Annotated in this window: 56 protein-coding genes (1 of these 56 only partly in view); 50 read left to right on the top strand and 6 right to left on the bottom strand. The window is 63.6% G+C overall.

The features are described 5' to 3' along the window. Window positions 1–1099, bottom strand: the 5' portion of a protein-coding gene (locus JV551A3_RS23030; RefSeq protein ID WP_235874633.1) for an ATP-grasp domain-containing protein. Its footprint begins 104 nt before the window's first position; only the first 1099 of its 1203 coding nucleotides appear in the window; it begins with the start codon at window positions 1097–1099; the stop codon falls past the left edge of the window. Between the two features lie 69 nt (window positions 1100–1168). Next, the gene (gene vioA, locus JV551A3_RS23025; RefSeq protein WP_133974418.1) at window positions 1169–2287 is read right to left on the bottom strand and encodes a dTDP-4-amino-4,6-dideoxy-D-glucose aminotransferase VioA; all 1119 of its coding nucleotides are present in this window, start codon (window positions 2285–2287) and stop codon (window positions 1169–1171) included. Window positions 2288–2594: 307 nt separating this feature from the next. On the opposite strand from vioA, the gene JV551A3_RS23020 reads away from it, so the two are divergent. The 41 genes from JV551A3_RS23020 to JV551A3_RS22810 all read left to right on the top strand — a co-directional run bounded on the left by JV551A3_RS23020 (window position 2595) and on the right by JV551A3_RS22810 (window position 42077). Beyond that, entirely contained in the window at window positions 2595–3530 is a 936-nt protein-coding gene (locus JV551A3_RS23020; RefSeq protein ID WP_133974416.1) for a ketoacyl-ACP synthase III, read from the top strand. Window positions 3531–3776: 246 nt separating this feature from the next. Further along, entirely contained in the window at window positions 3777–4625 is an 849-nt protein-coding gene (locus tag JV551A3_RS23015; RefSeq protein ID WP_133974414.1) for a flagellin domain-containing protein, read from the top strand. Window positions 4626–4694: 69 nt separating this feature from the next. Continuing rightward, a complete protein-coding gene (locus JV551A3_RS23010; protein ID WP_112253096.1) occupies window positions 4695–5054 on the top strand; it encodes a flagellar protein FlaG in 360 nt (119 codons plus the stop codon). Between the two features lie 78 nt (window positions 5055–5132). Beyond that, window positions 5133–6551 (top strand): flagellar filament capping protein FliD, encoded by a 1419-nt coding sequence (gene fliD, locus JV551A3_RS23005; protein WP_133974412.1) that lies wholly within the window; start codon window positions 5133–5135, stop codon window positions 6549–6551. Between the two features lie 134 nt (window positions 6552–6685). Next, window positions 6686–7081, top strand: a complete 396-nt coding sequence (gene fliS, locus JV551A3_RS23000; protein WP_112253094.1) for a flagellar export chaperone FliS — start codon at window positions 6686–6688, stop codon at window positions 7079–7081. Window positions 7082–7095: 14 nt separating this feature from the next. Continuing rightward, window positions 7096–7392, top strand: coding sequence for a flagellar protein FliT (locus tag JV551A3_RS22995; RefSeq protein ID WP_112253093.1), 297 nt, complete (start codon window positions 7096–7098; stop codon window positions 7390–7392). A gap of 165 nt (window positions 7393–7557) precedes the next feature. After that, entirely contained in the window at window positions 7558–9033 is a 1476-nt protein-coding gene (fleQ, locus tag JV551A3_RS22990; protein WP_112253092.1) for a transcriptional regulator FleQ, read from the top strand. A 253-nt stretch (window positions 9034–9286) separates the two neighbouring features. Then, window positions 9287–10504, top strand: a complete 1218-nt coding sequence (locus tag JV551A3_RS22985) for a sensor histidine kinase (protein ID WP_133974410.1) — start codon at window positions 9287–9289, stop codon at window positions 10502–10504. Beyond that, window positions 10504–11859 (top strand): sigma-54-dependent transcriptional regulator, encoded by a 1356-nt coding sequence (locus tag JV551A3_RS22980; protein WP_133974408.1) that lies wholly within the window; start codon window positions 10504–10506, stop codon window positions 11857–11859. The genes JV551A3_RS22985 and JV551A3_RS22980 overlap by 1 nt, the downstream gene beginning before the upstream one ends. Window positions 11860–12085: 226 nt before the next feature. Continuing rightward, a complete protein-coding gene (fliE, locus tag JV551A3_RS22970; protein WP_013973606.1) occupies window positions 12086–12418 on the top strand; it encodes a flagellar hook-basal body complex protein FliE in 333 nt (110 codons plus the stop codon). A gap of 15 nt (window positions 12419–12433) precedes the next feature. Beyond that, window positions 12434–14212 (top strand): flagellar basal-body MS-ring/collar protein FliF, encoded by a 1779-nt coding sequence (fliF, locus tag JV551A3_RS22965; RefSeq protein ID WP_133974406.1) that lies wholly within the window; start codon window positions 12434–12436, stop codon window positions 14210–14212. After that, the gene (fliG, locus tag JV551A3_RS22960) at window positions 14205–15224 is read left to right on the top strand and encodes a flagellar motor switch protein FliG (RefSeq protein WP_003257289.1); all 1020 of its coding nucleotides are present in this window, start codon (window positions 14205–14207) and stop codon (window positions 15222–15224) included. The genes fliF and fliG overlap by 8 nt, the downstream gene beginning before the upstream one ends. A 161-nt stretch (window positions 15225–15385) precedes the next feature. Further along, entirely contained in the window at window positions 15386–16180 is a 795-nt protein-coding gene (gene fliH, locus JV551A3_RS22955; RefSeq protein WP_133974403.1) for a flagellar assembly protein FliH, read from the top strand. Beyond that, window positions 16170–17528, top strand: coding sequence for a flagellar protein export ATPase FliI (fliI, locus tag JV551A3_RS22950; protein ID WP_133974401.1), 1359 nt, complete (start codon window positions 16170–16172; stop codon window positions 17526–17528). The genes fliH and fliI overlap by 11 nt, the downstream gene beginning before the upstream one ends. 6 nt (window positions 17529–17534) lie before the next feature. Then, complete coding sequence (gene fliJ, locus JV551A3_RS22945; RefSeq protein ID WP_133974399.1) at window positions 17535–17987, top strand: flagellar export protein FliJ; 453 nt, start codon at window positions 17535–17537, stop codon at window positions 17985–17987. 250 nt (window positions 17988–18237) lie between these two features. Then, window positions 18238–18543, top strand: a complete 306-nt coding sequence (locus JV551A3_RS22940) for an STAS domain-containing protein (protein WP_003254426.1) — start codon at window positions 18238–18240, stop codon at window positions 18541–18543. Between the two features lie 8 nt (window positions 18544–18551). Then, entirely contained in the window at window positions 18552–20243 is a 1692-nt protein-coding gene (locus JV551A3_RS22935; protein WP_133974397.1) for a fused response regulator/phosphatase, read from the top strand. Window positions 20244–20291: 48 nt separating this feature from the next. After that, window positions 20292–20639: an Hpt domain-containing protein gene (locus JV551A3_RS22930; RefSeq protein WP_133974395.1), complete on the top strand. Its 348-nt coding sequence runs from the start codon at window positions 20292–20294 to the stop codon at window positions 20637–20639. A 72-nt stretch (window positions 20640–20711) separates the two neighbouring features. Further along, on the top strand, window positions 20712–21974 hold the full coding sequence (locus tag JV551A3_RS22925) for a flagellar hook-length control protein FliK (RefSeq protein ID WP_133974393.1): 1263 nt from the start codon (window positions 20712–20714) through the stop codon (window positions 21972–21974). Window positions 21975–22192: 218 nt separating this feature from the next. After that, window positions 22193–22690, top strand: coding sequence for a flagellar basal body-associated protein FliL (gene fliL, locus JV551A3_RS22920; RefSeq protein ID WP_133974391.1), 498 nt, complete (start codon window positions 22193–22195; stop codon window positions 22688–22690). A 9-nt stretch (window positions 22691–22699) separates the two neighbouring features. Beyond that, entirely contained in the window at window positions 22700–23668 is a 969-nt protein-coding gene (gene fliM, locus JV551A3_RS22915) for a flagellar motor switch protein FliM (protein ID WP_013973595.1), read from the top strand. Window positions 23669–23715: 47 nt separating this feature from the next. After that, window positions 23716–24186 carry a flagellar motor switch protein FliN gene (fliN, locus tag JV551A3_RS22910; protein WP_133974389.1) on the top strand — a complete coding sequence of 157 codons (471 nt, stop codon included), beginning with the start codon at window positions 23716–23718 and terminating at the stop codon, window positions 24184–24186. 12 nt (window positions 24187–24198) lie between these two features. Then, a complete protein-coding gene (fliO, locus tag JV551A3_RS22905) occupies window positions 24199–24633 on the top strand; it encodes a flagellar biosynthetic protein FliO (protein ID WP_075047027.1) in 435 nt (144 codons plus the stop codon). Next, window positions 24633–25388 (top strand): flagellar type III secretion system pore protein FliP, encoded by a 756-nt coding sequence (gene fliP / locus JV551A3_RS22900; RefSeq protein ID WP_133974387.1) that lies wholly within the window; start codon window positions 24633–24635, stop codon window positions 25386–25388. The genes fliO and fliP overlap by 1 nt, the downstream gene beginning before the upstream one ends. Window positions 25389–25409: 21 nt before the next feature. After that, entirely contained in the window at window positions 25410–25679 is a 270-nt protein-coding gene (gene fliQ / locus JV551A3_RS22895; RefSeq protein ID WP_112253079.1) for a flagellar biosynthesis protein FliQ, read from the top strand. A gap of 7 nt (window positions 25680–25686) precedes the next feature. After that, entirely contained in the window at window positions 25687–26463 is a 777-nt protein-coding gene (fliR, locus tag JV551A3_RS22890; protein ID WP_021785189.1) for a flagellar biosynthetic protein FliR, read from the top strand. A 2-nt stretch (window positions 26464–26465) separates the two neighbouring features. Further along, the gene (gene flhB, locus JV551A3_RS22885) at window positions 26466–27608 is read left to right on the top strand and encodes a flagellar biosynthesis protein FlhB (protein WP_133974385.1); all 1143 of its coding nucleotides are present in this window, start codon (window positions 26466–26468) and stop codon (window positions 27606–27608) included. A gap of 218 nt (window positions 27609–27826) precedes the next feature. Beyond that, complete coding sequence (gene flhA, locus JV551A3_RS22880) at window positions 27827–29956, top strand: flagellar biosynthesis protein FlhA (RefSeq protein WP_133974383.1); 2130 nt, start codon at window positions 27827–27829, stop codon at window positions 29954–29956. 11 nt (window positions 29957–29967) lie between these two features. Continuing rightward, window positions 29968–31278 (top strand): flagellar biosynthesis protein FlhF, encoded by a 1311-nt coding sequence (gene flhF / locus JV551A3_RS22875; protein WP_133974381.1) that lies wholly within the window; start codon window positions 29968–29970, stop codon window positions 31276–31278. Between the two features lie 93 nt (window positions 31279–31371). Further along, complete coding sequence (fleN, locus tag JV551A3_RS22870) at window positions 31372–32205, top strand: flagellar synthesis regulator FleN (RefSeq protein WP_133974379.1); 834 nt, start codon at window positions 31372–31374, stop codon at window positions 32203–32205. Then, the gene (fliA, locus tag JV551A3_RS22865) at window positions 32202–32942 is read left to right on the top strand and encodes an RNA polymerase sigma factor FliA (protein WP_133974377.1); all 741 of its coding nucleotides are present in this window, start codon (window positions 32202–32204) and stop codon (window positions 32940–32942) included. Before fleN ends, fliA begins: the two co-directional genes overlap by 4 nt. Window positions 32943–33045: 103 nt before the next feature. Next, entirely contained in the window at window positions 33046–33420 is a 375-nt protein-coding gene (locus tag JV551A3_RS22860) for a chemotaxis response regulator CheY (protein WP_112253075.1), read from the top strand. Between the two features lie 21 nt (window positions 33421–33441). Beyond that, the gene (locus tag JV551A3_RS22855) at window positions 33442–34230 is read left to right on the top strand and encodes a protein phosphatase CheZ (RefSeq protein ID WP_133974375.1); all 789 of its coding nucleotides are present in this window, start codon (window positions 33442–33444) and stop codon (window positions 34228–34230) included. A gap of 12 nt (window positions 34231–34242) precedes the next feature. Then, the gene (locus JV551A3_RS22850) at window positions 34243–36477 is read left to right on the top strand and encodes a chemotaxis protein CheA (RefSeq protein WP_133974373.1); all 2235 of its coding nucleotides are present in this window, start codon (window positions 34243–34245) and stop codon (window positions 36475–36477) included. 46 nt (window positions 36478–36523) lie between these two features. After that, entirely contained in the window at window positions 36524–37657 is a 1134-nt protein-coding gene (locus JV551A3_RS22845; protein ID WP_133974371.1) for a protein-glutamate methylesterase/protein-glutamine glutaminase, read from the top strand. After that, window positions 37657–38397, top strand: a complete 741-nt coding sequence (locus JV551A3_RS22840) for a flagellar motor protein (protein ID WP_133974369.1) — start codon at window positions 37657–37659, stop codon at window positions 38395–38397. Before JV551A3_RS22845 ends, JV551A3_RS22840 begins: the two co-directional genes overlap by 1 nt. A 3-nt stretch (window positions 38398–38400) precedes the next feature. Further along, window positions 38401–39258 (top strand): flagellar motor protein MotD, encoded by an 858-nt coding sequence (motD, locus tag JV551A3_RS22835; protein ID WP_133974367.1) that lies wholly within the window; start codon window positions 38401–38403, stop codon window positions 39256–39258. A 219-nt stretch (window positions 39259–39477) separates the two neighbouring features. Beyond that, entirely contained in the window at window positions 39478–40266 is a 789-nt protein-coding gene (locus JV551A3_RS22825; protein ID WP_112253070.1) for a ParA family protein, read from the top strand. After that, window positions 40266–41159, top strand: coding sequence for a CheW domain-containing protein (locus JV551A3_RS22820; protein ID WP_133974363.1), 894 nt, complete (start codon window positions 40266–40268; stop codon window positions 41157–41159). Before JV551A3_RS22825 ends, JV551A3_RS22820 begins: the two co-directional genes overlap by 1 nt. A gap of 41 nt (window positions 41160–41200) precedes the next feature. After that, the gene (locus JV551A3_RS22815) at window positions 41201–41680 is read left to right on the top strand and encodes a chemotaxis protein CheW (RefSeq protein ID WP_003254393.1); all 480 of its coding nucleotides are present in this window, start codon (window positions 41201–41203) and stop codon (window positions 41678–41680) included. Window position 41681: 1 nt separating this feature from the next. Further along, complete coding sequence (locus JV551A3_RS22810) at window positions 41682–42077, top strand: DUF2802 domain-containing protein (RefSeq protein WP_133974361.1); 396 nt, start codon at window positions 41682–41684, stop codon at window positions 42075–42077. Between the two features lie 83 nt (window positions 42078–42160). Here JV551A3_RS22810 and JV551A3_RS22805 read toward each other — a convergent pair whose 3' ends face one another. From JV551A3_RS22805 to fliK, 4 genes are all read right to left on the bottom strand, one after another. Then, window positions 42161–45025, bottom strand: coding sequence for a dermonecrotic toxin domain-containing protein (locus JV551A3_RS22805; RefSeq protein ID WP_133974358.1), 2865 nt, complete (start codon window positions 45023–45025; stop codon window positions 42161–42163). Next, window positions 45022–47775, bottom strand: coding sequence for a dermonecrotic toxin domain-containing protein (locus tag JV551A3_RS22800; RefSeq protein WP_133974356.1), 2754 nt, complete (start codon window positions 47773–47775; stop codon window positions 45022–45024). Before JV551A3_RS22800 ends, JV551A3_RS22805 begins: the two co-directional genes overlap by 4 nt. A gap of 69 nt (window positions 47776–47844) precedes the next feature. Continuing rightward, on the bottom strand, window positions 47845–48186 hold the full coding sequence (locus JV551A3_RS22795; protein ID WP_133974354.1) for an EscU/YscU/HrcU family type III secretion system export apparatus switch protein: 342 nt from the start codon (window positions 48184–48186) through the stop codon (window positions 47845–47847). Continuing rightward, window positions 48183–49739: a flagellar hook-length control protein FliK gene (fliK, locus tag JV551A3_RS22790; protein ID WP_133974352.1), complete on the bottom strand. Its 1557-nt coding sequence runs from the start codon at window positions 49737–49739 to the stop codon at window positions 48183–48185. The genes JV551A3_RS22795 and fliK overlap by 4 nt, the downstream gene beginning before the upstream one ends. A gap of 265 nt (window positions 49740–50004) precedes the next feature. On the opposite strand from fliK, the gene ccmA reads away from it, so the two are divergent. The 9 genes from ccmA to ccmI form a co-directional block, all read left to right on the top strand. Continuing rightward, window positions 50005–50637, top strand: coding sequence for a cytochrome c biogenesis heme-transporting ATPase CcmA (ccmA, locus tag JV551A3_RS22780; RefSeq protein WP_133974348.1), 633 nt, complete (start codon window positions 50005–50007; stop codon window positions 50635–50637). Next, window positions 50625–51302 (top strand): heme exporter protein CcmB, encoded by a 678-nt coding sequence (gene ccmB, locus JV551A3_RS22775; protein WP_013973563.1) that lies wholly within the window; start codon window positions 50625–50627, stop codon window positions 51300–51302. Before ccmA ends, ccmB begins: the two co-directional genes overlap by 13 nt. Before the next feature lie 46 nt (window positions 51303–51348). Continuing rightward, entirely contained in the window at window positions 51349–52116 is a 768-nt protein-coding gene (locus JV551A3_RS22770) for a heme ABC transporter permease (protein ID WP_012273476.1), read from the top strand. Next, window positions 52113–52289, top strand: coding sequence for a heme exporter protein CcmD (gene ccmD / locus JV551A3_RS22765; protein ID WP_013973562.1), 177 nt, complete (start codon window positions 52113–52115; stop codon window positions 52287–52289). Before JV551A3_RS22770 ends, ccmD begins: the two co-directional genes overlap by 4 nt. Further along, window positions 52286–52741 carry a cytochrome c maturation protein CcmE gene (gene ccmE / locus JV551A3_RS22760; RefSeq protein ID WP_015271187.1) on the top strand — a complete coding sequence of 152 codons (456 nt, stop codon included), beginning with the start codon at window positions 52286–52288 and terminating at the stop codon, window positions 52739–52741. Before ccmD ends, ccmE begins: the two co-directional genes overlap by 4 nt. A gap of 11 nt (window positions 52742–52752) precedes the next feature. Then, window positions 52753–54726, top strand: a complete 1974-nt coding sequence (locus tag JV551A3_RS22755) for a heme lyase CcmF/NrfE family subunit (protein WP_177421350.1) — start codon at window positions 52753–52755, stop codon at window positions 54724–54726. Continuing rightward, complete coding sequence (locus JV551A3_RS22750) at window positions 54723–55259, top strand: DsbE family thiol:disulfide interchange protein (RefSeq protein WP_133974344.1); 537 nt, start codon at window positions 54723–54725, stop codon at window positions 55257–55259. The genes JV551A3_RS22755 and JV551A3_RS22750 overlap by 4 nt, the downstream gene beginning before the upstream one ends. Then, window positions 55256–55744 (top strand): cytochrome c-type biogenesis protein, encoded by a 489-nt coding sequence (locus JV551A3_RS22745; RefSeq protein WP_133974342.1) that lies wholly within the window; start codon window positions 55256–55258, stop codon window positions 55742–55744. Before JV551A3_RS22750 ends, JV551A3_RS22745 begins: the two co-directional genes overlap by 4 nt. After that, a partial coding sequence (gene ccmI, locus JV551A3_RS22740) for a c-type cytochrome biogenesis protein CcmI (RefSeq protein ID WP_133979147.1) occupies window positions 55737–56772 on the top strand: 1036 nt, incomplete at its 3' end. The genes JV551A3_RS22745 and ccmI, both read left to right, overlap by 8 nt.

Below are 56772 nucleotides of genomic sequence, written 5' to 3'. Positions count from 1 at the left end.
CGCGAACGAATTCGGATTTCGCTCGACCGTCGGTGATATGAATGATCTCGTCGAACAGTTCGACGGCAATGCGGGCCTTGCGCAGGGTGTCGCGTGGGTCGCTCGCATGGCGGGTGAGCAGGACCAGGCGCTTGCCCTTGCACTGCATGCGATAGAGGAAGTGCAGCGTCGAAGGTATGGCGCGGCCGTCGCGGATGACGGTTTCGTCGAAGTCGATGTAGACCGTGTCGAAGGCCCAGTCCAGTTGCGCGACGGTGAGGATGCGCCGTTCGATCAGGCTGACTGCCGTTTGCGGCAGGGGCGTGATGCGGCGTTGCAGGTGGTCATGGATAGCCATCAGTGGCAGGTTCACACCGAGGGCGCGCTGGGCCACCATCGAGCCTGCCACCCGGCAACTGATTTCCAGTAGCTTCCAGCGTTGCTGGCGGTCGCGCTTGAGCTGGAAAAACCAGGGGCCGCGAAGGCGCAGGCGCTCGTTCAGCGTTGCAGCGATGGCCACTATGGCCGGGTCCGGGGCAGGGAAGGTGCTGCGCATGGAAATACCGGCACGCACCCGTTCGCGGTTGCGTGGCCCCACCCAGCGCAGTTCGTGCTGGAAGTCGCTGAAGCAGTCAACCGTGATTTCCTCGCCGGGAAGGTACTCGACCAGCAACGGCAGGTGAGTTCGCTGGAGTGCCGCGCGTGCTTCTTGCGCGTCGGCTACCCGCTCGAACCCCTGGCCGCCCTGGCCGAGGTCCGGCTTTACCACTGCTGGCCACTGCTCAACGTCTTCCGGGCTTGCGTAGACGGCAGGTACCCAAGGCTGGTCGGCGAACGCTGCGTAGGTCGATGACTTGCGCCGGGCGAGCGCGCAGGTTTCCGGGTCGCCATTGACCAGTGCCACACCGAAGCGGTCGACGCGTTCGCTGAGGTAGGCCTGGACGGTGTCATGCGTGGCAAACACCAGATCGATCTGCCACTCATCGAGCAGGGCGGCAAATGCCTGATCGAAGTGCTCATCATCGATGCGCGGCAGGTTGCCGTTGTAGGTGTCGAAAAGCTGGCGGCCATGGTCGTCGACGCTGGAGGCACCGAACAACCTGACGTGGATGGAGTGCATTAGCGCCTGGTGTATCTCTGAAGCATTTTCCGAACCGCAGGGAAAAACCAATACATTGACGGCCATTGCTCAGGCACCCTGTCCTTCGATGATGATGGACAGGATGCGATCCTGGGTCGCGACGTCCAGGTCGGGGTAGATCGGCAGGCACAGCACCTGACGCGAGACTTGCTGAGCAATGCGCAGCTTGTCCAGGTTGGCGCTTTCCAGCCCGCGGTACATGGGGAACTCGCAGATCAGCGGGTAGAAGTAGCGACGGACCAGAATGTCGACGGCGCGGAAGCGCTCGTACAGTTCGTCGCGGCTGATACCGAAGCGCTCGCCATCGACCATGATCGGGCAGTAGGCGTAGTTCCATTCGACATTGGCGGGCGGGCTCATCAGGCTGATGCCTGGCACCGCTGCCAGGCGATCGTAGTAGCGTTCGTAGATGGTGCGGCGCCGGGCTAGCGCATCATCTATATGGCGCAGCTGCAGCAGGCCGAAGGCCGCCTGCAGTTCATTCATCTTGCCGTTGATGCCCGGTGCTATGACCGTGACTTCGTCGGCGAAACCGAAATTCTTCAAATAATCGATGCGCCGCTTGGTCTTCTCGTCCTGGCAGACGATCGCACCGCCCTCGAACGTGTTGAAGACCTTGGTGGCGTGGAAACTCAGGACCGAAACGTCGCCATGGTTGAGCAGGCTCTGCCCGCCGAGGCGCACGCCAAACGAATGGGCCGCGTCGTAGATGACCTTCAAGCCATAGGTGTCGGCCACCGACTGGATGCCTTCCACGTCGCAGGGGATGCCATAGCAATGCACCGGCATGATTGCAGTGGTCGCCGGTGTGATGGCCTCTACAATCCGTTGCGGGTCGAGGTTGTTGCTGTGCGGGTCGATATCGACGAACACGGGTTTCAGGCTGTTCCACAGCAGCGAATGGGCGGTGGCGACGAACGAGTACGGCGTGGTGATTACTTCGCCGGTTATGCGCAATGCCTGCAGCGCGGTGACCAGCGCCAGCGTGCCGTTGGAAAACAGCGAGATGTACTTGACCCCAAGGTGCTCAGCCAGCGCTTGCTCCAGTTGCTGGTGAAACTGACCGCAGTTGGTCAGAAACCGGCTTTCCCAGATCTGCTCCAGATAAGGCAGAAAGGACTCCAGGGGCGGCATCAGGGGGCTGGTGACGGTGATAGGCTTGGCCATATGAGACGGTGCTCGCGCTGACAATGGGGCTGCCCCGCTTGACGGCGGATATCCGATAGCGTCGATCGAACCGCTGCCGCGTCAGTTAAACGACAGCGAAGGCATTGATACAGGTCGATTAGCAAGAAACTGGCCAACAGTTCGCCATCAGCATTTGGCGGATTGTCGGTATAGTCGTGACTTGGCAGTCGAAACGTGCATCTTTAATCTATTGAGTCTGTGGGTAGTCCCGTCAGCGAGGAATGCAGCTTTTGCATTCACGGTCGCGGCACCTGCGAATTTTTGCCATTTCCATCGGGAAGCCACAATGATTGGCATCAAAAGCATCGCCAGTTACGTACCTGTAGAAGGCGTGGATAACTACGCGCAGGGTGCGAAATTCGGCAAGGATCAGGATTTCATCTTCGGCAAGATCGGTTCGACCTTCCTGCCGCGCAAGGATACGACCCAGGAAACCTCCGACCTGTGCGTCGAGGCGGCCAGGACGCTGTTCGCTGCCAATCCCTCGCTTGACCCTGCATCCATCGATGCGCTGATCGTCGTCACTCAGAATGGTGATGCCGAAGGCCTGCCGCACACGGCGGCGATCGTCCAGCACAAGCTGGGGCTGTCGACGCATGTCGCGGCGTTCGATGTTTCCCTGGGCTGCTCCGGCTACGTCTATGGGTTGTATGCGATGAAGGGCTTCATGGAGGCAGCGGGCCTGAAGAATGGCCTGTTGATTACCGCCGACCCCTACTCGAAGATCGTCGACCCAGAGGACCGCAACACCACCATGTTGTTTGGTGATGCCGCAACCGCGACCTGGATGGGCGAGGACGCTGCCTGGCAGCTCGGCAAGTCGCTGTTCGGCAGCGATGGTGCAGGCGCCGAGCACCTGCGTACGACCGACGGCAAGTTCTTCATGAACGGCCGCCAGGTCTACAACTTCGCCCTGGTCAAAGTGCCTGCGCACCTGCAGCAGTTGCTCGAGGCCAGCCAGTTGCGCGCCGAGGACATCGACCTGTACTGCCTGCACCAGGGCAGCGCGGCGATCGTCGATGCCGTGTCCGCGCGTTTCGACGAGGGCGCGCACAAGCAGAAGTTCGTCAAGGACATGGTCGAGACCGGCAATACCGTGTCGTCGAGCATTCCGTTGCTGCTGGAAAAGCACGTGCTCAACTCGTCGCACAAGCGCGTAGCACTCAGTGGCTTCGGCGTAGGCCTGTCGTGGGGCTCGGCTATCATCGAGCGCAACGGCTGACCGAGTGCCGTACTGTCCAAAGAAGCGCAGCCCGTCCTAGGCTGCGCTTCTTTCGTTTCCAATGCTGGTTTTCTGGCGTCAAACCCTTGATTTCATTGGGGTGGCCGGATGCCAGTAAAAAAAGTGAGAAATCGCCCTAAAGCAAACTGCCCTGACGACGATAAACATTACGAAGGTTCTCTGTGCCACACCCGGCGAATTGCCAAGGCCGGAAGCCGTAGTACCCAATCCAACGAGGAATTCGTCATGGCTTTGACTGTTAACACCAACACCACCTCTCTGGGCGTTCAGAAAAACCTGAACCGTGCTTCCGATGCACTGAGCACCTCGATGACCCGTCTGTCCTCCGGCCTGAAAATCAACAGCGCCAAAGACGACGCCGCCGGCCTGCAGATCGCTACCCGCATGACCTCGCAGATCCGTGGTCAGACCATGGCTATCAAAAACGCCAACGACGGTATCTCCATCGCCCAGACCGCTGAAGGCGCGATGCAAGAGCAGACCAACATCCTGCAGCGTATGCGTGAACTGGCCGTTCAGTCCCGAAACGACTCGAACAGCACCAACGACCGCGTCGCTCTGGACAAAGAGTTCCAGTCGATGGCTTCGGAACTGACCCGTATCGCCAACAGCACCCAGCTGAACGGCAAGAACCTGCTGGACGGTTCGGCTTCGGTCATGACCTTCCAGGTTGGCTCCAACACCGGTTCCGCCAACCAGATCACCATCGACCTGAGCGCCAAGTTCACCGCTTCGGACCTGGGCGTCACTTCCTCGATCAACATCCAGGGTTCCGACACCACTGCCGCCGAATCCAACTTCAGCGCTGCTGTTTCGGCCATCGACGCCGCTCTGCAAACCATCAACAGCAACCGTGCTGACCTGGGTGCCGCGCAGAACCGTCTGACCAGCACCATCAACAACCTGCAAAACATCAACGAAAACGCCGAAGCTGCTCGTGGCCGCGTACAGGACACCGACTTCGCTGCTGAAACTGCCCAGCTGACCAAGCAGCAGACCCTGCAGCAAGCTTCCACCTCGGTTCTGGCCCAGGCCAACCAGCTGCCATCGGCAGTACTGAAGCTGCTGGGCTAATCTGCCTGGTTGCTGGCGGGGAAGTGCTGGTAAGGCACTTCCCCGCCTTTTCATTGCGAGGTGGTGGGCATGGACATGAGCGTCAAGCTGAACCTGTCTTATCCGGCCGCACGTCCGGCCGAGCAGGTTGCCGAAAAACCGGTAGTCCGGTCGACGGAAAACGTAAAGCCCGAAGACGACAAGAAAGACCCCAAGGCGGAGCAGGATGCCGACAAGGTCAAACATGCCGTTTCGGAAATCGAAAAGTTCCTGAAGGCATCGCAGCGCAATCTGGAATTTTCCACGGATGAAGAATCCGGCAAGATCGTGGTCAAAGTCATCGCTACCGACAGTGGTGAACTGATTCGCCAGTTGCCCTCGGAAGAGGCCCTGCGGATCGCTCACAGCCTGAGCGATGTCAAAAGTGTTCTGTTCGACGCCAAGGTATGATTGGCGGCGAACACCAATGAAGTGATGCATGTCTGTCCCGCAGGAGCGGGTTGACGCGTTGATGAGAGGGACTACAGCATGGCAAGCCCGATTACTTCCAGTACAGGCCTGGGTTCTGGTCTCAACATTACCGAGATCGTGACCGCGTTGGTCAAGGCCGATACATCCGCCAAGCAGGCGCAGATCACTCGGCAAACCAGCAACAACACTGCGATGATTTCGGGTATCGGCTCGCTGCGCAGTGCCCTTACGGCATTCCAGGACGCCATGAAGGCGCTCAACAACAAGGATGCGCCGTCGTTCAACGCCTATGCAGCGACCTCGGCCAACGAGTCGGTGGTCAAGATCAAGTCCAGCAACACGGCCGTGGCGGGCAGCTACGACATCGTCGTGGACAAGCTGGCCACCAGCTCGAAAGTCGCCAGCCAGCAGTTCTCCGGCGGCGCCAGTAGTGCGATCACGGCTGGCAAGCTGACCATCAGCCAGGGCGGCAAGACCTATGATCTGGACGTGGCCAGCGGCGCTACGCTGCAGAGCGTGCGCGACCAGATCAACAAGGAAATGAGCGCCAACGGTATTTCCGCCAACATCATCAACGAAGAAGGCGGCTCGCGCCTGGTGCTCAGTTCGACCACCACCGGTGCCGGCAGCGACATTTCCCTGAGCGGCATCCCTGAGCTGACCATCGATGGCACCACGCAGATGTCCGGCACCGGCGCCGGCTTCATCACTGCCAAGGCTCAGGACGCCGAGCTGACCATCGACGGGCTGAAGGTCAAGAGCGCCTCCAATACCCTCGACAGCGCCATCAGCGGCATGACCCTCGAGCTGACCGGGGTCAGCGCCAAGGCCAGCGGTGCTCCCACCGGTACGCCGACCGCGGTTACCGTGGCAGCGGACAATGAGGGCCTGAAGAAGTCGGTGCAGAGCTTCGTCGATGCCTACAACACGCTGCAGAAGGCGATCACGTCGCTGACGTCGACCAGCCGTGATGACAATGACAAGCTGGTGCTCGGGCCGCTCACCAACGATCCAACCACCCGCTCTCTACTGGGGGATGTGCGCAAGGTGCTGAGTGAGGTGGGGGCCGGCGACCAGCTGACCACGCTGAGCCAGTTGGGTATCAACACCCAGAAAGATGGCACGCTGGAATTCAACAGCAGCAAGTTCACCTCGGCGATGAACGACAAGAAGCTCGGCCCGGAAGTGCAGGAGCTGTTCACCGGCACCGATGGTATCTTCGAGCGCATGAACAAGGCCATCGATCCTTACAACAAGACCGATGGCAGCCTTGCAACACGCAAGTCGAACCTCGACAAGGCGGTCTCGGAACTGGCCAACCAGCAGGCAGCCCTGGACCGCCGCACAGAGTCCCTGACCGAGTCGCTGACCAAGAAGTACGTAGCCCTGGACACCGCCCTGGGCAAGATGAAAGCCCAGGCCGACCAGATCACCTCGATCTTCGAAGCGATCAACGCCCAGGCCAAGAAGTCCTGATCGGCTGAACATGCCAAAAGCCCGGCGGCGTCCGCGAGACGCCCCGGGCTTTTTGCTTTTCCCCTAAAGTTCTTTGACGTACAGGCGATACAGCAGGTACAAGCAACTTTTTACCGCAGCAACGAGGCAGATCCATGAACCCGATGTTGGCCCTTCGGCAGTACCAGAAAGTCAACGGCGCAGCGCAGACATCCGAAGCCAGCCCGCACCGCCTGGTGCAGATGCTCATGCAGGGCGGTCTTGATCGCATGGCACAGGCCAAGGGCGCCATTGCCCGCAACGACGTCGCGCAAAGGGGCATTCTCATCGGCAAGGCCATCGACATCATCGGCGGCCTGCGTGAAGGCCTGGACCTGGAAAACCATGCTGAAAGCCTGGCCGAGCTGGACAGCTTGTACATGTACATGAGCCGTCGCCTGATCGAGGCCAACGTCAAAGCCGACCCGGCCATCATCGATGAGGTCGCGCGCCTGCTGATCACTGTGAAGGAAGGTTGGGACGCAATCGGCGATCAGTCGTCGGCTTCCTGATAAAGGAGGATGGCATGAGCGAAGTAATCACCCGGATCGAGCAGACTCGGGAAATGCTGCTGGCGGCGCTGGCCGAGCGCAACTGGGAAGCGGTGGGTGAGCTGGACCTGGAGTGCCGCTTGCGCATCGGCGACATGGTGAGCGAGGCGAAAGGCAACGAGGCCGATGTCAGTGCCAGCCTTGAGCAGTTGTTGGCCGTATACCGTCAACTAATCGATGTTGCAAGTGGTGAACGTCAATCCTTGGTGGAAGAAATGACGAAAATCCGTCAGGCGAAGAACGCGGCAAAGGTATACCATTTGTTCACCTGACCACAAATCTGCAAAAAGCCAAGCGCCATTAATTTGACTGGCTGGTGTTTTTTGACTTTACTAGTGGCTGTTTTCGAATTTCAGACGTCCGAACACTGACCATTCAGTCGGAATGATGTCGAGCACGCCCTCGGGCGCCGATATGACTAGGGAAGTTGCTATTGCATGTGGCGTGAAACCAAGATTCTGCTGATCGACGACGACAGCGCACGCCGCCGCGACCTGGCGGTGGTGCTTAACTTCCTCGGCGAAGAAAACCTCGCTTGCTCCAGCCAGGACTGGCAGCAAGTGGTCGAGCCTTTGTCTTCGAGTCGCGAAGTGCTGTGTGTGCTCATCGGCACTGTAAACGCCCCGGGCAATGTGCTTGGGCTCGTTAAGACAGTGGCTGGGTGGGATGAGTTCCTTCCGGTTCTGCTTTTAGGTGAAATTTCTTCTGCGGAGTTCCCGGAAGACCTTCGCCGCCGGGTGCTTTCCAACCTGGAAATGCCGCCAAGCTACAGCCAGCTGCTGGATTCGCTGCACCGTGCCCAGGTCTATCGCGAGATGTACGACCAGGCGCGCGAGCGTGGCCGCCAGCGCGAACCCAACCTGTTCCGCAGCCTGGTCGGCACCAGCCGTGCCATCCAGCACGTGCGGCAGATGATGCAGCAGGTGGCCGATACCGATGCCAGCGTGTTGATCCTGGGTGAGTCCGGCACCGGCAAGGAAGTGGTCGCGCGCAACCTGCACTACCATTCCAAGCGCCGCGAAGCGCCGTTCGTGCCGGTCAACTGCGGTGCGATCCCGGCCGAACTGCTGGAAAGCGAACTGTTCGGCCACGAGAAGGGTGCCTTCACCGGGGCGATCACCAGCCGTGCCGGGCGTTTCGAGTTGGCCAACGGCGGTACCCTGTTCCTCGACGAAATCGGCGACATGCCGCTGCCGATGCAGGTCAAGCTTTTGCGCGTGCTGCAGGAGCGTACCTTCGAGCGCGTGGGCAGCAACAAGACCCAGAGCATCGATGTGCGCATCATTGCCGCGACCCACAAAAACCTCGAGACCATGATCGAGGAGGGCACGTTCCGCGAAGACCTTTACTACCGCCTGAACGTGTTCCCCATCGAGATGGCGCCGCTGCGTGAGCGGGTGGAAGACATCCCGCTGCTGATGAACGAGCTGATCTCGCGCATGGAGCACGAGAAGCGCGGTTCCATCCGCTTCAACTCCGCGTCGATCATGTCGCTGTGTCGCCATGGCTGGCCGGGCAACGTGCGTGAGTTGGCCAACCTGGTCGAGCGCATGGCGATCATGCACCCGTACGGGGTGATTGGCGTGTCCGAGCTGCCGAAGAAATTCCGTTACGTCGATGACGAAGACGAGCAGATGGTCGACAGCCTGCGCAGCGACCTGGAGGAGCGCGTGGCGATCAACGGCCATACGCCGAACTTCAACAACCACGCCATGCTGCCGCCTGAAGGCCTGGACCTGAAGGACTACCTGGGTAGCCTGGAACAGGGCCTGATCCAGCAGGCGCTGGACGATGCCAACGGTATCGTTGCACGCGCAGCTGAACGTTTGCGCATTCGCCGCACCACCTTGGTCGAGAAGATGCGCAAGTACGGCATGAGCCGCCAGGGGGGCGAGGAGCAGGCAGAGGATTGATAGCGGGCGATTGCCTGTGCCGGCCTCTTCGCGGGCACGCCCGCTCCCACAGGTTCGATGCACGGCTTGAGTTCGGCTAGATCCCTGTGGGAACTGTCTTGCCCAACTTCTAAGCTGGCGCGATCCCTGTGGGAGCGGGTTCACCCGCGAAGAGGCCGGCACAGCTAGCGCAAATCCCTATCTCCGGCACGGCTATTGCTACACCGCTGGCAACACACCGTTTTTATGACGGTCAGCCACGCGAGAGAGCAAGATGCCCCAGGCCGCCCACGTATCCCGAGCCCCCGATCCGCAGGGGCAAACCCTGGTCGAGCAGGAAAGCCGCCAGGGTGTCGAACAGGCCTTCGCCCTGTTCAATCAGGTATCCAGCCAACTGAGCCAGTCCTACAGCCTGCTGGAAGCCCGAGTCAGCGAGCTCAAGGGCGAGCTGGCGGTGGTCAGCGCCCAGCGCATCGATGAACTGAGCGAAAAGGAACGCCTGGCCAACCGCCTGCAAAATTTGCTGGACCTGCTACCCGGCGGGGTCATCGTGATCGATGGTCAGGGCCTGGTACGCGAAGCCAACCCGGCCGCCTGCGAACTGCTCGGCGAGCCGCTGGTCGGCCAGCTGTGGCGCCAGGTGATCGCGCGCAGCTTTGCTCCGCGCAAGGATGACGGTCACGAAGTCTCGCTGCGCGACGGCCGCCGTCTGTCCATTGCCACCCGCTCGCTGGATGCCGAGCCCGGCCAGTTGGTATTGCTCAACGACCTGACCGAAACCCGTCGCCTGCAAGACCAGCTGGCTCGCCACGAGCGCCTGTCGTCGCTGGGGCGCATGGTTGCCTCGCTGGCGCACCAGATCCGTACGCCACTGTCTGCGGCGATGCTCTACGCCAGCCACCTGGCTGACCCCGAACAAGATCTGAGCGTGGAAACCCGCCAGCGCTTTGCCGGCACCCTGAAAGAGCGCCTGCACGAGCTGGAGCACCAGGTGCGCGACATGCTGGTGTTCGCCCGTGGCGAGCTGCCGTTGAGTGATCGGGTCACGCCAAAAGCCTTGTTCCAGGCCCTGCAGCAGGCTGCCCAGGCGCATGTGCAAGGGCACGCCGTGCGCTGGCAGTGCGACAGCCATCTGGGTGAGCTGCTGTGCAACCGGGACACCCTGATTGGTGCATTGCTCAACCTCATTGAAAATGCGCTGCAAGCCAGCGACGACCCGGCGCGCCTGAAGGTGCACCTGTTCCGCCGCGAGCGCAGCCTGCACCTGTCTGTAAGCGATGCCGGCAGTGGTATCGATGCAGACCTGCTCGGCCGCCTGGGCGAGCCGTTCCTGACTACCAAGGCCACAGGCACCGGCCTGGGCCTGGCGGTGGTCAAGGCTGTGGTGCGCGCGCACCAGGGTACGCTGCGCCTGCGCTCGAAGGTCGGCCGTGGTACCTGCGTGCGGGTGGAGCTGCCATTGATCGACGGGCAATCGGCGGAGGGCGTGTAATGGCAATCAAGGTGCTGCTGGTCGAGGACGACCGCGTATTGCGCCAGGCGCTGGGCGATACCCTGGAAATCGGCGGTTTCGCCTACCAGGCGGTGGGCAGTGCCGAAGAAGCGCTGGAAGCGGTGTTGGGGGAGGCCTTCAGCCTGGTAGTCAGCGATGTGAACATGCCTGGCATGGATGGCCACCAACTGCTGGCTCAACTGCGCCGCCAGCATCCGCAATTGCCCGTGTTGCTGATGACAGCGCATGCCGCGGTGGAGCGCGCCGTCGAGGCGATGCGCCAAGGGGCCGCCGACTATCTGGTCAAGCCGTTCGAACCCAAGGCGTTGCTCAGCCTGGTCGAGCGGCATGCCGCCGGGCGCGTGGCTGAAGAAGAAGGCCCGGTGGCCTGCGAGCCGGCCAGCCGACAGTTGCTGGAGCTGGCCGCGCGGGTGGCGCGCAGCGACTCGACGGTGCTGATCTCCGGCGAATCCGGCACCGGCAAGGAAGTGCTGGCGCGCTACATTCACCAGCAGTCGCCGCGGGCAGCGCAGCCCTTCGTGGCGATCAATTGTGCTGCCATCCCCGACAACATGCTCGAGGCCACCCTGTTCGGCCACGAGAAGGGTGCCTTCACCGGCGCCATCGCTGCGCAGGCCGGCAAGTTCGAGCAGGCCGAAGGTGGCACCTTGCTGCTCGATGAAATCTCGGAAATGCCAATGGCCTTGCAGGCCAAGCTTCTGCGCGTGCTGCAGGAGCGCGAGGTGGAGCGGGTAGGCGGGCGCAAGCCGATCAGCCTGGATATCCGTGTGCTGGCCACGACCAACCGTGACCTGGCTGGCGAGGTGGCGGCCGGGCGCTTCCGTGAAGACCTGTACTACCGCCTGTCGGTGTTCCCCCTGGCCTGGCGCCCCCTGCGCGAACGCCCGGGTGACATCCTGCAATTGGCCGAGCGCCTGTTGGCGCGACACGTGGCGAAGATGAAACACGCCCCGGTCCGCCTGTCGCCCCAGGCGCGCGCATGCCTGCAGGCGTATGCCTGGCCGGGCAATGTGCGCGAACTGGACAATGCCCTGCAGCGGGCGCTGATCCTGCAGCAGGGCGGGGTGATCGAGGCGGCGGATTTTTGTCTGGCAGGCGCCATTCCATTGTCGGCTGGCACGGAGCCATCACCTGAGGTGACAGCCGAGGTCGGCGGGCTGGGCGATGACATGCGTCGTCATGAGTACCAGATGATCATCGACACCCTGCGCGCCGAGCGCGGTCGCCGCAAAGAGGCGGCCGAACGCCTGGGGATAAGCCCGCGTACCCTGCGCTACAAGCTGGCGCAGATGCGCGATGCCGGGTTTGACGTCGAGGCCAGCCTGTTCGGCTGATGAGCGACTCACCGCCGTAGCTGGCACGATCCCCTGTGGGAGCGGGCGTGCCCGCGAAGCATTCAACGCGGTGGCTGGCACCGGCTACGCCGGTGTTCGCGGGCATGCCCGCTCCCACAGGGATCGCGGGATCTTGCACTCGCCAAGGCTGGCACCTTTGTTGCTTTAGGTTGGCTATCCGCCGCATCACTGTCAAAAAAATGCGGCCGCAGGAGAGAGAAGGGTCATGAGCCAAGGTGTTGAATTCAATCGTCTGATGTTGGACATGCGGGCCATGCAGGCCGATGCCATGTCGCTGCCCAAGGTGGCCGCAGCCCCCGAGCTGGCGCCCGGGCAGAGTACCTTTGCCGATATGCTCGGCCAGGCCATCGGCAAGGTGCATGAGACGCAGCAGGCTTCGACCCAGCTGGCCAATGCCTTCGAGATCGGCAAGAGTGGCGTCGACCTGACCGATGTGATGATCGCTTCGCAAAAGGCCAGCGTGTCGATGCAGGCCCTGACCCAGGTACGCAACAAGCTGGTCCAGGCGTACCAGGACATCATGCAGATGCCGGTTTGAGGACGGACGTAAACCATGGCTGAAGCAGTCGTCGACAACCCCCCCGCCAAAAGCGGCCCGCCCGCGGCCAAACCGCCGCTGTTCGGCATGGCGTTTCTGGAAAACATCGCGCAGATGCCCATGCTGCGTCAGGTCGGCCTTCTGGTCGGCCTGGCCGCCAGCGTGGCGATCGGCTTTGCCGTGGTGCTGTGGTCGCAACAACCCGATTACCGTCCGCTGTATGGCAGCCTGGCGGGCATGGACACCAAGCAGGTCATGGATACCCTGGCCGCTGCCGACATCCCCTACAACGTCGAGCCCAATTCCGGCGCTCTGCTGGTCAAGGCCGACGACCTCTCCCGTGCGCGCCTGAAGCTGGCGGCCGCTGGTGTGGCACCCAGCGATGGCAATGTCGGTTTCGAACTGCTCGACAAGGAGCAGGGCCTGGGTACCAGCCAGTTCATGGAAGCCACCCGTTACCGTCGCAGCCTGGAAGGTGAACTGGCGCGTACCGTGTCCAGCCTGAACAACGTCAAGGGTGCGCGCGTGCACCTGGCCATCCCGAAAAGCTCGGTGTTCGTGCGTGACGAACGCAAGCCGAGCGCCTCGGTACTGGTCGAGCTGTACCCGGGCCGTGCCCTGGAAGCCGGGCAGGTGATGGCCATCGTCAACCTGGTCGCTACCAGCGTGCCGGAACTGGACAAGTCCCAGGTCACCGTGGTCGACCAGAAGGGCAACCTGCTGTCCGAGCAGATCCAGGACACCGCCCTGACCCAGGCAGGCAAGCAGTTCGACTACAGCCGCCGGGTGGAAAGCATGCTCACCCAGCGGGTGCACAACATTCTGCAGCCAGTGCTGGGCAATGACCGCTACAAGGCCGAAGTGTCCGCCGACCTCGACTTCAGCGCGGTCGAGTCCACCTCCGAGCAGTTCAACCCTGACCAGCCAGCGCTGCGCAGCGAGCAGTCGGTCGACGAACAACGCGCCAGCAGCCAGGGCCCGCAAGGTGTGCCCGGCGCGCTGAGCAACCAGCCGCCAGGCCCGGCCTCGGCACCGCAGACCACCGGTGGTGCCGCTACCCCGGCAGCTGCCATCCAGCCTGGCCAGCCGCTGGTGGATGCCAACGGCCAGCAGATCATGGACCCGGCCACCGGCCAGCCAATGCTCGCGCCGTACCCGTCGGACAAGCGTCAGCAAAGCACCAAGAACTTCGAACTGGACCGTTCCATCAGCCACACCCGCCAGCAGCAGGGGCGCATGACCCGCCTTTCGGTGGCGGTGGTGGTGGACGACCAGGTCAAGATCGACCCGGCCACCGGTGATACCACCCGTGCGCCGTGGGGCGCCGAAGACCTGGCACGCTTCACTCGCCTGGTACAGGACGCGGTCGGCTTCGATGCCAGCCGTGGCGACAGCGTGACAGTGATCAACGTGCCGTTCGCCGCCGATCGTGGCGAAGAAATCGCCGACATTGCCTTCTATCAGCAACCTTGGTTCTGGGACATCGTCAAGCAAGTGCTGGGCGTGGTATTCATCTTGGTGCTGGTGTTCGGCGTGCTGCGTCCGGTGCTGAACAACATTACAGGGGGCGGCAAGCAGGCTGCCTCGGATAGCGACATGGAGCTGGGCGGCATGATCGGTCTGGATGGCGAACTGGCCAACGACCGCGTCAGCCTGGGTGGCCCGACAAGCATTCTGCTGCCTAGCCCGAACGAGGGTTACGAGGCACAGCTCAACGCAATCAAAGGCCTGGTGGCCGAAGACCCGGGCCGCGTTGCCCAGGTCGTGAAAGAGTGGATCAACGCCGATGAGTGATAACCGAGCCGTTACCGCCAAGCTGAGCCGCGTCGACAAGGCGGCGATCCTTCTGCTTTCGCTGGGCGAAACCGACGCCGCCCAGGTGCTGCGGCACATGGGGCCCAAGGAAGTGCAGCGGGTGGGTGTGGCCATGGCGCAGATGGGCAATGTGCACCGTGAACAGGTCGAGCAGGTGATGAGCGAGTTCGTCGAAATCGTCGGCGACCAGACCAGCCTGGGCGTGGGCTCCGATGCCTATATCCGCAAGATGCTCAACCAGGCCCTGGGCGAGGACAAGGCCAACGGCCTGGTCGACCGCATTCTGCTCGGTGGCAACACCAGCGGCCTGGACAGCCTCAAGTGGATGGAGCCGCGCGCCGTCGCCGACGTGATCCGTTACGAGCACCCGCAGATCCAGGCCATCGTGGTCGCCTACCTCGACCCCGACCAGGCCGGCGAAGTGCTGAGCAACTTCGACCACAAGGTGCGCCTGGACATCGTCCTGCGCGTGTCGTCGCTGAACACCGTGCAACCGGCGGCGTTGAAGGAGCTGAACCAGATCCTCGAGAAGCAGTTCTCGGGCAACTCCAACGCGGCGCGTACCACCTTGGGCGGCATCAAGCGCGCCGCCGACATCATGAACTTCCTCGACAGCTCGGTGGAAGGTGCACTGATGGACGCGATCCGCGAAATCGACAGCGACCTGTCCGAGCAGATCGAAGACCTGATGTTCGTCTTCAACAACCTGGCCGACGTCGACGACCGTGGCATCCAGGCACTGCTGCGCGAGGTCTCGTCCGACGTGCTGGTGGTGTCGCTCAAGGGCGCCGACGAGCGGGTCAAGGACAAGATCTTCAAGAACATGTCCAAACGTGCGTCGGAGCTGTTGCGCGACGACCTGGAGGCCAAGGGGCCGGTACGGGTCAGCGACGTGGAAACGGCGCAGAAGGAAATCCTCACCATCGCCCGCCGCATGGCCGAGGCCGGCGAGATCGTGCTCGGCGGCAAGGGCGCCGAGGAAATGATCTAAGGTATTCGCGATCTGAAGGCCGACGCCGCCCCTTGTGGGAGCGGGTTTACCCGCGAAGGCGTCGGGCCTGGCGATAGAGCTTGTCGCTGCCGACGCATTCGCGGGTAAACCCGCTCCCACAGGGACCGTGTCGGCTGAACATGGTTTGAGAACATGACAGCATGCCCACCAAAGAACATCACCCCAGCGACCTGATCCGCGCCCGCGACCTCGAGGGCGTGGACGTATGGGCGCTGCCCAGCTTCGACCCGGAACCGGAGCCTGAGCCCCAGCCTGCGCCGGAACCCGAGGTAATCGAGGAAGAAGTCGAGGAAGTGCCGCTGGAAGAAGTCCAGCCACTGACCCTGGAAGAACTCGAGGCCATCCGCCAGGAAGCCTACAACGAGGGCTTCGCCACCGGTGAGCGCGAGGGCTTCCATAGCACCCAGCTCAAAGTCCGCCAGGAGGCCGAAGAGGCCCTGAAGACCAAGCTGGAAAGCCTCGACCGGCTGATGACCAACCTGATGGAGCCGATCGCCGAGCAAGACACGCAGATCGAGAAAACCCTGGTCCACCTGGTGGCACACATGACCCGTCAGGTGATCGGTCGCGAACTGCGGGGTGATTCCAGCCAGATCACCCAGGTACTGCGCGAAGCGCTCAAGCTGCTGCCCATGGGCGCGGACAATATCCGCATCCACCTCAACCCGCAGGATTTCGAGCTGGCCAAGGCCCTGCGCGAACGCCATGAGGAAAGCTGGCGGCTGCTCGAGGACAGCGCACTGCTACCCGGCGGCTGCCGTATCGAGACCGCGCACAGCCGCATCGACGCAACCATGGAAACCCGCATCGAAAAAGCCGTGGCCCAACTGTTCGACCAGTTGCACGACCATTCGCTGCACCCGGCAGCGCCGGACATGTCGGTAGACCTGGACAGCCTGCCAGAGCGCGCCGTGGGTAGCCCGGATGCATCTTGAACGCACCAGTTTCGGCAAGCGCCTGGGCAGCTATGCCGAGGCGATCGAGCTGCCGGCCCAGCCCATCGTCGAAGGCCGCCTGTTGCGCATGGTCGGCCTCACCCTGGAAGCAGAAGGCCTGCGCGCTGCAGTCGGCAGCCGCTGCCTGGTAATCAACGACGACAGCTACCACCCGGTGCAGGTGGAAGCCGAGGTCATGGGCTTTGCCGGGCCCAAGGTATTCCTCATGCCGGTCGGCAGTATCGTCGGCATCGCCCCCGGCGCCCGCGTGGTGCCGCTGGATGACAGCGGCCGCCTGCCCATGGGCATGAGCATGCTCGGCAGGGTGCTCGACGGCGCCGGCCGCGCGCTGGATGGCAAGGGTGGGATGAAGGCCGAGGACTGGGTGCCGATGGACGGCCCGGTGATCAACCCGTTGAACCGCGACCCCATCAGCAAGCCGCTGGACGTGGGTATTCGCAGCATCAATGGCCTGCTCACCGTCGGTCGCGGCCAGCGCCTGGGCCTGTTTGCCGGTACCGGCGTGGGCAAGTCGGTGTTGCTGGGCATGATGACCCGCTTCACCGAAGCCGAAGTCATCGTCGTCGGCCTGATCGGTGAGCGGGGGAGGGAGGTCAAGGAGTTCATCGAACATATCCTTGGTGAAGAAGGCCTCAAGCGCTCTGTGGTGGTCGCTTCGCCCGCCGACGATGCGCCGCTGATGCGCCTGCGTGCGGCCATGTACTGCACACGTATTGCCGAGTACTTCCGCGACAAGGGCAAGAACGTGCTGTTGCTGATGGACTCGCTGACCCGTTTCGCCCAGGCCCAGCGGGAAATCGCCCTGGCCATCGGCGAGCCGCCGGCTACCCGGGGTTACCCGCCGTCGGTGTTCGCCAAGCTGCCTAAGCTAGTGGAGCGGGCCGGCAACGGCGAGCCAGGCGGTGGTTCGATCACCGCGTTCTACACCGTGTTGTCCGAGGGTGACGACCAGCAGGACCCGATTGCCGACGCGGCACGCGGTGTACTCGATGGCCACTTCGTGCTGTCGCGGCGTTTGGCCGAGGAAGGCCATTACCCGGCCATCGACATCGAAGCCTCGATCAGCCGGGTCATGCCCCAGGTGGTCGATGCCGACCATTTGCGCCAGGCGCAGAAGTTCAAGCAGTTGTGGTCGCGCCTGTCGCAAAGCCGCGACCTGATCAGCGTGGGCGCATACGTGGCGGGTGGCGACCCGGAAACCGACCTGGCCATTGCCCTGCAATCGAAGCTGCTGGAGTTTCTGCGCCAGGGCCTGCGCGAGAGCGTGGGCATGGCGCAAAGCCGCGAACAGTTGGGGGCGATCTTTGCGCCCCCGGCGGGCGGTTGATAGGCCATGGCGCTGCCCGGACGTGCCGCGCGCCTGGCGCCGGTGGTGGACATGGCCGAAGAGGCCGAGCGCCAGGCGGCCCAGCGCCTTGGGCATTTCCAGCAGCAGGTGGTCACCGCCCAGGCCAAGCTGGCCGAGCTCGAGCGGTTTCGCGAGGATTACCAGCTGCAGTGGATCAACCGTGGCGGGCAGGGGGTAAATGGCAGTTGGCTGGTCAATTACCAGCGTTTCCTCGGGCAGTTGGAAACGGCCATGACCCAGCAGCGCCAGAGCCTGGCCTGGCACCAGAACAACCTCAACAACGCCCGCGGCACCTGGCAGCAGGCCTATGCCCGGGTGGAGGGCTTGCGCAAGCTGGTGCAGCGCTACCTGGACGAAGCCAGGCGCGCCGAAGACAAGCGCGAGCAGCGCTTGCTGGATGAGTTGTCCCAGCGCCTGCCGCGGCAGAATCACCTATAGCCTGTACTGGCCCATTAGGCTTGCGCCGTACCCTGTAGGAGCGGCCTTGTGTCGCGAAAGGGGCGCGCAGCGGCCCCAGGATGTCAGCTTCGCAGCAAATAGTGCCGGGGCCGCTCTGCGGCCCTTTCGCGACACAAGGCCGCTCCTACACTGGGTGCACCGCATGTGGGAACGGCATGCTTGCCTCCCCTGGCATCGCCTGCTAAACCTTTAAGGAGTTGCATCCGCCATCATCGAAGGAATCGCTAGCATGGCAGTCGAGACTGATTTTTCGCAGGACGGGAAAAAGCTGACGATCAAGATCAAGGGGCGCTTCGATTTCGGCAAGCACCAGGAATTTCGTGACGCCTACGAACGCCAGCCCCGCCGGCCCGATTCGGTGGTCGTCGACCTGAAGGACACCACCTACCTCGACAGTTCTGCACTCGGCATGCTGCTGTTATTGCGTGACCATGCGGGCGGCGATGAGTCGGATGTGCGGGTAGTGCATGCCAGCTCCGATGTGCGCAAGATCCTCGCCATCTCCAATTTCGAAAAACTCTTCGATATCAGTTGAGCGCCGACATGCCGGCCGAACAGGCGTTGACCGTGCTGGTCGCCGAAGACGGTGCCGCCGACCGCCTGCTGCTGGCGCAGATCGTGCGCCGGCAGGGTCATCAGGTATTCACCGCGGAAAACGGCGAGCAGGCGGTGGCGCTGTTCATCGAGCGGCGCCCGCAACTGGTGCTGCTGGATGCACTGATGCCGGTGATGGACGGCTTCGAGGCGGCGCGGCAGATCAAGGCCCTGGCCGGCGAAGCGCTGGTGCCGATCATTTTCCTGACGTCATTGAACGAGGAGGAAGGCTTGGTGCGCTGCCTGGAGGCCGGGGGCGACGACTTCATGGCCAAGCCCTACAGTGCGGTTATCCTCGGCGCCAAGATCCGCGCCATGGACCGCCTGCGCCGGCTGCAGGCCACCGTGCTGGAGCAGCGCGACCAGATTAGCCGGCACCACCACCACCTGCTCAACGAGCAGCGGGTGGCCAAGGCCGTATTCGACAAGGTAGCCCACTCCGGCTGCCTGGCCGCACCCAACATCCGCTACCTGCAGTCGCCCTATGCGCTGTTCAATGGCGACCTGATGCTGGCCGCGTTCACCCCGTCCGGCGACATGCGCGTGCTGCTTGGCGATTTCACCGGCCACGGCCTGCCAGCGGCGGTAGGGGCCATGCCGCTGGCAGAAGTGTTCTACGGCATGACCGCCAAGGGCTACGGCATGGCGCAGGTCCTGCGCGAGATGAACGCCAAGCTCAAACGCATCCTGCCGGTGGACATGTTCTGTTGTGCGCTGTTGCTCAACCTCAGCATGCAGCGCGGTTCGGTGGAAGTGTGGAACGGTGGCATGCCTGATGGCTATCGTTTGGCAGTGGATGGCCAGGTGCTGTCGGTGCTGAGTTCGCGACACCTGCCACTGGGCATCCTGGATGCCGAGCGTTTCGATGACAGTACCGAAGTGTTGCCGTTGGCACCGGGCGAGCGCCTGCTGCTGCTGTCGGACGGCGTGCTCGACACCGCCGACGATCAGGAGCGCCTTTTTGGCGTGCAGCGCCTGCGCAGGGTGCTGGCCGACAATCGTGACCCGGTGCGGCTGTTCGACGAAGTGATGCAGGCCCTGGAGCGTTTTGGCGGGCGCCCGCGCGATGACATCAGTTTGTGCGACATTCGTATGTTCAGCGCCGAGGAGCGGGTGCCGGCGCCTATGATCTACTCTGATAGCGGCCGCTCCAGCCCGCTGGACTGGTCGCTGGGGTTCGAGGTGCGTGGCCAGAGCTTGAAGCGCTTCAACCCGGTGCCGTACCTGGTGCAGTTGTTGCAAGAGATTCACGGCCTGCGCGCACGTACCGGCAACCTGCACAGTGTGCTCAGCGAGCTGTATTCCAACGCCCTGGAGCATGGTGTGCTGGGCCTGGACTCGCAGCTCAAGCGCGATGTACAGGGCTTTGCCAACTACTATCAGGAACGCGCTCGGCGCCTTGGGGTACTGACCGACGGTTACGTACGCATCGATTTCCAGGTTGAACCGCAGGCCGATGGCGGGCGTCTGATGATCGAGGTCCGTGACAGCGGTGCCGGGTTCGATGTGCAGCGCGTGCTGTCGCGGCCCTCGCTGGAGCAGGAGCTGAGCGGGCGAGGCCTGAACCTGGTGCGGCGGTTGGCCAGCAGTGCGCACTGGAGTGATGGCGGGCGCTGCGCGCATGTGGAGTTCGTCTGGTGAGCCACGGGTTGGCTCGGGCATAATCTGGCTTGATCAAGGAGTGAACAAGTGACTGACATGCATATTGACCACAGGGTCCTCAGCGACCTGCGTGAAGTCATGGAGGACGGCTATCTGCTGCTGGTGCAGACATTTCTAGAAGATTCCGAACGGCGCCTGAGCCAGTTGCATGCGGCCAGAAGTGCCGAGGAGCTCGGTTTGGCCGCGCACAGCTTCAAGGGTAGCAGCAGCAACATGGGCGCCGTGGGCCTGGCCAACCTGTGCCAGGAGCTGGAGGAGCGCGCGCGGCGGCCCCCGCTGTATGGCATCGAGGACCTGATCAACCGCATCGATCAGGAATTCTTCGAGGTGCAGACCTTCTACCGGGGTGAGCAACAACGTATTTCCGCAGGTTGATGCGCAAGTTGGCGCGACTCTTGCCTGTCTCTGGCTGGATGATTTTTTTGTTTCTGGCGCGGAGACTGCTCGATGCCTGTCGCACCCAACCCATTGTTGCAAGGCACTGCCATTGCCACCCCCTCGCGTTCGGCCGCCACACAGGCTGAAAAACCTCTGCAGGCGCCGGGCGACAAGGGTGACAGCTTTGGCCAGGTGATGGCCAGGCGGGGCCGCGACAAGGCCGCCGCGCAGGACGACAAGGCCGACCAGGCCAAGCCCAAGGACAAATCCGAGGCGGCACAAGGCGGCAAGAAAGACGCTGCGGAAAAAACCACCGTTGCCGATGACGGCAAACAATTGCCAGCCGACGACCAGGCTCAGGCGGACACCGGCGTGCGCGATGCCAGTCTTGTGGCCGGCCAGGTAACCGACGCCCAGCCTGGCGCACAGCTGATTCAGGCCCAGGCCGAGGCGGTGGCACCTGTGTTGCAAGCCGCCACGGCGCAAGCCCAGGTCACCGCCGCGTTGCCCGAGGAGCCAGCCGAGGAAGCCTTCGACCCTGACGCCGACCCGTTGGCCAACCTGCCGACCTTGCGCCTGGCACTGGAACAAAGCGCCCAGGCCAAAGGGGCGACCTCGGCGCATGCCCTGGACCCTTCACAGGCCCAGGGCGAGGAGGGGCAGATGGCCGTCAATACCTTGGCGAATCTGGTCGAGAATGCTGATGGTGAAACCGGCGAGCCTGGCGACAAGGCCTTTGCTGGCTTGCTCGAAGATGGCCTGAAGGACACCAAGAGCGCTGGCAGCGATACGCGCGTCGACGATTTCGCCAACCGCCTGGCCAACCTGACCCAGGCCGCCACGGCCAAGACCGCCAATGCCGTGCCGGCCAATGCCAGCCCATTGCACCAACCACTGCCGATGAACCAGAACGCCTGGGCCGAGGGCCTGGTCAACCGGGTCATGTACCTGTCCAGCCAGAACCTCAAGTCGGCGGATATCCAGTTGGAGCCGGCGGAACTGGGCCGCCTGGACATTCGCGTCAATGTTGCGACGGACCAGTCGACCCAGATCACCTTCATCAGCGGCCACGCCGGTGTGCGTGACGCCCTCGACAGCCAGGTGCACCGCCTGCGCGAGCTGTTCGCCCAGCAGGGGCTGGCACAGCCGGATGTCAACGTGGCCGACCAGTCGCGCGGTCAACAACAACAGCAGGGGCAGGCGCAGGGCAGTAACCTGTCCGGGGTGGCGGCGCGCCGGGCTGAGCAGGATGGCGGCGAGGCAGTCGATAGCGCCCGGCCTGTGGAGCAGCAGGTGGTTGTGGGCGACAGCGCGGTCGATTATTACGCATAGATCTCGATTGCCTGTACTGGCCTCTTCGCGGGTAAACCCGCTCCCACAAGTACGATGCGGGATCGGCAGCCTGTGCAGGTCCTGTGGGAGCGGGTTCACCCGCGAAGAAGCCAGCACAGTTGTCCCTGCTGAAAATGCCCTTCTGCAAAATCTGGCATAACACTTGCTCAAGCCAAGCCATTCTCCCTTGAACCCCCGATGGACGACGGATTATTGGCATGGCGAAGAGCGAAGCAGTCAAAGACCCCGCCACTAAAGGCAAACTCAAGCTGATCCTGCTGGCAGTAGTGGGCCTGTTGCTGGCGGTCGGCCTTTCGGTGGGCGCTACCTGGTTCATCATGCACAAGAGCGAGCCGGCCCCGGCCGCCGATCCTGCAGCCAGCAACGTCAAGCCAGCGGCTATCTACGAAGCGCTGGCTCCGGCCTTTGTGGTCAACTTCAACCAGAACGGTCGCCAGCGCTACATGCAGGTGAGCATCACCATGCAGGCGCGCAGCCAGGCTGACCTGGATGCGCTCAAGGTGCACATGCCGGTGATCCGCAACAACCTGGTGATGATGTTCTCCGGGCAAGGCTTCGACACCCTGGCCGGCAGCCCGGTGGGGCAGGAAATGCTGCGCCAGAAGGCCACCGCAGTGGTCCAGGAAGTGGCGCAGAAGGAAGTCGGCAAGCCGGTCGTCGACCAGTTGCTGTTCACCAATTTCGTATTGCAGTAGGAGTCCGCAATGGCCGTACAGGACCTGCTGTCCCAGGATGAAATCGATGCCCTGTTGCATGGCGTCGACGACGGGCTGGTGCAGACCGAGAGTGCATCCGAGCCTGGCAGCATCAAAAGCTACGACCTGACCAGTCAGGACCGTATCGTGCGGGGCCGCATGCCGACCCTGGAAATGATCAACGAGCGTTTCGCCCGTTACACCCGTATCAGCATGTTCAACCTGCTGCGCCGTTCCGCCGACGTGGCAGTGGGTGGCGTGCAAGTGATGAAGTTCGGCGAATACGTACACTCGCTGTACGTGCCGACCAGCCTCAACCTGGTCAAGATCAAGCCGCTGCGCGGCACCTCGCTGTTCATCCTCGACGCCAAGCTGGTGTTCAAGCTGGTGGACAACTTCTTCGGCGGCGACGGTCGCCACGCCAAGATCGAAGGCCGCGAATTCACCCCCACCGAGCTGCGCGTGGTGCGCATGGTGCTGGACCAGTGCTTCGTCGACCTCAAGGAAGCCTGGCAGGCAATCATGCCGGTCACCTTCGAATACATGAACTCCGAAGTAAACCCGGCCATGGCCAACATTGTCGGCCCCAGCGAAGCGGTGGTGGTGTCCACCTTCCACATCGAACTGGACGGCGGTGGCGGCGACCTGCACGTGACCATGCCGTACTCGATGATCGAGCCGGTGCGGGAAATGCTCGATGCCGGTTTCCAGTCCGACCTGGACGACCAGGACGAGCGCTGGGTCAAGGCCCTGCGCGAGGACGTGCTGGACGTGGCCGTGCCGCTGACCGCCACCGTAGCCCGGCGCCAGCTGAAGCTGCGCGACATCCTGCACATGCAGCCTGGCGACGTGATCCCGGTGGAGCTGCCCGAGCACCTGGTGCTGCGCGCTAACGGCGTGCCGTCGTTCAAGGCGCGCCTGGGTTCGCACAAGGGCAACCTGGCGCTGCAGATCATCGACCCGATCGAACGCCGCTGACGGCGTGCCGGTCACTCCTAACGAATTGAATGCCTGTCGAGGAAACCATGGCTAACGAAAACGAGATCACCTCTGCAGAGGACCAGGCGCTGGCCGATGAGTGGGCTGCGGCACTGGAAGAAACCGGTGCAGCCGGCCAGGCCGACATCGATGCACTGCTGGGTGGTGACACCGGTAGCAGCGCCAGCGGCCCGGGCCGCCTGCCGATGGAAGAGTTTGCCAGCTCGCCGAAGCCGAACGAAAACGTCAGCCTCGAAGGCCCGAACCTGGACGTGATCCTGGATATCCCGGTGAACATTTCCATGGAAGTGGGCAGCACCGAGATCAACATCCGCAACCTGCTGCAGCTCAACCAGGGCTCGGTGATCGAGCTCGATCGCCTGGCCGGCGAACCGCTCGACGTGCTGGTCAACGGCACGCTGATCGCCCATGGCGAAGTGGTGGTGGTCAACGAAAAGTTCGGCATCCGCCTGACCGACGTGATCAGCCCCAGCGAACGTATCAAGAAGCTGCGCTGAGTGAAGGGCACGATGCGCGCCATCGCGGCGCTCGCCGCGCTGCTCGCCAGCCAGGCATGCCTGGCCGCGGCCACGCCGGCGGCAACCCCGGCAACCGCGCCTGGCAGCCTCGGTGGGCAGTTGGCGCAGATGGTCTTCGGCCTGCTGCTGGTGGTCGGCCTGATCTTCTTCCTGGCCTGGTTGCTGCGGCGCATGCAAAGCACGGCGGTGAAGGGCGGGCAGGTGATCGAGATCGTCGGCAGCCGGGCCATCGGCCCGCGTGATCGGCTGCTGCTGGTGCAGGTGGGCAAGGAGCAGATCCTGATCGGCCATACCCCTGGCAGCATCGAGGCCCTGCATGTGCTGGCCGAACCCGTGGAAGTGCCGGAAAGTGCCCGTCAGGCGACGCCGGAGTTTGCCCAGCGGCTGATGGAGCTGATGGGCAAGGACCCTAAGGACAAGAAGTGATGAGTGGCGCGCTGCGTGTGTTGTTGACTCTGGCGCTGCTGCTGGCTGCGCCGCTGGCCTTGGGTGCCGACCCGCTGTCGATCCCGGCCATTACCCTGTCCAATACCCCGGACGGGCAGCAGGAATACTCGGTCAGCCTGCAGATCCTGCTGATCATGACGGCGCTCAGCTTCATTCCGGCGTTCGTCATCCTGATGACCAGCTTCACCCGCATCATCATCGTGTTCTCGATCCTGCGTCAGGCCCTGGGCCTGCAGCAGACGCCGTCGAACCAGTTGCTGACCGGCATGGCGCTGTTCCTGACCATGTTCATCATGGCGCCGGTGTTCGACCGGGTGAACCAGGACGCGCTGCAGCCGTACCTGAAGGAGCAGATGACCGCCCAGCAGGCCATAGACAAGGCCCAGGTGCCGCTCAAGGACTTCATGCTGGCACAAACCCGGCAAAGCGACCTCGACCTGTTCATGCGCCTGTCCAAGCGTACCGACATCGCCGGCCCGGACCAGGTGCCGCTGACGATCCTGGTACCGGCGTTCGTCACCTCAGAGCTGAAGACCGCATTCCAGATCGGTTTCATGATCTTCATCCCGTTCCTGATCATCGACATGGTGGTGGCCAGCGTGCTGATGGCCATGGGCATGATGATGCTGTCGCCGCTGATCATCTCGCTGCCGTTCAAGATCATGCTGTTCGTGCTGGTGGATGGCTGGGCGCTGATCATGGGTACCCTGGCCAGCAGTTTCGGCGGCGTCTGACGCCGTCAAGGAGAGCCGCCGATGACACCTGAAGTCGCTGTCGACCTGTTCCGTGATGCCTTGTGGCTGACCACCCTGATGGTCGCCATACTGGTAGTGCCCAGCCTGCTGGTGGGCCTGGTGGTGGCGATGTTCCAGGCCGCCACGCAGATCAACGAACAGACCCTGAGTTTCCTCCCGCGCCTGCTGGTGATGCTGGTCACGCTGATCGTCGCCGGGCCGTGGCTGGTGCAGAAGTTCATGGAGTACTTCATCAGCCTCTACACCAACATCCCGCATTTGATCGGTTGACGCGCCGATGCTGGAGCTGACCGACACGCAGATCGGCACCTGGGTTGCCACCTTCATCCTGCCGTTGTTCCGGGTGACGGCGGTGCTGATGACCATGCCGATCTTCGGCACCCGCATGCTGCCGGCGCGGGTGCGCCTGTATGTGGCCGTGGCTATCACCGTGGTGATCGTCCCGGCCCTGCCACCCTTGCCCGAGTTCGACCCGTTGAGCCTGCGCGGCCTGCTGCTGTGTGCCGAGCAGGTCATCGTCGGGGCGCTGTTCGGGTTGTCGTTGCAGTTGTTGTTCCAGGCGTTCGTGATCGCTGGCCAGGTCGTCGCGGTGCAGATGGGCATGGCCTTCGCATCGATGGTCGACCCGGCGAACGGCGTCAACGTCGCGGTGATCAGCCAGTTCATGACCATGCTGGTGAGCGTGCTGTTCCTGCTGATGAACGGCCATCTGGTGGCGTTCGAGGTGCTGACCGAAAGTTTCACCACCTTGCCGGTGGGCAATGCGCTGGTGGTCAATCAGTTCTGGGAACTGGCGGGGCGCCTGGGCTGGGTGTTCGGCGCCGGCCTTCTGCTGATCCTGCCGGCTATCGCCGCGCTGCTGGTGGTGAACATCGCCTTTGGCGTAATGACGCGTGCCGCGCCGCAGTTGAACATTTTCTCCATCGGTTTTCCGCTTACCCTGGTCATGGGCATGTTCATTTTCTGGGTTGGCCTGGCCGATATACTTTCCCATTACCAGGCATTGGCCAGCGAAGCGCTGCAATGGCTGCGTGAACTGGCGAGGGCGCGCTGAGCATGGCAGAAAGCGAAAGCGGTCAGGACAAGACAGAAGAACCCACCGACAAGCGCAAGCGCGATGCTCGCGAGAAAGGCGAGATCGCGCGGTCCAAGGAACTGAACACGGTGGCGGTGACCCTGGCCGGCGCCGGTGGCCTGTTGGCGTTTGGCGGCCACCTGGCCGAGACGCTGCTGGCGATCATGCGCATGAACTTCAGCCTGACCCGCGACTTCATCACCGATGAGCGGGCCATGGGTGCCTTCCTGCTGGCCTCGGGCAAGATGGCCATCTGGGCAGTGCAGCCGATATTGATCCTGTTGTTCGTGATTTCCTTCGTCGCGCCGATCGCCCTGGGCGGTTTCCTGTTTTCCGGCAGCCTGTTGCAGCCGAAATTCAGCCGCATGAATCCCTTGTCAGGGGTCAAGCGCATGTTCTCGATGAATGCCCTGACCGAACTCTTGAAAGCGTTCGCCAAGTTTCTCGTGATTCTGGTCGTGGCGGTAGTGGTACTGGTCAATGACCGCCAGGCGCTGCTGGCCATCGCCAACGAGCCGTTGGAGCAGGCGATCATCCATAGCCTGCAGGTGGTGGGCTGGAGTGCGTTGTGGATGTCGGCGGGGCTGCTGTTGATTGCGGCGGCGGACGTGCCGTTCCAGCTGTGGCAGGCGCACAACAAGCTGAAGATGACCAAGCAGGAGGTCAAGGACGAGTACAAGGACAGTGAAGGCAAGCCCGAGGTCAAGCAGCGTATTCGCCAGCTGCAGCGTGAGGCTTCACAGCGGCGCATGATGGCGGCCGTGCCCGAAGCCGATGTGATCATCACCAACCCGACGCATTATGCGGTGGCCTTGCAGTACGACCCGGAGAAAGGCGGGGCGGCGCCATTGCTGCTGGCCAAGGGCACGGATTTCATTGCCTTGAAGATTCGCGAGATCGGTGTGGAGCACAAGGTCCAGATCCTCGAGTCGCCGGCGTTGGCGCGGGCGATCTATTACTCCACCGAGCTTGAGCAGGAAATCCCCGCCGGCTTGTACCTGGCGGTGGCCCAGGTGCTGGCCTATGTGTTCCAGATCCGTCAGTACCGGGCAGGCAAGGGCAAGCGGCCAGAGCCGCTGAAGGACGACCTGCCGATCCCGTCGGACCTGCGTCGCGACAGTTGACCTTGTGTCAGGGCTTCTGGCCCTTTCGCGGGTGAACCCGCTCCCACAGGTCCTCTGCGGGCCTTGAAGGCTGTGCGGTCCCTGTGGGAGCGGGTTCACCCGCGAAGAGGCCGGAACAGACAACATAAATCCCCCGTCGAGCAAAGTTGGAAGGCTTCTTGCAAAGCCAGCGCCAGGCGCCCCCTGTGCGTCAAAGTTTTGCATCAAGAGGACTCGCGGTGGATCGCACTCAGTTAATCAGCAACGCCCGTAACAACCTGGCCGGGCTCGGTCGGGGCAACCTGGGTGTGCCGCTGTTGCTGCTGGTGATGTTGGCAATGATGATGTTGCCGATACCGCCGTTCCTGCTCGACGTGTTCTTCACCTTCAACATCGCCCTGTCGATCGTGGTGCTGCTGGTCTGCGTCTATGCGCTGCGCCCGCTCGACTTCGCCGCGTTCCCCACCATCCTGCTGGTGGCCACGCTGTTGCGCCTGGCCCTGAACGTTGCATCCACCCGGGTTGTGATGCTGCATGGCCAGGAGGGCCACGGCGCAGCCGGCAAGGTGATCCAGGCCTTCGGCGAGGTGGTGATCGGCGGTAACTACGTGGTCGGTGCCGTGGTGTTCGCCATCCTCATGATCATCAACTTCGTGGTGGTGACCAAGGGCGCCGGGCGTATCTCGGAAGTGAGCGCGCGTTTCACCCTCGACGCCATGCCCGGCAAGCAGATGGCCATCGACGCCGACCTCAACGCCGGCCTGATCGACCAGGCCCAGGCCAAGCACCGCCGCGCCGAAGTGGCGCAGGAAGCCGAGTTCTACGGTTCGATGGACGGTGCCAGCAAGTTCGTCCGCGGTGACGCCATCGCCGGCCTGCTGATCCTGTTCATCAACCTGATCGGCGGCATGCTGATCGGCATGCTGCAGCACGGCATGAGCTTTGGCGATGCCGGCAAGGTGTACGCCTTGCTGACCATCGGTGACGGTTTGGTGGCGCAATTGCCATCACTGCTGCTGTCCACCGCTGCCGCGATCATGGTTACCCGCGCCTCGGGCTCCGAGGACATGGGCAAGCTGATCAACCGGCAGATGTTCGATTCGCCCAAGGCCCTGGCGGTGTCCGGCGCGCTGATGATTGTCATGGGCCTGGTGCCGGGCATGCCGCACGTGGCCTTCCTCAGCCTCGGCCTGCTGGCCGGTGGTGGCGCCTACCTGGTATGGAAGAAGCAGCAGAAGGCCAAGGCGCAAGCCCTGCAGGAGGCGCAGCGCCAGCAGGACTTGCTGCCCTCGCCACAGCGTGCGCTGGAAACCAAGGAACTGGGCTGGGACGACGTCACGCCGATCGACATGATTGGCCTGGAGGTCGGCTACCGGCTGATCCCGCTGGTCGATCGCAACCAGGGCGGCCAGTTGCTGGCGCGGATCAAGGGCGTGCGCAAGAAACTGTCGCAAGACCTGGGCTTCCTCATGCCCACCGTGCACATCCGCGACAACCTCGACCTGCAGCCCAGCGCCTATCGCCTGACCTTGATGGGGGTGATCCTGGCCGAGGCCGAGATCTATCCGGATCGCGAACTGGCAATCAACCCGGGCCAGGTGTTCGGCACCCTCAACGGTATTGCCGCGCGTGACCCGGCGTTCGGCCTGGAGGCCGTGTGGATCGATGTTGGCCAGCGCGCCCAGGCACAGTCGTTGGGCTACACCGTGGTCGACGCCAGCACCGTGGTGGCCACCCACTTGAACCAGATCCTGCAGAAGCACTGCCACGAGCTGATTGGCCATGAAGAGGTCCAGCAACTACTGCAGGTTTTGGCCAAGGCATCGCCTAAACTTGCAGAAGAGCTGGTGCCAGGTGTCATTTCATTGTCGGGCCTGCTCAAGGTGCTGCAAGCGCTGTTGTCGGAGCAGGTGCCGGTGCGCGATATTCGCAGTATCGCCGAGGCGATCGCGAACAACGCCGGCAAGAGTCAAGATACCGCCGCGCTGGTGGCGGCGGTGCGCGTCGGATTGTGTCGCGCCATCGTGCAAAGCATTGTCGGCATTGAGTCGGAGCTGCCAGTGATTACCCTGGAGCCAAGATTGGAACAGATTTTGCTCAATAGTCTGCAGAGGGCCGGGCAAGGTCAGGAAGACGGTGTTCTTCTTGAGCCGAGCATGGCCGAAAAGCTGCAGCGTTCGTTGATCGAGGCGGCCCAGCGCCAGGAAATGCAGGGCCAGCCGGCCATCCTTCTGGTCGCCGGCCCGATCCGCGCCATGCTGTCGCGTTTCGGTCGCCTGGCTGTACCGAATTTGCATGTTCTGGCGTATCAGGAAATACCTGACAACAAGCAAGTCACCATCGTTGCCACCGTGGGCCCTAACGGCTGAGGTAGGGGATAATGCAAGTTAAGCGATTTTTCGCCGCCGATATGCGTCAGGCCATGAAGCTGGTCCGTGATGAGCTGGGCGCCGATGCCGCCATCATCGGCAACCGCCGCATCGCCGGCGGTGTCGAACTGACGGCTGCGCTGGACTACAAACTGTCCGCCCTGGCCCCGCGTGTGCCTAACGCCGAGCTGGAAGAAGAGCTGCGCAAGACCCATACGCGCATCGCCACTGCCCGCGCCGAGCTGGATCCCCGCCCGGACAGCAGCGACAACAACCGCCAATTGTTCGCCGGGCAGTCGCTGACCGCCGCCGAGCCGTTGATCGAACCGCACGTCGATGCGCCCGAGGCCGCCGGTGCAACCCCCGCATCGGCACCGGTCGACCCGCGTCTGTTCGATGCCATGCGCTCCGAGCTGTCGGGCCTGCGCGAGCTGCTGGAAGTGCAGCTCGGCTCGCTGGCCTGGAATCAGCTGCAGGGCAGCAAGCCGCAGCAGGCCACCGTCTGGCGCCGGCTGCAGCGCATTGGCCTGTCCGGGCCGATCGCCCGTGAGCTACTGGACCTGACCGCCGAGATCGACGAGCCACGCCAGGCCTGGCGCATGTTGCTGGCGCACCTGGCGCGGATGATCGAAATCCCCGAGGTCGAGCCAATCGAAGAGGGGGGTGTGATCGCCATGGTCGGCCCGGCCGGCATGGGCAAGACCACTACCCTGGCCAAGCTGGCCGCCCGCTACGTGCTCAAGTACGGCGCGCAGAACCTGGCACTGGTGAGCATGGACAGCTTCCGCATCGGCGCCCAGGAGCAGCTCAAGACCCTGGGCCGCATCCTCAACGTGCCGGTGACCTACGTCGACCCGGGCCAGTCGCTGGCTGCGGCGCTGGAGCCGCTGCTGCGCAAGCGCGTGGTGCTGATCGATACCGCCGGCCTGCAGGCCAGCGACCCGGCCCTGCGCATGCAGCTGGACACCCTGGCCGGGCGTGGCATTGCCGCGAAGAACTACCTGGTGCTGGCCACTACCAGCCAGAAGCAGGTGCTGACTGCCGCCTACCACAGCTACAAGCGCTGCGGCCTGGCCGGTTGCATCCTGACCAAACTCGATGAAACGGCGAGCCTTGGCGACGTGCTGAGCCTTGCCATCAGTCATGAACTGCCGGTGGCCTACCTGACCGATGGGCCGCGTATTCCTGACGACCTGCACCTGCCTCGGGGGCACCAGTTGGTCTCCCGCGCGGTCAATGTGCAGCAGCAGGACGAGCCCAGCGAAGAGGCCATGGCCGACATGTTCGCTGATCTCTATCACAACCCACGGCGAGCGGGTTGATGATGAAGCGTGTGCAAGGTAGCTATGCCAAGGGGTACGCAGAATTGCCCTACGTGTGGCCTGAGTCCCAGCGAGACAAGGTAAAGAACAGACATGGGTAGCATGCATCCCGTACAGGTGATCGCCGTGACCGGTGGCAAAGGTGGCGTCGGCAAGACTAACGTTTCAGTGAACCTGTCCCTGGCGCTGGCCGAGCTTGGCCGCAGGGTCATGCTGCTGGACGCCGACCTGGGCCTGGCCAATGTCGACGTGCTGCTGGGCCTTACCCCCAAGCGGACCCTGGCCGATGTCATCGAGGGGCGCTGCGAGCTGCGCGACGTGATCCTGCAGGGCCCCGGTGGTGTGCGCATCGTGCCGGCTGCCTCGGGTACGCAGAGCATGGTGCACCTGGCCCCGGCCCAGCATGCCGGGCTGATCCAGGCTTTCAGCGAAGTCGGCGACAACCTCGACGTGCTGGTGATCGACACCGCGGCCGGTATCGGTGATTCGGTGGTCAGCTTCGTCCGCGCTGCCCAGGAAGTGCTGCTGGTGGTATGCGACGAACCCACCTCGATCACCGACGCCTACGCCTTGATCAAGCTGCTCAACCGCGACTACGGCATGAACCGTTTCCGCGTGCTGGCCAACATGGCGCAAAGCCCACAGGAAGGCCGCAACCTGTTCGCCAAGCTGACCAAGGTCACCGACCGCTTCCTCGACGTTGCCTTGCAGTACGTGGGCGCCGTGCCGTATGACGAGTGCGTGCGCAAGGCGGTGCAGAAGCAGCGTGCCGTGTACGAAGCCTTCCCACGCTCCAAGTGCGCGCTGGCCTTCAAGGCGATTGCCCAGAAGGTCGACAGCTGGCCGCTGCCGGCCAACCCGCGCGGCCATCTGGAGTTCTTTGTCGAGCGTCTGGTGCAACCTACCAGCGCGGGACCTGTGTTATGAATGCCAGTGGTTTCAAGATGTACAGCCGGGCGTCGAAAGACGCCCAGTGCGAGCTGATCGAGCGCTACGCCCCACTGGTCAAGCGCATCGCCTACCACCTGCTGGCGCGGCTGCCGGCCAACGTGCAGGTCGAGGACCTGATCCAGGCCGGCATGATCGGCCTGCTGGAAGTGGCCAACAAGTACGACGCCAGCAAGGGCGCGAGCTTTGAAACCTACGCCGGCATCCGCATTCGCGGGGCCATGCTCGATGAAGTGCGCAAGGGCGATTGGGCGCCGCGTTCGGTGCACCGCAACACCCGCATGGTCAGTGACGCGATGCGTGCGGTTGAAGCAAGAACCGGCCGTGACGCTAAAGATCATGAAGTTGCTGCCGAACTCCAATTGAGTCTCGATGATTACTACGGGATCTTGAACGATACCCTGGGCAGCCGCCTGTTCAGCTTCGACGACCTGTTGCAGGACGGCGAGCACGAAGGGCTGCATGAGGATGGCGCCAGTGGCCAGGTAGAACCTGCGCGTGGCCTGGAAGACGAGCGCTTCCAGGTTGCCCTGACCGAGGCCATCGCCAACCTGCCGGAGCGTGAGCGCCTGGTGCTGGCGCTGTACTACGACGAAGAGCTGAACCTCAAGGAAATCGGTGAGGTGCTGGGGGTCAGCGAGTCGCGGGTCAGCCAGTTGCACAGCCAGTGTGCCGCGCGCCTGCGCAGCCGCCTGGGGGAATGGCGGGCGCGTTGAGCCCGCTGTCGTTGCAGTCGTTTTCTACGTTGTACCGAATTGTAAATGCGCGCTCGGGGCCGAGCGCGTTTGAGACTGCTTGGAGGTCTACTTGAACAAAGACATGAAAATCCTCATCGTTGACGACTTTTCGACGATGCGGCGGATCATCAAGAACCTGTTGCGTGACCTGGGCTTCACCAACACCGAAGAAGCCGATGACGGCACCACGGCGCTGCCGATGCTGGAGAACGGCCACTTCGACTTCCTGGTGACCGACTGGAACATGCCGGGCATGTCCGGTATCGACCTGCTGCGTAAGGTGCGGGCCCACGATCGCCTGAAAGCCATGCCGGTGCTGATGGTGACCGCCGAAGCCAAGCGCGACCAGATCATCGAAGCGGCCCAGGCCGGCGTCAATGGCTACGTGGTCAAGCCGTTCACCGCCCAGGTGCTCAAAGAAAAGATCGAGAAGATCTTCGAACGCGTCAACGGCTGAGTCACGTCAGGGGGGCGCGCCATGGATTCATCACAAACGTCTTTGGGCGAGTTCGAATCGACCCTGAAGAAGCATGCCCAGGAGCTGGTCGAAAGCCTGGAGCGGGGCCGTTTCGGCGAGGCGGTGCAGCTGATTCACGAGCTGAACCAGACCCGCGACCGCGGCCTGTACCAGGAAGTCGGCAAGCTGACCCGCGAGCTGCACAGTGCCATCGTCAGTTTCCAGATCGACCCGACCATGCCGCAGGCCGAGGAGGTGTCGCAGATAACCGACGCCACCGAGCGCCTGTCGTACGTGGTCAGGCTTACCGAGGGCGCGGCCAACCGCACCATGGACCTGGTCGAGGAAAGCACGCCGGTGCTCAACGAACTGGCCAGCGAGGCCGCGGCCCTGAGCACCGACTGGCAGCGCTTCATGCGCCGCGAAGTGGCTGCGCCGGAGTTCCGCGACCTGGTCAAGCGCGTCGACAGTTTCCTGACGCACAGCGCCGAAGGCAACCGCAAGGTCGCCGGCCACCTCAACGACATTCTTCTGGCCCAGGACTATCAGGACCTGACCGGCCAGGTGATCAAGCGCGTCACCAACTTGGTCACCGAGGTGGAAAGCAACCTGCTCAAACTGGTGCTCATGGCCAGCCAGGTGGACCGCTTTGCGGGCATCCAGCATGACCACGATCAATTGCGCGCAGAAAAAGATCTAGAAAAACATCCGACTCGGGGTGAAGGTCCGCAGATTCATGCCGATAAGCGTGAAGACGTCGTGTCCGGTCAGGACGATGTCGATGATCTGCTGTCCAGCCTGGGTTTTTAAGGAGCACCTTTGATGAGCTTCGGCGCCGATGAAGAAATCCTCCAGGATTTCCTGGTAGAAGCCGGCGAAATTCTTGAGCAACTGTCCGAGCAACTGGTCGAGCTGGAAAGCCGGCCCGACGATGCCGACCTGCTCAATGCGATCTTTCGCGGTTTCCACACTGTAAAAGGGGGCGCCGGCTTCCTTCAGCTGAACGAGCTGGTGGAGTGCTGCCATATCGCCGAGAACGTGTTCGACATCCTGCGCAAAGGTGAGCGCCGGGTCGACGCGGAACTGATGGATGTGGTGCTCGAGGCACTGGATACGGTCAACAGCATGTTTGGCCAGGTGCGCGAGCGCACCGAAGTGACCCCGGCTACCCCCGAGCTGCTGGCGGCACTGTCGCGCCTGGCCGAACCGGGGGGCGCCGAAGCCGTTGCCGCGCCGGCCCCTGCGGCACCGGCGCCGGTTGCCGAAGCTCCGGCCGAGGAGCAGGACATCACCGACAGTGAGTTCGAACAGCTGCTCGATTCGCTCGATGCGGTCAAGGCACAAGCTGCGGCCGACGACCAGATGCAGGGTGAGACCGTCAGCGCTGAAGGTGACGAAATCACCGACGCCGAGTTCGAGTCGCTGCTCGACCAGTTGCACGGCAAAGGCCAGTTCAGCGCCGAGGTTGCCGCGCAGCCGGTTGCCAGCGCGCCGGAAGCGGCCAGCGACGAAATTACCGACGCCGAATTCGAATCGCTGCTGGACCAGTTGCATGGCAAGGGCACCTTCCAGGCCGATGCCTTGCCCGGTGCCAAGGCGCCGACGCCTGCCGCAACCGATACCAGCGCAACCAGCGACGAAATCAGCGAGCACGAGTTCGAGGCGCTGCTGGACCAGTTGCACGGCAAGGGCAAGTTCGGCGGCGACGTTGCCGCCGTCGAAGCCCCGGCTGCAGCCAAGGTGCAAGCGCCGGTCACGGCCAAGGCCGACAGCCAGCCCGTGGCCAAGCCAGCAGCAGCTGCTACCCCGGCTCCGGCGCCTGCCAGCAAACCTGCCGCAGCACCCCGCGCCCCGGCCCCGACCGCTGAAAAGCATGGCGCCAGCGAAGCGGAGACCACCGTGCGGGTCGATACCGCGCGCCTGGACGAGATCATGAACATGGTCGGCGAACTGGTACTGGTGCGTAACCGCCTGGTGCGCCTGGGCCTGAACAGTGGCGACGAGGCCATGTCCAAGGCCGTGTCCAACCTCGACGTGGTCACCGCGGACCTGCAGACCGCGGTGATGAAAACCCGCATGCAGCCGATCAAGAAAGTCTTCGGCCGCTTCCCGCGCCTGGTGCGCGACCTGGCCCGTCAGCTCAAGAAAGAAATCAACCTGGAGCTGGTCGGCGAAGAGACCGACCTCGACAAGAACCTGGTCGAAGCCCTGGCCGATCCATTGGTGCACCTGGTGCGCAACGCCGTCGACCATGGCGTGGAAATGCCCGATGAGCGTGAAGCCGCCGGCAAGGCGCGCACCGGCCGCGTGGTGCTGTCTGCCGAACAGGAAGGCGACCACATCCTGCTGTCGATCTCGGACGACGGCAAGGGCATGGACCCCAACATCTTGCGCGCCAAGGCCGTGGAAAAGGGCTTGATGGACAAGGATGCCGCCGAGCGCCTGAGCGAGTCGGACTGCTACAACCTGATCTTCGCCCCCGGCTTCTCGACCAAGACCGAGATTTCCGACGTGTCCGGCCGCGGTGTGGGCATGGACGTGGTGAAGACCAAGATCTCCCAGCTCAATGGCTCGATCAATATCTTCTCGGCCAAGGGCCAGGGCTCGAAGATCGTCATCAAGGTGCCGCTGACCCTGGCGATCATGCCCACCCTGATGGTGATGCTGGGCAACCAGGCGTTCGCCTTCCCGCTGGTCAACGTCAACGAGATCTTCCACCTCGACCTGTCGCGCACCAACGTGGTCGACGGCCAGGAAGTGGTGATCGTGCGCGACAAGGCGCTGCCGCTGTTCTACCTCAAGCGCTGGCTGGTCCAGGGCCAGGTGCACGAAGAGCAGCACGAGGGCCACGTGGTGATCCTGTCGGTTGGCACCCAGCGCATCGGCTTTGTCGTCGATCAACTGGTTGGCCAGGAAGAAGTGGTAATCAAGCCACTGGGCAAGATGCTGCAGGGCACCCCGGGCATGTCCGGGGCCACCATCACTGGCGACGGTCGCATTGCGTTGATTCTCGACGTCCCGAGCATGCTCAAGCGTTACGCCGCGCGGCGTATTTGATTTCGGTGGCGCACCCTGGCGGGTTGCGCCGCCTAATGGAGTGTTTATGGCAGTCAAGGTCCTGGTGGTGGATGATTCCGGTTTCTTCCGCCGCCGCGTCTCGGAAATCCTCTCGGCGGACCCGACGATCCAGGTAGTAGGTACCGCGACCAACGGCAAGGAAGCAATCGACCAGGCGCTGGCATTGAAGCCCGATGTCATCACCATGGACTACGAAATGCCCATGATGGACGGCATCACCGCGGTGCGGCACATCATGCAGCGCTGCCCGACGCCGGTGTTGATGTTCTCGTCGCTGACCCACGAAGGCGCCCGTGTCACCCTCGATGCGCTGGATGCCGGTGCGGTGGATTACCTGCCGAAGAACTTCGAGGACATTTCGCGAAACCCGGACAAGGTCAAGCAATTGCTGTGCGAGAAGGTGCATACCATTTCCCGCAGCAATCGCCGTTTTGGCAGCTACGCCAGCCATGCGCCGGTTGCCGCACCTGCACCCGCGCCAGCAGGCGCCGGTCACGCAGCTGCCAGCAGCTTCGCCAGCCAGCCAGCAGCGCGCACGCCTGCGCCTGCCCGTGCAGCAGCAGTGGCGCCAGCGCACTCGCCGGCACCCAAGCGCAAGCCATACAAGCTGGTGGCCATCGGCACCTCCACGGGCGGCCCGGTCGCCCTGCAGCGGGTGCTGACGCAGCTGCCGGCCAACTTCCCGGCGCCGATCGTGCTGATTCAGCACATGCCAGCAGCGTTCACCAAGGCCTTCGCCGAACGCCTGGACAAGCTGTGCCGCATCAGCGTCAAGGAAGCCGAGGACGGCGACATGCTGCGCCCGGGCCTGGCCCTGCTGGCCCCAGGTGGCAAGCAGATGATGATCGATGGCCGTGGCACGGTGAAGATCCTGCCCGGTGACGAGCGCCTGAACTACAAGCCGTGCGTGGACATCACCTTCGGCTCGGCGGCCAAGTCGTATGGCGACAAGGTGCTGTCGGTGGTGCTTACCGGCATGGGCGCCGATGGCCGTGAAGGTGCGCGCCTGCTCAAGCAGGGCGGCAGTACGGTGTGGGCCCAGGATGAAGCCAGCTGCGTGATCTATGGCATGCCCATGGCCATCGTCAAGGCCAACCTGGCCGACGCAGTGTACAGCCTGGACGAGATCGGCAAGCACCTGGTGGAGGCGTGCGTCTGATGGACGTGCTCAGCCTGATCGGCCTGATCCTCGCCTTTGTCGCTATCGTCGGTGGCAACTTCATCGAAGGCGGCCATTTCGGCGCGCTGATCAATGGCCCGGCGGCGCTGATCGTGCTGGGCGGCACCCTGGCGGCGGCCTTGCTGCAGTCGCCACTGTCGTCGTTCAAGCGTGCCTTGCAGATTCTGCGCTGGATCCTGTTTCCGCCACGGGTCGACCTGGCGGGCGGGATCGACCGCGTCGTCAATTGGAGCCTGACTGCGCGCAAGGAAGGCCTGCTGGGCCTGGAAGGGGTCGCCGACAGCGAGCCTGACCCTTATGCGCGCAAGGGCCTGCAGCTGCTGGTGGATGGTGCCGAGCCGGAGGCCATCCGCAGCATCCTCGAAGTCGACTTCCTGACCCAGGAAAGCCGCGATATCCAGGCTGCCAAGGTGTTCGAGAGCATGGGCGGCTACGCGCCGACCATCGGCATCATCGGTGCGGTGATGGGCCTGATTCACGTGATGGGCAACCTGGCCGACCCGTCGCAACTGGGCAATGGCATTGCCGTGGCCTTCGTCGCGACCATCTACGGCGTGGCCAGTGCCAACCTGGTGTTGCTGCCAATCGCCAACAAGCTCAAGGCCATCGTCATGCGCCAGTCGCGCTACCGCGAGATGCTGCTCGAGGGCCTGCTGTCGATTGCCGAGGGTGAGAACCCGCGCTCGATCGAGCTGAAGCTGCAAGGCTTCATGGAGTAACCCATGCGTCGCCGTCGTCATACCGAGGAACACGAAAACCACGAACGCTGGCTGGTGTCGTACGCCGACTTCATTACCTTGCTGTTCGCCTTTTTCGTGGTGATGTACTCGATTTCCTCGATCAACGAGGGCAAGTACAAGGTCATTTCCCAGGCCTTGCTCGGGGTGTTCAACGACCCCGAGCGCAGCATGAAACCTATCCCCATCGGTGAAGAACGGCCGCTGAGCGTGCGCCCGGCCGAGCCGTTGGTGAAGGACAGCGAACAGACCGATGCGGGCCTGGGGGCGACCAGTGTCGACCCGCTGAAAACCATCAGCGATGACGTGCGCGATGCCTTCGGCGACCTGATCAAAAACGACCAGATGACTGTGCGCGGCAATGAGCTGTGGATCGAGATCGAGCTCAACTCCTCGTTGCTGTTCGGCAGCGGCGATGCCATGCCCAGCGATCAGGCATTTGCGATCATCGAGAAGGTGGCTGGCATTCTCAAGCCGTTCGCCAACCCGGTGCATGTCGAAGGCTTTACCGACAACCTGCCGATCCGCACGGCGCAGTACCCGACCAACTGGGAGCTGTCTTCGGCGCGGGCGGCAAGCATCGTGCGCCTGCTGGCGATGGAAGGGGTCAACCCGGCACGCATGGCCTCGGTTGGCTATGGCGAGTACCAGCCGGTGGCCAGCAACGACAATGCCGAAGGCCGTGCGCGTAATCGCCGGGTGGTGCTGGTGATTTCCCGTAACCTGGAAGTGCGCCGCAGCCTGACTGGCTCGGGCAGTGCCAATGCCACGCCGGATGCCGCATTGCGCCGGGCTGGCACACAAAGTGCACCGGCAACGCCAGCAACGGTGGCGGGGCAGTGACTCGTCAATTCTCTGGCACCGGCAACAGGTTCGCGAAGTTACCGTCGACCCTGTGGGAGCGGGTTTACCCGCGAAGATAGCGACTCGGTATATGGCACCGGCTTTGCCGGTGTTCGCGGGTAAACCCGCTCCCACAGGGGCGCGTGCGGGCTTTCAAATGTTGAGCAAGACAGTTGCCCCTGCAGTGTCCCTGCCAAATCAATAGATAGAGTTTGCTTGATGAGAGTCTGGGCAGTAGCCAATCAAAAAGGTGGCGTCGGCAAGACCACCACTACCATCGCCCTGGCCGGCCTGCTGGCCGAGGCCGGCAAGCGCGTGGTCGTTGTCGACCTCGACCCGCACGGCTCGATGACCAGCTATTTCGGGCATAACCCCGATGCCCTGGAGCACAGCTGCTACGACCTGTTCCTGCACAAGGGCGCGGTACCCGAGGGCCTGCCCGGGCAACTGCTGCTGCCTACCAGTGACGAACGCATCTCGCTGCTGCCATCGAGTACCGCACTGGCGGTGCTGGAGCGCCAGTCACCGGGGCAGAACGGCCTGGGCCTGGTGATCGCCAAGAGTCTGGCGCAGCTGTGGCAGGATTTCGACTATGCGCTGATCGACAGCCCACCCTTGCTCGGCGTGCTGATGGTCAATGCCCTGGCGGCCAGCCAGCAGCTGGTGATCCCGGTGCAAACCGAATTTCTCGCGGTCAAGGGCCTGGAGCGCATGGTCGGTACCCTAGCCATGGTCAACCGCTCGCGCAAGCAGGCGCTGCCTTATCAGATCGTGCCGACCCTGTTCGACCGCCGCACCCAGGCCTCGCTGGCCACCCTCAAGCTGCTGCGTGACACCTACGACCAGCAGGTGTGGCAGGGCTACATCCCGGTGGATACGCGCCTGCGCGATGCCAGCCGCAAGGGCGTCACGCCCTCGCAATTCGACAGCAAGAGCCGCGGGCTGATTGCCTATCGCGCGCTGCTCAAGCACCTGCTGACCTACAAGACTGCGGCGCAGGTGGCCTGATGACCCAGACCCGGCAAACCAGCAACCGGCCACAGATGGCCCTGCAGTCGTACCTTGATGGCCTGCTGCAGGAGGCCACCGAAGCCGAAGACCTGTTCGAGCCGCCGGCAGCGGCGGATGAGTTCGCCGAAGCGGTGCGCGAAGAGCAGGCGCGTGATGCCTTGCAGCAAGCCAGGCCGGCATCGGCCGAAGCAACCGTCAGCCCCGCACCACGGCCGTTCGCCGAGCCCAGGCTGGCGGTGCTGCCCCGCGTGATGCCGATAGAAGCGCCGGTGGTGACGGTGGTAGAGCGCGAAGTGGTGGCCGAGGCCAGCATCCCGGTGCTGGTCGAAGAACAAACCGTGGAACCGGCAGTGCCGCTGGTCGATGTGCACCTGCCGGGGCCGCAAGTGCCCGTGCCCCCGGCCACGGTCGATGGCCGCCCGGCCTGGGCCGCCGAGCCGTTCGAATGCCTGCTGTTCGATGTGGCCGGCCTGACCCTGGCGGTGCCACTGGTGTGCCTGGGCTCGATCTATACCCTGGCCGGCCAGGAACTGACACCGCTGTTCGGCCAGCCCGACTGGTTCCTCGGCATCCTGGCCTGCCAGGCCGGCAACCTGAAGGTGCTGGATACCGCGCGTTGGGTGATGCCAGATCGCTACCGCGATGATTTTCGCCAGGGCCTGCAATACGTGATTTCCGTGCAGGGCTACGAATGGGGGCTGGCCGTGCACCAGGTCAGCCGCTCGCTGCGCCTGGACCCGTCCGAGATCAAGTGGCGCAGCCAGCGTGGCCAGCGCCCCTGGCTGGCCGGCACGGTGATTGAACACATGTGTGCACTGCTCGACGTCGCAGCACTGGCCGAGCTGATCGCCAGTGGGGCGGTCAAGCAGATGCACGCCAAACAGAAATGACACCGAACACACCGCCGATGGCGGATTTTGAGGGTAGGGGAATGAAAAAGTCGTCTGCACAAGGTTCCGAAGATCCGATCCTGCAGTGGGTTACCTTCCGTCTGGACAATGAGTCCTACGGCATCAATGTGATGCAGGTGCAGGAAGTGTTGCGCTACACCGAGATCGCCCCGGTGCCGGGTGCGCCTAGCTACGTGCTGGGCATCATCAACCTGCGCGGCAACGTGGTGACCGTGATCGACACCCGCCAGCGCTTTGGCCTGATGCCGACCGAAGTCACCGACAACACCCGTATCGTCATCATCGAGGCGGACAAGCAAGTGGTCGGTATCCTGGTCGACAGCGTGGCCGAGGTGGTGTACCTGCGCCAGTCCGAGATCGAGACCGCGCCGAACGTGGGTAACGAAGAGTCGGCCAAGTTCATCCAGGGCGTTTGCAACAAGAATGGCGAACTGCTGATCCTGGTCGAGCTGGACAAGATGATGACCGAGGAAGAATGGTCCGAGCTGGAGAACATCTGAGTTGATCCTAGAGGTTGCTGTCATCTTCCTGGCGCTGGTCTGGGCGCTGAGCCTGTGGTTTTTCCTCAACTACAGCAAGCGCCAGCGCGAGCTGGCTGCGCAGCAGGCAGAGGGTGATGCGCTGCGTGACCAGCGCATCAAGGACCTTGCCAAACGCCTGGACGACTACCAGAACGGTACCGTGCGCATGGGCGAGGCGCTGCACGAGCTGCGCATGGCGGTTGCCCCGCTGCCCGACAAGATCCAGCAGTTGGAGCAGCGCGACCCGCACAACGTCACCTTCACCCAGGCGGCCAAGCTGGTGGGCATGGGTGCCAGCGTGGCCGAACTGACCGAAAGCTGCGGCCTGACCCAGGCCGAGGCGGAGCTGATGAGCAAGCTGCACCGCAGCGGTTGAAGCATCGGGCGACGCAGGTCGCCCGATTTGTTACCGGCCTGGTCAACGAGGTTGTCCCGGCTCGCTTCACGGCTCCCTGTGCATCAATAGCCCTGCGCATTGCCCGCTACCGCCACTTCCTCCAGTGGTAACAAGCGCAGCTCCGCTCGCCGTTGCGCCTGTTCGTCGATCAACGCTTCGTAATGCAGGGTGTGCATATTCGCCAGGTCCGCCACCTGCCTGAAGGTATAGAGCTCTGGCAGGCGTTGCTCGATCACGTGGTTGAGCACCGCCGGGCCGGTGAGCTGGTTGAGCTTGCGGGTGTAGGCCCGGAAGCCGGTTTCGTCCTGCCGGGCCGGCTTTGGCGTCGAGTAGAATTCCCGCCCTTCGGGGGTGAGGTAGCGGCTGAGCATCTCGTCAGAGATTGCATCGAGCACCGGGTTGAACGCGCGGCTGCCGATCATGCTGGTGTTGTAACTGGTGTACATGCCCAACTGAGCGTTACACACCGGGCTGCGCAGTAACAGGCCGTCGATCGGAACGCTGAGCGAGACCGTGTCGATCTTCGCCCGCAGCTGCCCCCTTGCGTCCGGCGCAGCCAGCAGGTGGTCGTCCATGTCCAGGTATATGCCGCCCTCACTGTGCAAGATCCGGTAGCGCAGAATGTCCGAGGCCGATGAGAAATTGCTCGCGACACCCCCGTTGCCGTCAATGGCGGCCCGATATTGCTCGAAGTACTCGCTTTCGCTGAATTGCCGGTAGAATGTCTGGTGCTCCAGCGTGGATACCTTCAAGCCATCGCGCATTCGGCCCTGCAGCAATGCCATGTTTTGCTCGAAGGCTTCGGGATTGACGTTGGACAGGTACAGCTTCAGGGAAAAGTCGCTGTTACGCAGGGCCCTGATGTTGTTGTCCAGGGCTGCAAGATAGTCCCCGGCAATCACCCGGTCGCCGACCCACAGATGGAAGATCTGCCGAGGCACGGGCATACCGTTGGATGTTGCCAGCGCGTCGAGGTCAAGCGGTAATTGCAGGTCGACGCCCAGGGCACGCAATGTGCGCGAGCGTGATGCGGGGCTGATTTCCCGCAACGGGTCGGTATCGGCCACCAGCTGGCTGGCAAGGGGCTGCAGCGGGTCAGCCCGTGCGACAAAGTGTGCGGCACCCCGAGTACCGTTGGGGTACTTGAGCACGAAGCTGTCGTTCAGCGCGTCGTAGTACAGCGGGTGCGGACCTTGGCCGACATCGCCCAGCAATTCATCTCCAGTGCCGAACGCCTGGCGCCGTATCACACAGCGGGCGATATGCGGATCGGCACCGGGTTTGGCGGCTGCTATCTCATCGCCCGCTGCAGCCAACTCTCGGAAGAAAGGCGTCATTTCCATGCCCGGCAAGCGTGGCGGGGAAACCGGGCTTAGGGGGTAGCCAAGCCGACCGTTGAGGCGCACGGGTTTGACGAAGCCGGATGGCGTGCTGCCAAACAACGCCTCGCTGGCCCTCGCGCCCTGCACGATGGCGGGTACGGCATTCAGCAGCCCGAACAGCGCTTGCCCGGCGCCTTCCTCTTGTTGTTCAAGAAGCTTGTCATTGAGAGCCTGGTCCAGGCCCACGCCAAACTGCGCAGCGCCGGCGATGGCCATGAGTGGGGCGAGTTCGGGCACCACCAGCAAAAAAGGCGTCACCAGGTTCATGGTCAGATAGAAGTAGCCCCGCCACCTGGCTTTGGTCACTTCGCTGTCCCGGGTGATCAGGTACCTGGCATCGGCTTGGCTGCGGCGTTGCTGGGCGAGGGTGAAGGCGCTGAACAGGTCGCGTTCGATACGCGGGCTGTAGCGCTCGGCTTGGTAATTGATCAGGGTATGCGGGTTCCATACCCTGACCAGGCGGTACACGCTGGTTGCAGGTAGGATCAAGCGGCGCGGAGGGAAGTCGGCCATGCCCTTGAGAATGGTGGCCAGCCCGGAACGGCCCAGGCGGTCGGGAACATCGGCGGCGTTGAAGTGACTGAGCAGCGCGGCCCGCTTTGCGCGGTCCCGACATTGTCGGGCCAGCCAGGCGCGCATCGCTCCGGCATTGCGAAACTCATGCAGCGGTGCCGCGTTGCCGGGAATGTACAGCAGGGTCAGGCCGCTGGCGGCATCGCTGAGGCACAGAATGTCGCTGGAGCGGTACCCATTGATGCTCAGCAACCTGGCATCCACGCCATTGCGCTGCAGGGCCCGGTCATGTTGCCAGCGTTGCACGCCAGCGGCCCGCCACGCGAGGCTGCGCCCAGCTTCACTCAGGTAACCAAGCAACACGTGCCGGTTGCACGCCGCCAGGTAGGCGATGCATGAACCCGTTGCATAATCGCTAGCGGCTTGCGACCAGAAGTCGCTCAGCTGACGCAGGTAGACGTTCTGGAAGTCCAGTTGCCAGATGAAGCGCTGGAAGGCCGTGGCGTCGAAATGGATGTAGGTGGTGGCGTCGTAACGCCTGTGCGCGGTCTGATGGAAAAGCCCATGGAAGACCGTATGCGTGTCGATATCCTGCAACAGGCCGCTTTTCGGCAGTTGCTCGACGATCTTCACCTGGCTGTTGCCAAAAGCGGTAGCCCAGGGCACGCGGCCGTGCGGCAACGAAAGCTCTGGCAGAAGCCCGAGCCAGTCGATATTCGTCCCGACCGAACGCATGACCTGCTGCAACGCCAGCTGCACGGCATCGTCCAGGCTGTGGTCCTGCCAGTTGGTCAGCAACGCCTGGGTCAGCGTCATCTGTTCGACAACCTGCGCCAGCCAGCCTCGATCGCGCACGAACCTGCAGTGCAGGGTCACCGCCAGCGTCTGGTCCGGGTCCAGCGGCAATTGCTGCTGGCGCGCCCATTCGGTGATGGCCAGGCTGGCGCTACGGTCCGGGCGGGGCAGGCGCGCCAGCACGCCGTGCACCTGTTGTTTGCCGGCGCTACCGACGATGGTCTGGTTGAGATTCATGTGCGGCTCCACGAGTGGTTGCCGCCTACCTTGGCGAAGCGGTTGAGAGGTAGCAGCGTTCGGATTGCTTCCTGACTGGCAGGCAGATCGACGAAGCGATAGGCGTTGATGTGGGGCATGCCGTACAAGTTGGTGATCTGCCGCAGGGTGCCCAGCGCCGGCAAATGGCGGTCGACCATATCGGTGATCAGCGCAGGGCCGGTCAGGTAGCTGAGGCGGTTGGCGTAGCGGTAGAAGCTTGCCGGGTCTTCGGCCAGGCTGGGCTTGCTGTCGTAGAACTCTTTGTTGGCCTGATAGCGGGCGTGCATCTCCTCGGAAATGGCTTCCAGGGTCGGGTTGCCGGGGTGGCTACCAATCAGGCTGGTGTTGTACAGGCAGTTCATGCCCATCTTTTCGTTGGACATGGGCGGTGCCAGCAGCAGGCCGTCGGCTGTGGTACACAGCGCCACCTGATCGATGGCTTCGCCCGGGCTGCCGACAGGTCGTCCGTTGGCCACCTGTGGGTATTGCCCCAGGGCCAGCAGGCTGTCGTCGACATCCATGTACAAGCCCCCTTCATGGTGCAGCATCGGGTAGCGCAGTACATCGGAGGCCGACGCAAAGTTGCTGGCGATGCCGCCATTGCCATCCAGCGCGGCGTCGTACTGGGCATGGTACTTGCTCTGGCGAAATGCCCGAAAGAATGCCTGTTCTTCCAGTGGCAGCACTTGCAGGCCGGGGGCCTGCGCAGCCAGCAGGGCCAGGTTTTCCGTATAGGCGGCGGGTGACGCCTTGGAAAGGAATAGCCGGAAGCTGTATTCACTGCCATTGAGCCGTTGGGCATTGCTGCCCAGGTTGGCCAGAAGTTCAGGGCTGATGAGCTTATCGCCGACCCACAGGCAACTGATTTTTTTCGTGATAGGGTAGCTGTCGGCTGCCAGCGTTGGCACTTGCACCGGCAGCGCAAGGTCCACGCCCAAGGCGCGCAGGCTACGGCTGCGCATGGCGTTGGTGACGGTACGCGCGTTACGCAGCGGCTGCAGGTCCCGGCTGCCGGGCCGGGCAACGTAGCCGGTTGGGGCGACTTCGTTCAGGTCCTGTTCACGGATGAACACATCCCGGTCCAGGTCGTAGACCACACGCTCGTTGTAGGTATCGATGCTGGCATCGAGGTGGTCTATGTCGATGCCATACAGCGGCGTGCGGATAACCGAATCGGCAATGGCCTGGTCGCAGTCCGGAAGGGGCGCGATTGCCTCAGGCAAATGGAAGTAGCGCGCACCTTCCGGCTCGGGGATATGCGGTGGCGAAACCGGGCTCAAGGGGTAGCCGATCTGCTCGTTGAGCCGCACCGGCGGTACGAAGCCATCGCTTTTGAATTCGAACAGCGCCTTGGCCCTGGCGACGCCGCTGATAGCCAGGGGCACGGCATTGAACAGGCCCCAGACAACCTCGCCGACACCGTCTTGCCGCTTTTGCAGGGACTTGCCATTGATCGCCTGGTCCAGCCCCAGGCCCAGTTGCGCGATGCCGCCCACCGCCAGCAGCGGCGCCAGGCCGGGTACGACCAGGCAAAGTGGCGCCAGCAGGTTGAGCGTGCTGGTCAGGTAACCTAGCCAGCGGGCTTTGCTGACCTGGCTGTCGCGGGTGATGAGGAAGTCGGCGTCGTCGTAGCTGCGTTGGCGCTGGCGTTCGGCCAGGGCCTGGAACACATCGCCTTCGATCTGCGGGCTGTACGTGTCGGGTTTGTAATTGACGTACAACTGCGGCGGCCAGGTACCGTCATCATTGAAGTAACCATGCTCAGGCGGTAGCCGATGGCGGGCAGGGTATGCAGCCAGGCCTTCAAGAGCCGTGTCCAGGCCACTGAACTCCAGCCCCTGAGGGCAGTCGGCGAGACGGAAGTGCTGCTTCAGCGCCTGACGTTTGAGCGGGTCCTTGCACTGTTTGCCGACCCAGTCCTGCAACTGCGCCTGGCTTGCAAACTCCAGCAACGGCGAGCTGTTACCGGGCACGTAGAGTATGCTCAGGTCGCTGCCGGGGTCGTTCAGGTACAGCAGGTCGGTAGCGGCGTAGCCATAAATGTTGAGCGTGCTCTGGCGCAGCTTGCGGTTGCTTGGCAGCAACCCGGCGGCTTGCCATATAAGCTTCCTGGCGGCCTCGCTGAGGCTGCCTTGGCTGACCTGCTTGTTGCACGCCGCGATGAAATTCAGTTTGCTGGCAAGCCGGTGGCTCTGCAGGTGCGTCTCCCAGTAGCGGTCCAGCTGGGCCTTGAACGGTGTGTGGAAGTCCAGGTCTTCGATAAAGCGCTGAAAGCCTTCTGCGGCAATCGGCAGGTGCGTAGAGGGGTCAAGACGCTGCGGCGTGGTGCGTCGGAACAGGCCGTTGAACACCGCATGGCCAGCACCCTGCCGAAACGCGCCTGGCGCGGGCAGGGTGTCGACCAGCCGCAGCGGGCCATCAGGCAGCGAGCCGGCCCAGGGCTGGCGAAACAGGGCACCCAGTAAGTCATTGTTGGACTCGCCCTGCCAGTTTTCGAGCACTGCCTGCGGCAGGCTGATGCATCGGGTTACGGCAGCGAGATGTCCGCCGCTGGCATCCGGGCAGTAGTGCAGGGTGACTACATCGATTTGCGCGGGGTCGAGGTCGTGGCCTTGTTTCTGCAACCATTGCCGGATGGCGAGGCTGGCTTCGCGGTCCGGACGGGGGACATGGTTCAGATGGTCGCGGACGTACTGCACGCCGGCAGCGTTGATAGGGCTTCTGGACATGATGTTCACCTTGCACGTAGACGGAGATGGCAAGGCTGAATGGCAGGGGCCGCGAGCGGTGGTAACTATTTAGCGGTGGTTGCCCGGTGGCAGCAGCGGGGTTACCGGTGTAATGTCGCTCGGGGCCTGGGGCTCGTCGCCGAACCCGGCAGGCACTTTGCCGCGCAACTGCCAGGCAAACGCTATGATCTCTGCAATGGTCAGGTACAGTGCCTCGGGGATCTGGTCGCCCAGCTCCAGACGCGCCAGCAGCCGTACCAGCTCGGCGTTTTCGTAGATCGGCACCTCGTGCTCGCGGGCCAGGGCAAGGATGGCCTCGGCCAGCGCATCGTCGCCCTTGGCACTGAGGGTAGGGGCCTGCTGGCCGTCGTAGCTCAGGGCAATGGCCTGGCGTGTGTGCTTCTGGCTCATGCGTTTTCATCCACCCAGCGTTGCTCCAACCGTGTACGCGGGCCTTGTGGCGGCGTGCCGGGGTGGCATTCCAGGTCGCCTACATCCAGTCCGCGCGCCAGCAGGCGCTCGCGCAAGGTACCGAGCTGGCTGTCGATCAGCCGGGCGGTTTGTTCGCGTTCTGCCCACAGCTGGCCACTCAGGCGACCCAGGCTCAATTGCGCCTGCACTTGCACCGGGCCAAGGGGCAACAGGTCGAAAGCCAGTTCGATACGCCACAGGGCTTGCAGCGGGTCGGCTGATTCCTGCTGGCGGTCGGCCTGCTGTTGTGGCGTTTCCTCACGCTGCAGCTTGACCTGCAGGGGGATGAACTCCTGACCGTGACGGATCGGCACTTCGGTTTGCCAGGTGGTTTGCAGGTTGCCGTTTTCCAAGGTACCGGTTTGTTGCAGGCTGCTCATGGCATGGCTTTGCAGGCGCGATACGGCAGCGGCGGCCAGGCGCAGCAATTGTTGCAGGTCGCCTTCATCCTCCATGGCCTTGAGCAGGCGCGACGGCAGCGGGAATGCGCCCGGTTGCGGCTTGGGGCTGACCCGTTCGAGCATGCCCAGCGCGTTGCGGGCCAAGGCCGGCATGGTAACGGCCAGGGCGGCGGGCGAAAGGTTGGGTGCCCCGGGTACGCTGGCCGGTGCGACGTTGATCAGCCGCAGCAAGTGCGCCTTGAGGTCGGTGGCGACGCTGGCCGGGAAACCGCCCAGCAGTTTGGCTTCGAGAAAGGCGCCGCTGTTGTTCAGGGCTTGGGCCACTGCCTTGGCATCACCCAGTTGCCGGGCTTCCGGCAGGCTGGCCAACAGGCGTTCGGCGCTGGCTCGCAGCTCGCCATCGGCGCCCGGGTCACGGGCCACCTGTTGCAGGGCATTGAGCAGGCCAGGCAGCGAAGCCTGGCGGTTTTGCTGGGTCAGCAGCTGCTGGGCAATGCTGAGCTGGTCCTGGCGGCCGCTGAGCGGTACGAAACGCAGTGACTGGTCGCCCTGCACCAGCGCGCTGAGCAGGCTGCCGACGGCCAGCGGGCGCGGGCTGTCCACGCTCAGGGTAGCGCCCGCCTGGGCACTGTTGAGCAGGCTGACCAGCGCCCGGTAGACGACGGGCTGGCCGGGCGCCTGGGCCAGCACCTGGTTGGTCAGGACCTTGCCCTGCAGCAGGGTGCCGACCGGCACTTTGCTGGTATCCAGGCGGGTGAGGGTAGCGATCTGGCTGGCACTGGCCTGCTGCAGCATGATCGCCAGGCGGTTGCTTTCAGGCTGGCTGACCGTGACCTGGCTGCCCTGGGGCAAGGGCTGGCTGGCGCTGGCCTGCAACTGGGTCTGGGCGCCGTTGGCCTGCATCAGCCGCAGCACCAGCTGGAAGTCCTGGCCCACCTGGCGCAACGACATGACCTCGGCCTGCGCGGTCTCGCCGGGCGCCATCAAACCTGGCTGCGGTTGCGTCAGGCGCAGCAGTTCGCCGGTCATGCCCGCCTTGATGGCCTGAGGGCTGACCGTGGTTTGTGTGCCGAGACTATTGATTTCAGTCATGATTGTATACAACCTGTCGAGCCCGCCCTCTTGGCAGCGCGGTAGCACGTGTAATAATGCCGACCGCCCGTGGTTGCCAGTATAACGGCAGCGTAGGGGGCGACTTGAGACACAAGGCTTCAGAGCGGTGTCGTCTGCTTCGCGGGTGAACCCGCTCCCACAGGTACGGCGCAAGGCTTGAAAGCTGCGCAGAACCCTGTGGGAGCGGGTTCACCCGCGAAGCGGACAACACCATTCTGAAGCCCTACAAAGATAAGGCGAAACCGTGACCCTTCACCTCCAAGCCGCGGGCCTGGCCTGCGAGCGCGACTGGCGCCTGCTGTTCGAGCACCTCGCATTCGAGCTGCGGCCCGGCGACATGCTGCAGATCAGCGGCCCCAACGGCAGCGGCAAGACCAGCCTGCTGCGCCTGTTGGCCGGCCTGATGCAGCCGACCGCCGGGGAGATCCTGCTGGGCGGCGAGCCACTGGCCGAGCAGCGTCACGCCCTGGCCAGCATCCTGTTGTGGATCGGCCATGCCGCTGGCATCAAGGACCTGCTCACCGCCGAGGAAAACCTCACCTGGTTGTGCGCCCTGCACCAGCCGGCCAGCCGCGAGGCGATCTGGGCGGCGCTGGAGGCCGTTGGCCTGCGCGGTTTCGAAGATGTGCCCTGCCACACACTGTCGGCCGGCCAGCAGCGCCGCGTGGCCCTGGCCCGGCTGTACCTGGCAAGCCCACCGCTGTGGATTCTCGACGAACCATTCACCGCCCTCGACAAGCAGGGCGTGGCGCAGCTCGAGGCGCACCTGGCGGCCCACTGCGAGCAGGGCGGCACAGTGGTGCTGACCACCCACCACACACTGGAACGCAAGCCCTCCGGTTACCGTGAACTTAACCTGGGGCAATGGGCGGCATGAGCGTATTCATCCTGTTGTTGCGCCGCGAAGCGCGCCTGCTGTTCCGTCGCCCGGCCGAGCTGGCCAACCCTTTGGTATTCTTCGCCATCGTGGTTGCGCTGTTCCCGCTGGCAGTCGGCCCGGAAAGCCAATTGTTGCAAACCTTGTCGCCAGGCCTGGTCTGGGTGGCAGCATTGCTGGCGGTGCTGTTGTCGCTGGACGGCCTGTTCCGCAGCGATTTCGAGGACGGCTCGCTGGAGCAGTGGGTGCTGTCGCCGCACCCGTTGGCGCTGCTGGTGCTGGCCAAGGTGCTGGCGCACTGGATCTTTTCCGGGCTGGCGCTGGTATTGTTGGCGCCGCTGCTGGCGCTGATGCTGGGGCTGCCGAGCCATTGCCTGCCGGTGCTGCTCGGCTCGCTGCTGCTTGGCACACCGGTGCTGAGCCTGCTGGGCGCGGTGGGTGCGGCGTTGACGGTCGGTCTGAAACGCGGCGGTTTGTTGCTGGCATTGCTGATTCTGCCGTTGTATATCCCTGTATTGATCCTGGGCAGTGGTGCGTTGCAAGCGGCGTTGCAGAATATGCCGGCAACCGGCCACCTGCTCTGGCTCGCCAGCTTGACGGCCCTGGCCGTGACCCTGGCACCCTTTGCGATAGCGGCCGGTCTGAAGATCAGCGTCGGCGAATAACGAGTCCCGGGCTTTCAAGCCCGGCCAATACCCTGGATGTACCCTGATGAAAATAAGCTGGACGTGGTTCCACAAGCTGGGCTCCCCAAAATGGTTCTATGCCATCAGCGGCCGCATGCTGCCGTGGCTTGCCGGCGCTGCCGTGCTCCTGCTGCTGGTCGGCATCACCTGGGGCCTGGCCTTTGCCCCCCAGGACTACCAGCAAGGCAACAGCTTCCGCATCATCTACATCCATGTGCCGGCGGCGATGCTGGCGCAGTCCTGCTACGTGCTGCTGGCAGTGGCCGGGGTGGTGGGGCTGGTGTGGAAGATGAAACTGGCCGACGTCGCCCTGCAATGCGCTGCACCGATTGGTGCCTGGATGACCGCCGTGGCGTTGGTCACCGGGGCCATCTGGGGCAAGCCCACCTGGGGTAGCTGGTGGGTCTGGGATGCCCGCCTTACGTCCATGCTCATCCTGCTGTTCCTGTACTTCGGCATCATTGCGCTGGGCCAGGCAATCAGTAATCGTGACAGTGCAGCCAAGGCCTGCGCGGTACTGGCGATTGTCGGCGTGGTGAACATCCCGATCATCAAGTACTCGGTGGAGTGGTGGAACACCCTGCACCAGGGTGCCACCTTCACCCTCACCGAAAAACCGGCGATGCCCGCAGAAATGTGGCTGCCGCTGCTGTGCACGGCGCTGGGCTTCTACTGCTTCTTTGGCGCTGTGCTGTTGCTGCGCATGCGCCTTGAAGTGCTCAAGCGCGAGGCACGCGCCAGTTGGGTCAAGGATGAAGTATTGAACAGCCTGGGGCGGAGGGCCGCACAATGAGTTTCGCCACCTTCGGTGACTTTCTCGCCATGGGCCACCATGGCCTGTACGTGTGGACGGCCTATGGTATCTGCCTGGCGGTGCTGGCGTTGAACGTCGCGGCGCCCGTGCTGGCCCGCCGTCGCTACCTGCAAGATGAGGCGCGCCGTTTGCGCCGGGAGAACAACCAGTGAATCCGCAGCGCAAGAAACGCCTGTTGCTCATCGTCGGCCTGCTGGTCGGCGTCGGGGTTGCCGTCGGCTTTGCCTTGAGCGCATTGCAGCAGAACATCAACCTGTTCTACACCCCGACCCAGATCGCCAACGGCGAAGCGCCGCTGGACACCCGCATCCGCGCCGGCGGCATGGTCGAAAAAGGTTCGGTGCAGCGTTCGTCCGATTCGCTCGACGTGCGCTTCGTGGTCACCGACTTCAACAAGTCGGTGCCGATCACCTACCGTGGCATCCTCCCCGACCTGTTCCGCGAAGGGCAGGGCATCGTCGCCCTCGGCAAGCTCAACGCCGACGGCGTGGTGGTAGCCGATGAAGTACTGGCCAAGCACGACGAGAAGTACATGCCGCCCGAGGTCACCAAGGCCCTGAAGGAAAGCGGCCAGGCCGCCACTGGCGGGGAGGCGAGGCCATGAACGCGGCGCTGGTGATCCCCGAGCTCGGCCAACTGGCGATGATCCTGGCCATCTGCTTTGCCGTCGTGCAGGCCAGCGTGCCGCTGCTGGGCGCCTGGCGTGGCGACAGCCTGTGGATGAGCCTGGCGCGGCCGGCGGCCTGGGGGCAGTTCGCCTTTCTGGCCTTTGCCTTCGCCTGCCTGACCCATGCCTTCATGACCGACAACTTCTCGGTCGCCTATGTGGCCAGCAACTCCAACAGCGCCTTGCCCTGGTACTACAAGTTCAGTGCCGTGTGGGGCGCCCACGAAGGTTCGCTGCTGCTGTGGGCGCTGATCCTCGGCGGCTGGACCTTTGCCGTTTCGGTGTTTTCGCGGCAGCTGCCGCAGGTGATGTTGGCCCGCGTGCTGGCGGTGATGGGCATGATCAGCGTGGGCTTCCTGAGCTTCCTGATCATCACCTCCAACCCGTTCCAGCGCCTGCTGCCGCAGGTGCCGACCGATGGCCGCGACCTCAACCCGCTATTGCAGGACTTTGGCCTTATCGTCCACCCGCCGATGCTGTACATGGGCTACGTCGGGTTCTCGGTGGCCTTCGCCTTCGCCATCGCCGCCTTGCTCGGTGGCCGCCTGGACGCCGCCTGGGCGCGCTGGTCGCGGCCCTGGACCATCGTTGCCTGGGCCTTCCTCGGCGTCGGCATTACCCTGGGCTCCTGGTGGGCCTACTATGAGCTGGGCTGGGGTGGCTGGTGGTTCTGGGACCCGGTGGAAAACGCCTCGTTCATGCCCTGGCTGGTAGGTACGGCGCTGATCCACTCGCTGGCGGTGACCGAGAAGCGCGGGGTGTTCAAGAGCTGGACCGTGCTGCTGGCGATTGCCGCGTTCTCGTTGAGCCTGCTGGGTACCTTCCTGGTGCGCTCCGGTGTGCTGACCTCGGTGCACGCGTTTGCCGCCGACCCGTCGCGCGGCATTTTCATCCTGATCTTCCTGCTGTTCGTGGTCGGTGGTTCGCTCACCCTGTTCGCCTTGCGCGCACCGGTGGTCAAGAGCCAGGTCGGCTTTGCCCTATGGTCGCGCGAGACACTGCTGCTGGCCAACAACCTGGTGCTGGTGGTTGCGGCGTCGATGATTCTGCTCGGTACCCTGTACCCACTGGTGCTCGATGCGCTCACCGGGGCCAAGCTGTCGGTCGGCCCACCGTATTTCGATGCCTTGTTCCTGCCGCTCATGGCACTGTTGATGGTGGTGCTGGGTGTGGGCGTGGTGGTGCGCTGGAAAGACACCCCCGGCAAATGGCTGGCCAGCATGATGACCCCGGTGCTGATCGGCAGCGCCATCCTTGCGCCGGTGGCGGGCTTTATCGTCGACGATTTCGACTGGCCAACCCTGACCGCCTTCGCCCTGGCCGCCTGGGTGGTGCTTGGCGGGCTGCGCGACATCCTCGACAAGACCCGCCACAAAGGCCTGCTCAAGGGCCTGCCCGGGCTGGCTCGCAGCTACTGGGGCATGCAGCTGGCGCACCTGGGCCTGGCGGTGTGCGCGCTGGGTGTGGTGCTGTCGAGCAACAACAGCGCCGAACGCGACCTGCGCATGGCTCCGGGCGAGAGCGTGGAGCTGGGCGGGTACCAGTTCCTGTTCCAGGGCGCCAGGCACTTCGAAGGGCCGAACTTCATCTCCGACAAGGGCACCGTGGTGGTCAGCCGTGATGGCCGTGAAGTGACCACCCTGCACCCGGAGAAGCGCCTGTACACCGTGCAGCAGTCGATGATGACCGAAGCCGGCATCGACGCCGGCTTCACCCGTGACCTGTACGTGGCCCTCGGCGAGCCGCTGGAGAACGGCGCCTGGGCGGTACGCGTGCATATCAAGCCTTACGTCCGCTGGATCTGGCTGGGCGGTCTGCTGACCGGCCTGGGCGGGTTGCTGGCGGCCCTCGACCGGCGCTATCGCGTCAAGGTCAAGACCCGGGTGCGTGATGCCCTGGGCGTGTCTGGAGCAGCTGCATGAAGCGTTGGATCATGGTAGTCCCCCTGGCGGTATTCCTGCTGGTGGCGGTGTTCCTCTACAAGGGGCTGTTCCTCAAGCCCGACGAGCTGCCTTCGGCAATGATCGGCAAACCTTTCCCGGCGTTCTCCCTGGCCTCGACCCAAGGCGACCGTACCCTGACCGAGGCCGACCTGCGAGGCCGCCCGGCACTGGTCAACGTGTGGGCCACCTGGTGCCCGTCGTGCAAGGTCGAACACCCGTACCTGAACCAGCTGGCCCAGCAGGGCGTGGTGATCCACGGCGTCAACTACAAGGACGACAATGCGGCGGCCCTGAAGTGGCTGGCCGAGTTCCACAACCCTTACCAGCTGGACATCCGTGACGAGCAAGGCAGCCTGGGCCTGGACCTGGGCGTGTATGGCGCACCGGAAACCTTCCTGGTCGATGCCAAGGGCATCATCCGCTACAAGCACGTGGGCGTGGTCGATGCCACGGTCTGGCGCGAGCAGCTGGCGCCGCTGTACCAGGGCCTGGTCGACGAGGCCAAGCCATGAAGCGGGGGCTGGCAGCTGCCGTGCTGGGGCTCTTCATGGGGTTGAGCCTGGCAGGTGTGGCCAGGGCGGCCATCGACACCTACCAGTTCCGCGACGATGCCGAGCGTGAGCGCTACCAGCAGCTGACCAAGGAGCTGCGCTGCCCCAAGTGCCAGAACCAGGACATCGCCGACTCCAACGCGCCGATTGCCGCCGACCTGCGTCGGGAAATCTTCCGCATGCTCGGCGAGGGCAAGAGCAACCAGCAGATCGTTGACTTCATGGTCGACCGCTATGGCGACTTCGTGCGTTACAAGCCGGCGCTCAGCGGGCGTACCTGGCTGCTGTGGTTCGGCCCGGGGATTTTGCTGGCCGGTGGTTTCGTGGTGCTGGCGCTGATCGTGCGCCGGCGTCGCGGTGCGGCCGTGCAGGGCGCCAACGAGTTGTCTGCCGAAGAACGCGAGCGTCTCGCCAAATTGCTGGAAAAAGAACAGACCCATGATTGAATTCTGGCTTAGCGCGGGCCTGCTGCTGCTCGCTGCCCTCAGCTTCCTGCTGATCCCGATCCTGCGTGGCCGTGGCCGTCAGCAGGAAGAAGACCGCACTGCCCTGAACGTGGCCCTTTATCAGGAGCGCGTCGCCGAGCTGGCTGCCCAGCAGGCCGCCGGTGTGCTCGACGAGGCGCAGATGGCCAAGGGCCGTGACGAGGCCGCCCGTGAGCTGCTGGCGGATACCGAGGGTGCTGAAGCCCCGCGCCAGGGGCACCTGGGCAAGGCCCTGCCGTTGCTGGCGGCGCTGCTGGTGCCGCTGCTGGCATTGGGTCTGTACCTGCATTTCGGTGCGGCCGACAAGGTGGAGCTGACCCAGGAGTTTGCCGAGGCGCCCAAGTCGATGGAAGAAATGACTGCCCGCCTGGAGCGGGTGGTGCAGGCCCAGCCGGATTCGGCCGAGGCCGTGTACTTCCTGGGACGAGCCTACATGGCCGAGCAGCGCCCCGCCGAAGCCGCGCGTACCTTCGAGCGCGCCGTGAACCTGGCCGGTCGCCAGCCCGAATTGATTGGGCAGTGGGCACAGGCGCTGTACTTCGCGGCCGACAAGAAATGGAGCCCGCAACTGCAGGCGCTGACTGACGAGGCACTGAAAGCCGACCCCAACGAAGTGACCAGCCTGGGCCTGCGTGGTATCGCTGCCTTCGAGGGCGAGCGTTACCAGGAAGCCATCGATTACTGGAAGCGCCTGCTGGCGCAGCTGCCGGAAGGTGATGCCTCGCGAGCGGCGCTGCAGGGCGGCATCGATCGCGCCGCCGAGCGCCTGGGCGGATCGCTGGGGCAGGCGGCGGCGCCCGTGGCGGCTCGCTTGAAGGTGCGGGTGGAACTGGCGGCGGCGTTGAAGGACAAGGTCAAGCCGGATGACACGGTGTTCATCTTCGCCCGCGCCAGCAATGGCCCACCCATGCCGCTGGCGGCCAAGCGGGTGACCGTGGCGCAATTGCCGATCGAGGTGGAGTTGTCCGACGCCGACGCCATGATGCCGC

This window comes from Pseudomonas inefficax, assembly GCF_900277125.1.
GTDB lineage: Bacteria > Pseudomonadota > Gammaproteobacteria > Pseudomonadales > Pseudomonadaceae > Aquipseudomonas > Aquipseudomonas inefficax.
This window is presented reverse-complemented; position numbering and strand designations above follow the sequence as displayed.

Bases quoted from the DNA above. Each gene is read 5' to 3' on its own strand.
- vioA (WP_133974418.1), bottom strand. From the start codon at position 2,287: ATGGCCAAGCCTATCACCGTCACCAGCCCCCTGATGCCGCCCCTGGAG.
- JV551A3_RS23020 (WP_133974416.1), top strand. From the start codon at position 2,595: ATGATTGGCATCAAAAGCATCGCCAGTTACGTACCTGTAGAAGGCGTG.
- JV551A3_RS23015 (WP_133974414.1), top strand. From the start codon at position 3,777: ATGGCTTTGACTGTTAACACCAACACCACCTCTCTGGGCGTTCAGAAA.
- JV551A3_RS23010 (WP_112253096.1), top strand. From the start codon at position 4,695: ATGGACATGAGCGTCAAGCTGAACCTGTCTTATCCGGCCGCACGTCCG.
- fliD (WP_133974412.1), top strand. From the start codon at position 5,133: ATGGCAAGCCCGATTACTTCCAGTACAGGCCTGGGTTCTGGTCTCAAC.
- fliS (WP_112253094.1), top strand. From the start codon at position 6,686: ATGAACCCGATGTTGGCCCTTCGGCAGTACCAGAAAGTCAACGGCGCA.
- JV551A3_RS22995 (WP_112253093.1), top strand. From the start codon at position 7,096: ATGAGCGAAGTAATCACCCGGATCGAGCAGACTCGGGAAATGCTGCTG.
- fleQ (WP_112253092.1), top strand. From the start codon at position 7,558: ATGTGGCGTGAAACCAAGATTCTGCTGATCGACGACGACAGCGCACGC.
- JV551A3_RS22985 (WP_133974410.1), top strand. From the start codon at position 9,287: ATGCCCCAGGCCGCCCACGTATCCCGAGCCCCCGATCCGCAGGGGCAA.
- JV551A3_RS22980 (WP_133974408.1), top strand. From the start codon at position 10,504: ATGGCAATCAAGGTGCTGCTGGTCGAGGACGACCGCGTATTGCGCCAG.
- fliE (WP_013973606.1), top strand. From the start codon at position 12,086: ATGAGCCAAGGTGTTGAATTCAATCGTCTGATGTTGGACATGCGGGCC.
- fliF (WP_133974406.1), top strand. From the start codon at position 12,434: ATGGCTGAAGCAGTCGTCGACAACCCCCCCGCCAAAAGCGGCCCGCCC.
- fliG (WP_003257289.1), top strand. From the start codon at position 14,205: ATGAGTGATAACCGAGCCGTTACCGCCAAGCTGAGCCGCGTCGACAAG.
- fliH (WP_133974403.1), top strand. From the start codon at position 15,386: ATGCCCACCAAAGAACATCACCCCAGCGACCTGATCCGCGCCCGCGAC.
- fliI (WP_133974401.1), top strand. From the start codon at position 16,170: ATGCATCTTGAACGCACCAGTTTCGGCAAGCGCCTGGGCAGCTATGCC.
- fliJ (WP_133974399.1), top strand. From the start codon at position 17,535: ATGGCGCTGCCCGGACGTGCCGCGCGCCTGGCGCCGGTGGTGGACATG.
- JV551A3_RS22940 (WP_003254426.1), top strand. From the start codon at position 18,238: ATGGCAGTCGAGACTGATTTTTCGCAGGACGGGAAAAAGCTGACGATC.
- JV551A3_RS22935 (WP_133974397.1), top strand. From the start codon at position 18,552: ATGCCGGCCGAACAGGCGTTGACCGTGCTGGTCGCCGAAGACGGTGCC.
- JV551A3_RS22925 (WP_133974393.1), top strand. From the start codon at position 20,712: ATGCCTGTCGCACCCAACCCATTGTTGCAAGGCACTGCCATTGCCACC.
- fliL (WP_133974391.1), top strand. From the start codon at position 22,193: ATGGCGAAGAGCGAAGCAGTCAAAGACCCCGCCACTAAAGGCAAACTC.
- fliM (WP_013973595.1), top strand. From the start codon at position 22,700: ATGGCCGTACAGGACCTGCTGTCCCAGGATGAAATCGATGCCCTGTTG.
- fliN (WP_133974389.1), top strand. From the start codon at position 23,716: ATGGCTAACGAAAACGAGATCACCTCTGCAGAGGACCAGGCGCTGGCC.
- fliO (WP_075047027.1), top strand. From the start codon at position 24,199: ATGCGCGCCATCGCGGCGCTCGCCGCGCTGCTCGCCAGCCAGGCATGC.
- fliP (WP_133974387.1), top strand. From the start codon at position 24,633: ATGAGTGGCGCGCTGCGTGTGTTGTTGACTCTGGCGCTGCTGCTGGCT.
- fliQ (WP_112253079.1), top strand. From the start codon at position 25,410: ATGACACCTGAAGTCGCTGTCGACCTGTTCCGTGATGCCTTGTGGCTG.
- fliR (WP_021785189.1), top strand. From the start codon at position 25,687: ATGCTGGAGCTGACCGACACGCAGATCGGCACCTGGGTTGCCACCTTC.
- flhB (WP_133974385.1), top strand. From the start codon at position 26,466: ATGGCAGAAAGCGAAAGCGGTCAGGACAAGACAGAAGAACCCACCGAC.
- flhF (WP_133974381.1), top strand. From the start codon at position 29,968: ATGCAAGTTAAGCGATTTTTCGCCGCCGATATGCGTCAGGCCATGAAG.
- fleN (WP_133974379.1), top strand. From the start codon at position 31,372: ATGGGTAGCATGCATCCCGTACAGGTGATCGCCGTGACCGGTGGCAAA.
- fliA (WP_133974377.1), top strand. From the start codon at position 32,202: ATGAATGCCAGTGGTTTCAAGATGTACAGCCGGGCGTCGAAAGACGCC.
- JV551A3_RS22860 (WP_112253075.1), top strand. From the start codon at position 33,046: ATGAAAATCCTCATCGTTGACGACTTTTCGACGATGCGGCGGATCATC.
- JV551A3_RS22855 (WP_133974375.1), top strand. From the start codon at position 33,442: ATGGATTCATCACAAACGTCTTTGGGCGAGTTCGAATCGACCCTGAAG.
- JV551A3_RS22850 (WP_133974373.1), top strand. From the start codon at position 34,243: ATGAGCTTCGGCGCCGATGAAGAAATCCTCCAGGATTTCCTGGTAGAA.
- JV551A3_RS22845 (WP_133974371.1), top strand. From the start codon at position 36,524: ATGGCAGTCAAGGTCCTGGTGGTGGATGATTCCGGTTTCTTCCGCCGC.
- JV551A3_RS22840 (WP_133974369.1), top strand. From the start codon at position 37,657: ATGGACGTGCTCAGCCTGATCGGCCTGATCCTCGCCTTTGTCGCTATC.
- motD (WP_133974367.1), top strand. From the start codon at position 38,401: ATGCGTCGCCGTCGTCATACCGAGGAACACGAAAACCACGAACGCTGG.
- JV551A3_RS22825 (WP_112253070.1), top strand. From the start codon at position 39,478: ATGAGAGTCTGGGCAGTAGCCAATCAAAAAGGTGGCGTCGGCAAGACC.
- JV551A3_RS22820 (WP_133974363.1), top strand. From the start codon at position 40,266: ATGACCCAGACCCGGCAAACCAGCAACCGGCCACAGATGGCCCTGCAG.
- JV551A3_RS22815 (WP_003254393.1), top strand. From the start codon at position 41,201: ATGAAAAAGTCGTCTGCACAAGGTTCCGAAGATCCGATCCTGCAGTGG.
- JV551A3_RS22805 (WP_133974358.1), bottom strand. From the start codon at position 45,025: ATGAATCTCAACCAGACCATCGTCGGTAGCGCCGGCAAACAACAGGTG.
- JV551A3_RS22800 (WP_133974356.1), bottom strand. From the start codon at position 47,775: ATGTCCAGAAGCCCTATCAACGCTGCCGGCGTGCAGTACGTCCGCGAC.
- JV551A3_RS22795 (WP_133974354.1), bottom strand. From the start codon at position 48,186: ATGAGCCAGAAGCACACACGCCAGGCCATTGCCCTGAGCTACGACGGC.
- fliK (WP_133974352.1), bottom strand. From the start codon at position 49,739: ATGACTGAAATCAATAGTCTCGGCACACAAACCACGGTCAGCCCTCAG.
- ccmB (WP_013973563.1), top strand. From the start codon at position 50,625: ATGGGCGGCATGAGCGTATTCATCCTGTTGTTGCGCCGCGAAGCGCGC.
- JV551A3_RS22770 (WP_012273476.1), top strand. From the start codon at position 51,349: ATGAAAATAAGCTGGACGTGGTTCCACAAGCTGGGCTCCCCAAAATGG.
- ccmD (WP_013973562.1), top strand. From the start codon at position 52,113: ATGAGTTTCGCCACCTTCGGTGACTTTCTCGCCATGGGCCACCATGGC.
- JV551A3_RS22750 (WP_133974344.1), top strand. From the start codon at position 54,723: ATGAAGCGTTGGATCATGGTAGTCCCCCTGGCGGTATTCCTGCTGGTG.
- JV551A3_RS22745 (WP_133974342.1), top strand. From the start codon at position 55,256: ATGAAGCGGGGGCTGGCAGCTGCCGTGCTGGGGCTCTTCATGGGGTTG.